51 protein-coding genes, 1 tRNA gene and 2 riboswitches (1 of these 54 running past the window's edge) are annotated in these 54,611 nt (G+C 70.4%); of the genes, 23 read left to right on the forward strand and 29 right to left on the reverse strand.

Features of this window, described 5'->3' with window-relative positions:
* Positions 1 to 415: 415 nt before the first annotated feature.
* From ASF44_RS26840 to gcl, 5 genes are all read right to left on the reverse strand, one after another.
* Positions 416 to 1,894 carry a nucleobase:cation symporter-2 family protein gene (locus tag ASF44_RS26840; protein WP_056902349.1) on the reverse strand — a complete coding sequence of 493 codons (1,479 nt, stop codon included), beginning with the start codon at positions 1,892 to 1,894 and terminating at the stop codon, positions 416 to 418.
* Positions 1,895 to 2,132: 238 nt separating this feature from the next.
* Positions 2,133 to 2,492, reverse strand: coding sequence for a hydroxyisourate hydrolase (gene uraH / locus ASF44_RS26845; RefSeq protein ID WP_056902350.1), 360 nt, complete (start codon positions 2,490 to 2,492; stop codon positions 2,133 to 2,135).
* 119 nt (positions 2,493 to 2,611) lie between these two features.
* Positions 2,612 to 3,526, reverse strand: coding sequence for a 2-hydroxy-3-oxopropionate reductase (locus ASF44_RS26850; protein WP_056902351.1), 915 nt, complete (start codon positions 3,524 to 3,526; stop codon positions 2,612 to 2,614).
* A 19-nt stretch (positions 3,527 to 3,545) separates the two neighbouring features.
* Positions 3,546 to 4,319, reverse strand: coding sequence for a hydroxypyruvate isomerase (hyi, locus tag ASF44_RS26855; protein WP_056902352.1), 774 nt, complete (start codon positions 4,317 to 4,319; stop codon positions 3,546 to 3,548).
* 11 nt (positions 4,320 to 4,330) lie between these two features.
* On the reverse strand, positions 4,331 to 6,127 hold the full coding sequence (gene gcl / locus ASF44_RS26860) for a glyoxylate carboligase (RefSeq protein ID WP_056902353.1): 1,797 nt from the start codon (positions 6,125 to 6,127) through the stop codon (positions 4,331 to 4,333).
* A 119-nt stretch (positions 6,128 to 6,246) separates the two neighbouring features.
* Here gcl and ASF44_RS26865 point away from each other — a divergent pair, with 119 nt between their 5' ends.
* From ASF44_RS26865 to ASF44_RS26895, 7 genes are all read left to right on the forward strand, one after another.
* Entirely contained in the window at positions 6,247 to 7,179 is a 933-nt protein-coding gene (locus ASF44_RS26865; RefSeq protein WP_056902354.1) for a LysR family transcriptional regulator, read from the forward strand.
* Positions 7,180 to 7,346: 167 nt separating this feature from the next.
* The gene (locus tag ASF44_RS26870; RefSeq protein ID WP_056902355.1) at positions 7,347 to 8,072 is read left to right on the forward strand and encodes a GntR family transcriptional regulator; all 726 of its coding nucleotides are present in this window, start codon (positions 7,347 to 7,349) and stop codon (positions 8,070 to 8,072) included.
* Positions 8,073 to 8,090: 18 nt separating this feature from the next.
* Positions 8,091 to 9,059, forward strand: coding sequence for an allantoinase PuuE (puuE, locus tag ASF44_RS26875; RefSeq protein ID WP_056902356.1), 969 nt, complete (start codon positions 8,091 to 8,093; stop codon positions 9,057 to 9,059).
* Between the two features lie 2 nt (positions 9,060 to 9,061).
* Complete coding sequence (uraD, locus tag ASF44_RS26880; protein WP_056902357.1) at positions 9,062 to 10,840, forward strand: 2-oxo-4-hydroxy-4-carboxy-5-ureidoimidazoline decarboxylase; 1,779 nt, start codon at positions 9,062 to 9,064, stop codon at positions 10,838 to 10,840.
* On the forward strand, positions 10,837 to 12,075 hold the full coding sequence (locus ASF44_RS26885) for a M20/M25/M40 family metallo-hydrolase (RefSeq protein WP_056902358.1): 1,239 nt from the start codon (positions 10,837 to 10,839) through the stop codon (positions 12,073 to 12,075). The genes uraD and ASF44_RS26885 overlap by 4 nt, the downstream gene beginning before the upstream one ends.
* Positions 12,076 to 12,308: 233 nt before the next feature.
* Positions 12,309 to 12,905, forward strand: a complete 597-nt coding sequence (locus ASF44_RS26890) for a malonic semialdehyde reductase (protein WP_056902359.1) — start codon at positions 12,309 to 12,311, stop codon at positions 12,903 to 12,905.
* On the forward strand, positions 12,905 to 14,257 hold the full coding sequence (locus ASF44_RS26895) for an LLM class flavin-dependent oxidoreductase (RefSeq protein WP_056902360.1): 1,353 nt from the start codon (positions 12,905 to 12,907) through the stop codon (positions 14,255 to 14,257). Before ASF44_RS26890 ends, ASF44_RS26895 begins: the two co-directional genes overlap by 1 nt.
* Before the next feature lie 39 nt (positions 14,258 to 14,296).
* On the opposite strand, the gene ASF44_RS26900 is transcribed toward ASF44_RS26895, so the two are convergent.
* Positions 14,297 to 15,262, reverse strand: coding sequence for a LysR family transcriptional regulator (locus tag ASF44_RS26900; protein WP_235579366.1), 966 nt, complete (start codon positions 15,260 to 15,262; stop codon positions 14,297 to 14,299).
* Positions 15,263 to 15,520: 258 nt separating this feature from the next.
* Here ASF44_RS26900 and ASF44_RS26905 point away from each other — a divergent pair, with 258 nt between their 5' ends.
* From ASF44_RS26905 to ASF44_RS26915, 3 genes are read left to right on the forward strand one after another with little or no spacing between them, the layout of a single operon-like run.
* Positions 15,521 to 16,510 (forward strand): tripartite tricarboxylate transporter substrate binding protein, encoded by a 990-nt coding sequence (locus ASF44_RS26905; protein WP_056903021.1) that lies wholly within the window; start codon positions 15,521 to 15,523, stop codon positions 16,508 to 16,510.
* Positions 16,507 to 17,925, forward strand: a complete 1,419-nt coding sequence (locus tag ASF44_RS26910) for an FAD-binding oxidoreductase (RefSeq protein ID WP_056902362.1) — start codon at positions 16,507 to 16,509, stop codon at positions 17,923 to 17,925. Before ASF44_RS26905 ends, ASF44_RS26910 begins: the two co-directional genes overlap by 4 nt.
* 36 nt (positions 17,926 to 17,961) lie before the next feature.
* Positions 17,962 to 19,344, forward strand: a complete 1,383-nt coding sequence (locus ASF44_RS26915) for a VOC family protein (RefSeq protein WP_056902363.1) — start codon at positions 17,962 to 17,964, stop codon at positions 19,342 to 19,344.
* A 15-nt stretch (positions 19,345 to 19,359) separates the two neighbouring features.
* Here the strand turns inward: ASF44_RS26915 and ASF44_RS26920 are convergent, their stop codons facing one another.
* The 6 genes from ASF44_RS26920 to ASF44_RS26940 all read right to left on the reverse strand — a co-directional run bounded on the left by ASF44_RS26920 (position 19,360) and on the right by ASF44_RS26940 (position 24,520).
* Positions 19,360 to 20,961: a sensor domain-containing diguanylate cyclase gene (locus ASF44_RS26920; RefSeq protein WP_235579368.1), complete on the reverse strand. Its 1,602-nt coding sequence runs from the start codon at positions 20,959 to 20,961 to the stop codon at positions 19,360 to 19,362.
* 201 nt (positions 20,962 to 21,162) lie between these two features.
* Positions 21,163 to 21,480, reverse strand: coding sequence for a hypothetical protein (locus tag ASF44_RS26925; protein ID WP_056902364.1), 318 nt, complete (start codon positions 21,478 to 21,480; stop codon positions 21,163 to 21,165).
* Between the two features lie 194 nt (positions 21,481 to 21,674).
* Positions 21,675 to 21,751, reverse strand: a tRNA-Arg gene (locus ASF44_RS26930).
* Positions 21,729 to 22,529 (reverse strand): hypothetical protein, encoded by an 801-nt coding sequence (locus tag ASF44_RS31335; protein ID WP_082525078.1) that lies wholly within the window; start codon positions 22,527 to 22,529, stop codon positions 21,729 to 21,731. The genes ASF44_RS26930 and ASF44_RS31335 overlap by 23 nt, the downstream gene beginning before the upstream one ends.
* A gap of 25 nt (positions 22,530 to 22,554) precedes the next feature.
* A complete protein-coding gene (locus tag ASF44_RS26935) occupies positions 22,555 to 23,517 on the reverse strand; it encodes a tripartite tricarboxylate transporter substrate binding protein (protein ID WP_056902365.1) in 963 nt (320 codons plus the stop codon).
* A gap of 1 nt (position 23,518) precedes the next feature.
* On the reverse strand, positions 23,519 to 24,520 hold the full coding sequence (locus ASF44_RS26940; protein WP_056902366.1) for a tripartite tricarboxylate transporter substrate binding protein: 1,002 nt from the start codon (positions 24,518 to 24,520) through the stop codon (positions 23,519 to 23,521).
* A 106-nt stretch (positions 24,521 to 24,626) separates the two neighbouring features.
* On the opposite strand from ASF44_RS26940, the gene ASF44_RS26945 reads away from it, so the two are divergent.
* The 8 genes from ASF44_RS26945 to ASF44_RS26980 all read left to right on the forward strand — a co-directional run bounded on the left by ASF44_RS26945 (position 24,627) and on the right by ASF44_RS26980 (position 34,539).
* Positions 24,627 to 25,532 carry a LysR family transcriptional regulator gene (locus tag ASF44_RS26945; RefSeq protein WP_056902367.1) on the forward strand — a complete coding sequence of 302 codons (906 nt, stop codon included), beginning with the start codon at positions 24,627 to 24,629 and terminating at the stop codon, positions 25,530 to 25,532.
* 91 nt (positions 25,533 to 25,623) lie between these two features.
* Positions 25,624 to 26,826: a CaiB/BaiF CoA-transferase family protein gene (locus ASF44_RS26950; RefSeq protein WP_056902368.1), complete on the forward strand. Its 1,203-nt coding sequence runs from the start codon at positions 25,624 to 25,626 to the stop codon at positions 26,824 to 26,826.
* A gap of 27 nt (positions 26,827 to 26,853) precedes the next feature.
* Positions 26,854 to 26,962: riboswitch (TPP riboswitch) on the forward strand.
* A gap of 83 nt (positions 26,963 to 27,045) precedes the next feature.
* The gene (gene thiC / locus ASF44_RS26955) at positions 27,046 to 28,896 is read left to right on the forward strand and encodes a phosphomethylpyrimidine synthase ThiC (protein ID WP_056902369.1); all 1,851 of its coding nucleotides are present in this window, start codon (positions 27,046 to 27,048) and stop codon (positions 28,894 to 28,896) included.
* On the forward strand, positions 28,896 to 29,999 hold the full coding sequence (locus tag ASF44_RS26960; protein ID WP_056902370.1) for an FAD-dependent oxidoreductase: 1,104 nt from the start codon (positions 28,896 to 28,898) through the stop codon (positions 29,997 to 29,999). Before thiC ends, ASF44_RS26960 begins: the two co-directional genes overlap by 1 nt.
* Positions 29,996 to 30,211, forward strand: a complete 216-nt coding sequence (gene thiS / locus ASF44_RS26965; protein WP_235579369.1) for a sulfur carrier protein ThiS — start codon at positions 29,996 to 29,998, stop codon at positions 30,209 to 30,211. Before ASF44_RS26960 ends, thiS begins: the two co-directional genes overlap by 4 nt.
* Before the next feature lie 3 nt (positions 30,212 to 30,214).
* A complete protein-coding gene (locus ASF44_RS26970) occupies positions 30,215 to 31,039 on the forward strand; it encodes a thiazole synthase (RefSeq protein WP_056902372.1) in 825 nt (274 codons plus the stop codon).
* Positions 31,036 to 32,619 (forward strand): bifunctional hydroxymethylpyrimidine kinase/phosphomethylpyrimidine kinase, encoded by a 1,584-nt coding sequence (locus ASF44_RS26975; protein WP_056902373.1) that lies wholly within the window; start codon positions 31,036 to 31,038, stop codon positions 32,617 to 32,619. Before ASF44_RS26970 ends, ASF44_RS26975 begins: the two co-directional genes overlap by 4 nt.
* Before the next feature lie 71 nt (positions 32,620 to 32,690).
* Positions 32,691 to 32,785: riboswitch (cyclic di-GMP riboswitch) on the forward strand.
* Positions 32,786 to 32,922: 137 nt separating this feature from the next.
* A complete protein-coding gene (locus tag ASF44_RS26980; protein WP_056902374.1) occupies positions 32,923 to 34,539 on the forward strand; it encodes a methyl-accepting chemotaxis protein in 1,617 nt (538 codons plus the stop codon).
* Positions 34,540 to 34,590: 51 nt separating this feature from the next.
* Here ASF44_RS26980 and ASF44_RS26985 read toward each other — a convergent pair whose 3' ends face one another.
* The 5 genes from ASF44_RS26985 to ASF44_RS27005 are packed head-to-tail and all read right to left on the reverse strand — an operon-like array spanning position 34,591 to position 39,490.
* Positions 34,591 to 35,283 (reverse strand): glutathione S-transferase family protein, encoded by a 693-nt coding sequence (locus ASF44_RS26985; RefSeq protein WP_056902375.1) that lies wholly within the window; start codon positions 35,281 to 35,283, stop codon positions 34,591 to 34,593.
* A 10-nt stretch (positions 35,284 to 35,293) separates the two neighbouring features.
* The gene (locus ASF44_RS26990) at positions 35,294 to 36,379 is read right to left on the reverse strand and encodes a phosphotransferase (protein WP_056902376.1); all 1,086 of its coding nucleotides are present in this window, start codon (positions 36,377 to 36,379) and stop codon (positions 35,294 to 35,296) included.
* Between the two features lie 31 nt (positions 36,380 to 36,410).
* Positions 36,411 to 37,130, reverse strand: coding sequence for a Crp/Fnr family transcriptional regulator (locus ASF44_RS26995; RefSeq protein WP_056902377.1), 720 nt, complete (start codon positions 37,128 to 37,130; stop codon positions 36,411 to 36,413).
* Between the two features lie 43 nt (positions 37,131 to 37,173).
* Complete coding sequence (locus ASF44_RS27000) at positions 37,174 to 37,956, reverse strand: oxepin-CoA hydrolase, alternative type (protein WP_056902378.1); 783 nt, start codon at positions 37,954 to 37,956, stop codon at positions 37,174 to 37,176.
* 13 nt (positions 37,957 to 37,969) lie between these two features.
* Entirely contained in the window at positions 37,970 to 39,490 is a 1,521-nt protein-coding gene (locus tag ASF44_RS27005; RefSeq protein WP_056902379.1) for a 3-hydroxyacyl-CoA dehydrogenase, read from the reverse strand.
* A 62-nt stretch (positions 39,491 to 39,552) separates the two neighbouring features.
* Between ASF44_RS27005 and ASF44_RS27010 the strand changes: the two genes are divergently transcribed.
* The gene (locus tag ASF44_RS27010) at positions 39,553 to 41,769 is read left to right on the forward strand and encodes a hypothetical protein (protein WP_156374725.1); all 2,217 of its coding nucleotides are present in this window, start codon (positions 39,553 to 39,555) and stop codon (positions 41,767 to 41,769) included.
* A gap of 25 nt (positions 41,770 to 41,794) precedes the next feature.
* Here the strand turns inward: ASF44_RS27010 and ASF44_RS27015 are convergent, their stop codons facing one another.
* The 3 genes from ASF44_RS27015 to lexA form a co-directional block, all read right to left on the reverse strand.
* Positions 41,795 to 42,802 carry a D-2-hydroxyacid dehydrogenase family protein gene (locus tag ASF44_RS27015; protein ID WP_056902381.1) on the reverse strand — a complete coding sequence of 336 codons (1,008 nt, stop codon included), beginning with the start codon at positions 42,800 to 42,802 and terminating at the stop codon, positions 41,795 to 41,797.
* 83 nt (positions 42,803 to 42,885) lie between these two features.
* On the reverse strand, positions 42,886 to 43,197 hold the full coding sequence (locus tag ASF44_RS27020; protein WP_156374726.1) for a hypothetical protein: 312 nt from the start codon (positions 43,195 to 43,197) through the stop codon (positions 42,886 to 42,888).
* Between the two features lie 125 nt (positions 43,198 to 43,322).
* Positions 43,323 to 44,012 (reverse strand): transcriptional repressor LexA, encoded by a 690-nt coding sequence (lexA, locus tag ASF44_RS27025; RefSeq protein ID WP_056902383.1) that lies wholly within the window; start codon positions 44,010 to 44,012, stop codon positions 43,323 to 43,325.
* Between the two features lie 107 nt (positions 44,013 to 44,119).
* On the opposite strand from lexA, the gene ASF44_RS27030 reads away from it, so the two are divergent.
* On the forward strand, positions 44,120 to 45,085 hold the full coding sequence (locus ASF44_RS27030) for an asparaginase (protein WP_056902384.1): 966 nt from the start codon (positions 44,120 to 44,122) through the stop codon (positions 45,083 to 45,085).
* 1 nt (position 45,086) lies between these two features.
* Here the strand turns inward: ASF44_RS27030 and adk are convergent, their stop codons facing one another.
* The 6 genes from adk to ASF44_RS27060 all read right to left on the reverse strand — a co-directional run bounded on the left by adk (position 45,087) and on the right by ASF44_RS27060 (position 48,931).
* On the reverse strand, positions 45,087 to 45,743 hold the full coding sequence (gene adk / locus ASF44_RS27035; protein ID WP_056902385.1) for an adenylate kinase: 657 nt from the start codon (positions 45,741 to 45,743) through the stop codon (positions 45,087 to 45,089).
* A gap of 124 nt (positions 45,744 to 45,867) precedes the next feature.
* The gene (gene kdsB / locus ASF44_RS27040) at positions 45,868 to 46,620 is read right to left on the reverse strand and encodes a 3-deoxy-manno-octulosonate cytidylyltransferase (RefSeq protein ID WP_056903023.1); all 753 of its coding nucleotides are present in this window, start codon (positions 46,618 to 46,620) and stop codon (positions 45,868 to 45,870) included.
* 29 nt (positions 46,621 to 46,649) lie between these two features.
* A complete protein-coding gene (locus ASF44_RS27045) occupies positions 46,650 to 46,832 on the reverse strand; it encodes a Trm112 family protein (RefSeq protein WP_056673586.1) in 183 nt (60 codons plus the stop codon).
* A 30-nt stretch (positions 46,833 to 46,862) separates the two neighbouring features.
* Positions 46,863 to 47,858: a tetraacyldisaccharide 4'-kinase gene (gene lpxK, locus ASF44_RS27050; protein ID WP_056902386.1), complete on the reverse strand. Its 996-nt coding sequence runs from the start codon at positions 47,856 to 47,858 to the stop codon at positions 46,863 to 46,865.
* An 18-nt stretch (positions 47,859 to 47,876) separates the two neighbouring features.
* Positions 47,877 to 48,299 (reverse strand): biopolymer transporter ExbD, encoded by a 423-nt coding sequence (locus ASF44_RS27055; protein ID WP_056902387.1) that lies wholly within the window; start codon positions 48,297 to 48,299, stop codon positions 47,877 to 47,879.
* Positions 48,296 to 48,931 carry a MotA/TolQ/ExbB proton channel family protein gene (locus ASF44_RS27060; protein ID WP_056902388.1) on the reverse strand — a complete coding sequence of 212 codons (636 nt, stop codon included), beginning with the start codon at positions 48,929 to 48,931 and terminating at the stop codon, positions 48,296 to 48,298. Before ASF44_RS27060 ends, ASF44_RS27055 begins: the two co-directional genes overlap by 4 nt.
* A gap of 347 nt (positions 48,932 to 49,278) precedes the next feature.
* On the opposite strand from ASF44_RS27060, the gene xseA reads away from it, so the two are divergent.
* Positions 49,279 to 50,580, forward strand: coding sequence for an exodeoxyribonuclease VII large subunit (gene xseA / locus ASF44_RS27065; protein WP_056903024.1), 1,302 nt, complete (start codon positions 49,279 to 49,281; stop codon positions 50,578 to 50,580).
* Positions 50,581 to 50,643: 63 nt separating this feature from the next.
* Entirely contained in the window at positions 50,644 to 51,225 is a 582-nt protein-coding gene (locus ASF44_RS27070; protein ID WP_056902389.1) for a superoxide dismutase, read from the forward strand.
* 61 nt (positions 51,226 to 51,286) lie between these two features.
* Here the strand turns inward: ASF44_RS27070 and ASF44_RS31340 are convergent, their stop codons facing one another.
* Complete coding sequence (locus tag ASF44_RS31340; protein WP_200930667.1) at positions 51,287 to 51,445, reverse strand: DUF3309 family protein; 159 nt, start codon at positions 51,443 to 51,445, stop codon at positions 51,287 to 51,289.
* Between the two features lie 167 nt (positions 51,446 to 51,612).
* Here ASF44_RS31340 and ASF44_RS27075 point away from each other — a divergent pair, with 167 nt between their 5' ends.
* Positions 51,613 to 52,584, forward strand: coding sequence for a tripartite tricarboxylate transporter substrate binding protein (locus ASF44_RS27075; protein WP_056902390.1), 972 nt, complete (start codon positions 51,613 to 51,615; stop codon positions 52,582 to 52,584).
* On the opposite strand, the gene ASF44_RS27080 is transcribed toward ASF44_RS27075, so the two are convergent.
* Positions 52,585 to 53,751 carry a pyridoxal phosphate-dependent aminotransferase gene (locus ASF44_RS27080; protein ID WP_056903025.1) on the reverse strand — a complete coding sequence of 389 codons (1,167 nt, stop codon included), beginning with the start codon at positions 53,749 to 53,751 and terminating at the stop codon, positions 52,585 to 52,587.
* 28 nt (positions 53,752 to 53,779) lie between these two features.
* Positions 53,780 to 54,611, reverse strand: partial view of a CysB family HTH-type transcriptional regulator gene (locus ASF44_RS27085; protein WP_056902391.1) — the 3' portion only. Its footprint extends 110 nt past the window's final position; the window shows 832 of its 942 coding nt (coding positions 111–942); its start codon lies off the right edge, out of view — the gene reads right to left on this strand; its stop codon occupies positions 53,780 to 53,782.

Consider the following 54,611-nt stretch of genomic DNA (forward strand, 5'->3'; position numbering starts at 1 on the left):
GGGGCGCCGGAGACGATGCAGCCGGCCTGCAGGGTCATCTGGGCGTTGAGCTGGCCGGCCAGGGAGCCTGCGGCGATGACGTTGGAGGAAGCCAGCACGGCCACGGTGGCCAGGGTGGCCAGGGCGATCTTGGAGACGGTGGTGTGCATGGTGGACCTCGGTTGCGGTGGGTTGCAGGGGCCGGATCGCTGTGATCCGATGGGTTGGATTGTTCAACCCGGGGCCCCTGNTGGAGACGGTGGTGTGCATGGTGGACCTCGGTTGCGGTGGGTTGCAGGGGCCGGATCGCTGTGATCCGATGGGTTGGATTGTTCAACCCGGGGCCCCTGGAACCGTGGCGCAACGGTGGCACTTTGCGGCGTGGCGCGTCACACTCGCGCCACATTCGGGGGCCGGCGCTGCCGGCCCCGGAGGGTCAATGCGCCTCGGCGGCCTTGGCAGCCTCGATGGCGTCGGCCGTGCTGTCGCCCGTGCCGTTGAAGTAGATGTTGAGCAGCACCGCGGCGATGGCCGTGAGCAGGATGCCGGACTCCAGCAGCGGATGCAGGCCATGCGCCATCTGCTGCATCCAGCGCGGCGCCACCAGCGGGATCAGGCCGAAGCCGATGGCCAGCGCGACGATGTACAGGTTGTTGCGGTTGCCCCGGAAGTCCACCGCCGACAGGATGCGGATGCCGGTGGCCGCGACCATGCCGAACATCACCAGGCCCGCGCCGCCCAGCACGAAGGTGGGCACGCTTTCCACCAGCGCCCCCATCTTGGGCAGCAGGCCCAGCACCACCATGATCGCGCCGCCGGCCACGCAGACCCAGCGGCTGCGCACGCCGGTCACGCCGACCAAGCCCACGTTCTGGCTGAAGCTGGTGTAGGGGAAGGTGTTGAAGAAGCCGCCGATCACGGTGCCCAGGCCGTCCGTGCGCAGGCCCGCGGCCAGCTCCGTCTGGGTGATCTTCTTGCCCGTGATGTCCGACAGCGCGAGGAACATGCCGGTGGACTCGATCATGACCACCACCATGACCAGCGTCATGGTCAGGATCATCACGGGGTCGAAGGTCGGCATGCCGAAGGCCAGCGGCGTGACGATGTCGAACCAGGCCGCCTCGGCCACCTTGTGGAAGTCCATCTTGCCCATGGCCACGGCCACCGCGCAGCCGGCCACGATGCCCAGCAGCACCGAGATATTGGCCACGAAGCCGCGGCCGAAGCGCACCAGCAGCAGGATGAAGACCAGCACCGCGGCGGCGATGCCCATGGTGTCCAGCGCGCCGTAGCGGGGGTTGTCCACCATCGGGATCGGGCCGAGCAGCTGCCCCATGGGCACGCCCTTGGCCGCGGCGGCGGCGCGCGTGGCGTCGACCAGCCGGCCCAGGGCCTCGGCATCGACGGTCTGCGCCATCGTGGCCGGGCCGCCCATGGCCCAGCCCACGCCCACCCGCATCAGGCTGATGCCGATGACGGCGATGATGGTGCCGGTGACCACGGGCGGGAAGAAGCGCAGCATCTTGCTGATGACCGGGGCGATCAGCATGGAGATGACGCCCGCGCCGATGATGGCGCCGAAGATCGCGCGGGCGCCCTCCACGCCAGGCATGGCGTTGGCGAACGCCACCATGGGGCCCACCGCCGCGAAGGTCACGCCCATCATCACGGGCAGCCGGATGCCGAACCAGCGCGTCATGCCGAAGGACTGGATCAACGTGACGATGCCGCAGCAGAACAGGTCGGCGCTGATCAGCATGGCCACCTGGTGGGGCGTCAGCTGCAGCGCGCGGCCCACGATCAGCGGCACCGCGACGGCGCCCGCATAGATCACAAGGACGTGCTGCATGCCCAGCGCGGCCAGTCGGCCGGTGGGCAGGCGTTCGTCCACGGGGTGGACAGCGGGCGTGGTCATCGGGGGGTCTCCAGGACTTGCTAAAAGTGCACGCGCGCTGGGCGGCTTTCGGTGGGGGAAGCCGCGGCCAGTGCCGGCCGGTTCTTCCCCCCACCACAGCGGGTTCTGTGAGGAGCTGGGGTCGCAAAACCCCTTGGGAACAAGGAGACCCGCGGCGACCTGGATATAAGGCTTATCGTATACACGATAGAAGGATTTTGTCTCCGGAAAAACCCTTTGATCGCATACGAAGAAGGGCTCAGGAGCCGCGGTAGGTGCTGTAGCTGAAGGGGCTCACGAGCAGCGGCACGTGGTAGTGGCCGGCCTTGTCGGCGATGCCGAAGTCCAGCTGCACGCTGTCGACGAAGGGGTATTCGGGCAGCGCGACGCCGCGTGCGCGGAAGTACGGCGCCACCTCGAACACCAGGCGCCAGCGGCCGGTCTCCATGCTGGCGGCGTCGAGCAGCGGGCCGCCGTCGTTGCGCCCGTCGGCGTTCAGCGTGAGCGTCTTGACGGTCTGCGCGCTGCCGTCGGCCTGCACGCGCTGCAAGGTGACCCGCATGCCGGCGGCCGGGCAGCCGTGGGCGGTGTCGAGAACGTGCGTGCTGAGGTGTCCCATGTTCGGTTTTCCTTGTCAAAGAGGGTTGTCGGGCTTCGGATCGTATACGCGATGCGGCGCCTGCACCCCCTACGCTGTCGCGCAAGGCATGCAAGCGCCGTACCAGCAGGCGGTGGGGGTCAGGCCGGCTTGTCGCCGATCTTGAACTGCGACAGGGTCTCGAGCGCGCGCACCATGCCCGAGTGGTCCCAGGCCGCGCCGCCCTGCGCCACGCAGGCCGAGAACAGCTGCTGCGCGCCGGCCGTGCCCGGCAGCGCCAGGCCCAGCTGGCGCGCGGCGCCCAGCGCGAGGTTCAGGTCCTTCTGGTGCAGGGCGATGCGAAAGCCCGGCTCCACCGTGCGCGCGACCATGCGTTCGCCCAGCACCTCGAGGATGCGCGAGCTGGCCAGGCCGCCCAGCAGCGCCTCGCGCACGCGGGCAGGGTCGGCGCCGGCGCGCGCGGCGAACAGCAGGCCCTCGGCCACGGCCTGGATGGTCAGCGCCACGACGATCTGGTTGGCCACCTTGCAGGACTGGCCGTCGCCGCTGCCGCCCACGCGCGTGATGTTCTTGCCCATCGCGGCCAGCACGGGCCGGGCGCGCTCGAACGCCTCGGGCTTGCCGCCGCACATGATGGACAGCGTGGCGTTGCGCGCGCCCACGTCGCCGCCGGAGACCGGCGCGTCCAGGTAGTCGGCGCCCAGCGCCTCGATGCGGCGCGCGAAGTCCTGCGTCTCCACCGGAGAGATGGAGGACATGTCGATCACGAGCTTGCCGGCGCCACCGTTCGACAGGCCGGCGGCCACGCCGTCCTCGCCGAACAGCACGGCCGCCACGTCGGGCGTGTCCGGCAGCATGGTGATGACGATGTCCGCGCGCTCGGCCACGCCGCGTGCCGAGGTGCATTGCGTGGCGCTGGTCTCGGCCAGCGCCGCCGGCACCTTGCCCAGCGTGTGCAGGAAGAGCTGGTGGCCGGCCTTGATGAGGTGGCCCGCCATGGGCGTGCCCATCACGCCCAGGCCGATGAAACCGATCTTGAGGGGAGAAGAAGTCATGTCTTGGAGCTGGTCGTTGTCAGTGGTTGGGGATCCAGGAGAGGCCGTCCTCGGTGCGGCCGGCGGGCTTGTATTCGCAGCCGACCCAGCCGGCGTAGCCGATGCGGTCCAGGTGGGCGAACAGGAAGGGGTAGTTGATCTCGCCCGTGCCCGGCTCGTTGCGTCCGGGGTTGTCGGCCAGCTGGATGTGGGCGATGCGCGGCAGGTGCCGGGCGATGGTGGCCGCGAGCTCGCCCTCCATGCGCTGCATGTGGTAGATGTCGTACTGCAGGTAGGCGTTGGGCGCGCCGACCTCGTCGAGCAGCGCCAGCGTCGGCGCGCTGCGGTTCAGGTGGAAGCCCGGGATGTCGAAGCTGTTCACCGGCTCCACCAGCAGCTTCAGGCCCGCATCGGCCAGCTGCAGCGCGGCGTAGCGCAGGTTGTCCACCAGCGTGGCGTGCACCCTGGCGGCGTCCACCCCGGCGGGCGTCTTGCCGACCAGGCAGTTGAGCTGCTGCACGCCGAGCACGCGGGCGTACTCGATGGCCTGGCCCACGCCGGTGCGGAACTCGCGCTCGCGCCCCGGGATGCAGGCGATGCCGCGTTCGCCGGCGTCCCAGTCGCCGGCCGGCAGGTTGTGCAGTACCAGCTGCAGCCGGTGCTCTTGCAGGCGGCCCAGGATGTCGGCGGCCGAATACGGGTAGGGGAACATGAACTCGACGGCCTGGAAGCCGGCGTGCGCGGCGCGCTCGAAGCGGTCCAGGAACGGCACCTCGTTGAACAGCATCGTGAGGTTGGCGGCGAATCGGGGCATGGCGTCCTCCCTCAATCCAGCATGGCGGCCGCGATGGCCGTGGGCACGTCGGACTTGTTGGACGCGAGGTCCTCGAACTCCACCACGTTGTCGATCTCGGTGCCCATGGCGATGTTGGTCACCTGCTCCAGCAGCACCTCCACCACCACCGGCACGCGGTATTCCTCCATCCAGGCTTCGGCCTGGCGGATGGCCGGCGCGATCTCGTCGGAACGGTGCACGCGGATGGCCTTGCAGCCCAGGCCCTCGACCACCTTCACGTGGTCCACGCCGTAGCTGCGCACCGCCTCGTCCGCGGCGGTGTTGATGTTGTCGAACGCCAGCTGCACGCAGTAGTCCATGCCGAAGCCGCGCTGGCTCTGGCGGATCAGGCCCAGGTAGCTGTTGTTCACCACGATGTGCAGGTAGGGCAGCTTGAACTGCGCGCCCACGGCCAGTTCCTCCAGCATGAACTGGAAGTCGTAGTCGCCCGACAGCGCGACGATCTTGCGGCCCGGATCGGCGGCGCGCACGCCCAGGGCCGCCGGCACGGTCCAGCCCAGCGGGCCGGCCTGGCCGCAGTTGATCCACTGGCGCGGGCCGTAGACATGCAGGAACTGCGCGGCCGCGATCTGCGACAGGCCGATGGTGGAGACGTAGGTCACGTCCTTGCCGAAGGCGTTGTTCATGCACTGGTACACGCGCTGCGGCTTCATGGGCACGCTGTCGTAGTTGGTCTTGCGCAGGTACTGGATGTCGCGCTTGCGGTCCTGGCATTCGGCGGCCCAGGCGGAGCGATCGGGCAGCTTGCGCTGCGCGGCGCGCTCGCGGGCGGCCTGCACGAAGAGTTCGAGCGCGGCCCGGGCGTCGGAGACGATGCCGTAGTCCGGCGCGAACACGCGGCCGATCTGCGTGGGCTCGATGTCCACGTGGATGAACTTGCGGCCCTTGCAGTAGACCTCGGGGCTGCCGGTGTGGCGGTTGGCCCAGCGGTTGCCGATGCCCAGCACGAAGTCGCTTGCCAGCATGTTGGCGTTGCCATAGCGGTGGCTGGTCTGCAGGCCGCACATGCCGGCCATGAGCGGGTGGTCGTCGGGGATGCTGCCCCAGCCCATCAGCGTGGGGATGACCGGGATGCCGGTCAGCTCGGCGAACTCCACCAGCAGCTCGTCTGCATCGGCGTTGATGATGCCGCCGCCGGCCACGATCAGCGGGCGCTCGGCGCCCTCCAGCATGTCCAGCGCCTTGTCGATCTGCGCGCGCGTGGCGGCCGGCTTGTAGACGGGCAGCGGCGCGTAGGTGTCGATGTCGAACTCGATCTCGGCCATCATCACGTCGAAGGGCAGGTCGATCAGCACTGGGCCCGGGCGGCCCGAGCGCATCAGGTGGAAGGCCTGCTGGAAGGCGCGCGGCACCTGGGCCGGCTCCAGCACCGTGGTGGACCACTTGGTCACGGGCTTGACGATGCTGGTGATGTCCACCGCCTGGAAGTCTTCCTTGTGCAGCCGAGCGCGGGGCGCCTGGCCCGTGATGCACAGGATCGGGATGCTGTCGGCGCTGGCCGAGTACAGGCCTGTGACCATGTCCGTGCCGGCCGGGCCCGATGTGCCGATGCACACGCCGATGTTGCCGGCCTTGGCGCGCGTGTAGCCCTCGGCCATGTGCGAGGCGCCCTCGACGTGCCGGGCCAGCACGTGGCCGATGGTCTGGCGCTCGCGCAGTTGGGCGTAGAGCGGGTTGATCGCGGCACCCGGCACGCCGAACGCCTGGGTGATGCCTTCTTTCTCCATCACGAGCACTGCGGCCATCGCCGCCTTCATCTTTGCCATTGCTGGTCTCCTGGTTGATGCAAGCTGGGGCGGATGATGGAGAGCGGGCCGCGCGGCGTGAACGCCTGGGGCCGGATATCAACTATTCCGCGTTGGAATACAGCCCCTACACTGCGCCCATGGACCGACTCATGACCATGCAGGTCTTCGTGCGCGTCGTGGAGACCGGCAGCTTCAGCAAGGCCGCGGCCGAGCTCGGCACCACCCAGCCCACCGCCACCAAGGCCGTGGCCGAGGCCGAGCGCCGCCTGGGCGCGCGTCTCCTGCACCGCAGCACGCGCGGCGTGGCGCCGACCGAGGTGGGCCTGCTGTACTACGAGCGCTGCAAGGCACTGGTGCGCGATGCCGACGAGGCCGACAGCGTGGCCGCGCTGGTGCAGGGCGGCGGCAGCGGCCTGCTGCGCATCAACACCTCGGTGGCCTTCGGGCGGCGCGTGCTGGTGCCGCTGGTGCTGCGCTACATGCAGGCGCATCCGCAGCTGCAGGTCGAGCTGTCCTTCGACGACCGCTACGTGAACCTCGTGGAGCAGGGTGTGGACCTGGCCGTGCGCATGGGCCGGCTGGCCGATTCGGCGCTGGGCGCGCGCTACCTGGGCCGCAATCCCTGGATGCTGGCCGGCGCGCCGGCCTACCTGGCCGCGCGCGGCATGCCGCACGGCCCGGGCGACCTGGCCGGGCACGACTGCCTGGTCTACAGCACCGTGCAAGGCGATGCGCGCTGGCCCTTCGTCGCCCCCTCGGGCGAGGAGCTGGCCGTGCCGGTGCGCGCGGTGCTCAAGTCCAACAACCTGTCGGCGCTGCTGGCGGCCTGCCGTGCGGGCATGGGGCTGGCGGTGCTGCCCTGGTACGTGGCCAACACCTCGTGCGCCGACGGCAGCATCGTGCAGCTGCTGGCCGACCACGCGCTGCCTTCGCAAGAGGTGCATGCGGTGTTCCCCTCGCCCAAGCTGGTGCCTGCCAAGGTCTCGGCCTTCATCGCCTGGCTGCAGCAGCAGCTGCAGGGCGAGTGGTGGCTGCGCGAGCGCAGCGCCGACGCTGCGCGGACCGAATAGGGCGATTGCCGCTCTCGGCTGTATTCAGTTTCGAGCGGCATCTGCAGCCACGATCCGGCAGCTTCCGAGAGAGCGGGGCGGCAACGGATACCCATTGCAGCGTCCAGGGCTTGCGTCGCCTCGGATTACTGTACACAATCAAGCCAGTCAATCGTCTTCAATCCATCATGCCCCGCAAGCCCGCTTCATCCCTGCGTCTGGTGGATCCGGTGCGCACGCCGCGCGATGCGCCCAGCACCACGGACCAGATCGTCGAGTCCATCACCAGTGCCATCGTGGAGCAGCGCCTGATGCCCGGCACCAAGCTGGTGGAGCAGCAGATCGCCGACGTGTTCTCGGTCTCGCGCACCGTGGTGCGCCAGGCGCTGAACCAGCTCAGCCGCAGCCGCCTGGTCACGCTGATGCCCGCGCGCGGCGCCTTCGTGGCCACCATGTCGGCCGAGGAGGCGCGCCAGGTGTTCGAGCTGCGCCGCCTCGTGGAAGGCGGCATGGCGCGCGAGCTGGCGGCCCGCATCACCGACGCGCAGATCGCACAGCTGCGTGCGCACCTGCAGGACGAGCGCAACGCCGTCGCGCGTGCCGACGTGACCGGCCGCACGCGGCTGCTGGCCGATTTCCACGTGATCCTGGCGCGGCTGCTCGGCAACGAGGTGCTGGCCGAATTGATCGCCGACCTGCTGTCGCGTTCGCAGCTGATCGCGCTGATGTTCCAGAGCGGCCATTCGGCCGAGCACTCGCAGTCCGAGCACATCGAGATCGTCGAGGCGCTGGAAAAGCGCGACGGCCGCGCCGCCGCCAGGCTCATGGAGCAGCACGTCACGAGCGTGGAACGCAACTTGCGGCTCGACCCGCGCACCCCCGACCTGGCCGCCGTGCTGCGGCCCAAGCACTGAAAGAGACAAAGCTCGACCATGGCTTCCCCGAACGCTTCTTCCCGCGATCCACGCTACCCGCGCGACCTGCGCGGCTACGGCCGCAACCCGCCGCATGCGCAATGGCCCGGCAACGCCCGCGTGGCCGTGCAGTTCGTGCTGAACTACGAGGAGGGCGGCGAGAACTCCGTGCTGCACGGCGATGCCGGCAGCGAGCAGTTCCTCTCCGAGATGTTCAACCCCGCCGCCTATCCGGAACGCCACCTGAGCATGGAGGGCATCTACGAGTACGGTGCGCGCGTGGGCGTGTGGCGGCTGCTACGCGAGTTCGAGCGCCGCGGGCTGCCGCTCACGGTGTTCGGCGTGTCCATGGCGCTGGAGCGCTGCCCCGAGGTCACGGCCGCCTTCGTCGAGCTGGGCCACGAGATCGCCTGCCACGGCTGGCGCTGGATCCACTACCAGAACCTGGCGCCCTCGGTGGAACGCGAGCACCTGGAGCGCGGCATGGAGATCATCCAGCGCATCACGGGCCAGACCCCGCTGGGCTGGTACACCGGCCGCGACAGCCCCAACACGCGCCGCCTGGTGGCCGACCACGGCGGTTTCGAATACGACAGCGACTACTACGGCGACGACCTGCCGTTCTGGCTGCGCGTGAAGAAGACCGACGGCAGCCTGGCCCCGCACCTGGTAGTGCCCTACACGCTGGACTGCAACGACATGCGCTTCGCGCTGCCGCAGGGCTTCAGCCACGGCGACGAGTTCTTCGAGTACCTGCGCGATGCCTTCGACGTGCACTACGCCGAGGGCGACGAACGGCCCTCGATGATGAGCATCGGCATGCACTGCCGTCTGCTCGGCCGGCCCGGCCGCATGCGCGCGCTGCAGCGCTTCCTGGACCACGTGCAGGCGCACGACCGGGTCTGGGTCACGCGCCGCATCGACATCGCGCGCCACTGGAAGCAGGTGCATCCCTTCGATGCCAACACCGCCTTTGTCTGGGAGTGAACATGCCGCTCACGCTGGAGCAACTCAACGCCGCCACGCAGGCCGACTTCGTCGCCTTGCTGGAAGGCACCTACGAACACTCGCCCTGGGTCGCCGAGGGCGCCTGGGCGGCGCGGCCGTTCGCCTCGCTGCCCGCGCTCAAGCACGCACTGGCCGAGTCCGTGCGCCGCGCCGGGCGCGAGCAGCAGATGGCGCTGGTGCGCGCCCACCCGGAGCTGGCGGGCAAGGGCATGGCCAGCAACACGCTGACGGCCGAGTCGACCCACGAGCAGGGCAAGGCGGGCCTGACCCAGTGCACGCCCGATGAGCTTGCGCTGATCGGCCAGCTCAACGCGGCGTACAACGCGCGCTTCGGCTTCCCGTTCATCATGCCCGTGCGCGGGCCGCGCGGCACCGGCCTGTCCAAGCAGCAGATCATCGCCACGGTGCAGCGCCGGCTGCACCACCATCCCGACTACGAATTCGCCGAGGCGCTGCGGGCCATCCACCGCATCGCCGAGATCCGGCTGGACGACAAGTTCGGCCAGACGCCCGTGCTGGGCAACCTGGTCTGGGACTGGGCCGAGCAGCTGGCCGTGCACACCGACCCCGGCTACGCCGAGCGCGGCGAACTCACCGTCACCTACCTCACCGACGCCCACCGCGCCTGCGCCGCGCAGCTGGCCACCTGGATGCGCGAGGACTGCGGCTTCGACGAGGTGTCGATCGACGCGGTGGGCAACGTGGTCGGCATCTACCACGGCACGGACCGCAAGGCCCCGCGCCTGCTCACGGGCAGCCACTACGACACCGTGCGCAACGGCGGCAAGTACGACGGCCGGCTCGGCATCCTGGTGCCCATGGCCTGCGTGCGCGAACTGCACCGCGCGGGCCGGCGCCTGCCCTACGGCTTCGAGGTCGTCGGCTTCGCGGAGGAAGAAGGCCAGCGCTACAAGGCCGTGTTCCTGGGCTCGGGCGCGCTCACTGGCGACTTCGACCCGGCCTGGCTGGACCAGCAGGACGCCGACGGCATCAGCATGCGCGCGGCCATCGCGCACGCCGGCCTGCGCGCCGAGGACATCGCCGGCCTGCAGCGCGACGCGTCGCGGTACCAGGGCTTCGTCGAGGTGCACATCGAGCAGGGCCCCGTGCTCAACGAGATCGACCTGCCGCTGGGCATCGTCACCTCGATCAACGGCAGCGTGCGCTACGTGGGCGAGGTTGTTGGCATGGCCAGCCACGCAGGCACCACGCCGATGGACCGGCGCCGCGACGCGGCCGCGGCCGTGGCCGAGCTCGTGCTGTTCATGGAAAAGCGCGCCGCGGCCGAGCCGCACCTGGTCGCCACCGTGGGCATGCTCGAAGTGCCGAACGGTTCGATCAACGTGGTGCCGGGGCGCTGCAAATTCAGCCTGGACATCCGCGCCACCACCAACGACGCGCGCGACGCCTGCGAGCGCGACGTGCTGGCCGAACTGCGTGCCATCTGCGAACGCCGCGGCGTGCACCACCAGGTCGAGCAGACCATGCGCGCCTCGGCCGCGCCCAGCGCGGCCGGCTGGCAGCACCGCTGGGAGCGTGCCGTGCAGGCCCTGGGCCTGCCGCTGTACCGCATGCCCAGCGGCGCCGGCCACGATGCCATGAAGCTGCACGAGCGCATGCCCCAGGCCATGCTGTTCGTGCGCGGCGAGAACGCCGGCATCAGCCACAACCCGCTGGAATCGACCACCAACCACGACATGGAACTCAGCGTGCGCGCGTTCCAGAACCTTCTCGACCAACTCGCGAGCGAACAACGATGACCACGAACACCACCTACGAGCTTCTCGACCGCTGGGTCGACGCGCATTTCGACGAGCAGGTCGGCTTCCTGCAGGCCCTGGTGCAGGTGCCCACCGACACGCCGCCCGGCAACAACACGCCGCACGCCGTGCGCACGGCCGCGCTGCTGAAGGACTTCGGCTTCGAGGCGCAGGCGCACGAGGTGCCGGCCGCGACCGTGCAGGCGCATGGCCTGGAGTCGATCACCAACCTGGTGGTGCAGCGCCGCTACGGCAAGGGTGGCCGTGTCGTCGCACTCAATGCCCACGGCGACGTGGTGCCGCCCGGCGAAGGCTGGACGCGCAAGCCCTACGGCGGCGAGGTCGTGGACGGCAAGCTCTACGGCCGTGCAGCGGCCGTCAGCAAGTGCGATTTCTCCACCTTCAGCTTCGCCACGCGCGCGCTGGAGGCGGCCGGCGTGCCGCTGGCCGGCGGCGTGGACCTGCTGTTCACCTACGACGAGGAATTCGGCGGCGAGCTCGGCCCGGCCTGGCTGCTCGAGAAGGGCCTGACCAAGCCCGACCTGGAGATCGCGGCCGGCTTCAGCTACCAGGTGGTGACGGCGCACAACGGCTGCCTGCAACTGGAGGTCACGGTGCACGGCAAGATGGGCCACGCGGCCGTGCCCGAGACCGCGGTGGACGCGCTGCAGGCCGCCAACCGCATCCTGACCGCGCTGTACGCCGAGAACGGCGAGCTGCGCAAGACCAAGAGCGCGGTCGAGGGCATCAACCACGGCTACATCAACGTGGGCCAGATCAACGGCGGCACCAACACCAACGTGGTGCCCGGCAAGGTCGTGCTCAAGGTGGACCGCCGCATGATCCCCGAGGAAGACCCGGTGGCGGTCGAAGCCCGCCTGCGCGGTCTGATCGAGCAGGCCGCTGCAGGCCAGGCCGGCATCAGCGTGGAGATCAAGCGCCTGCTGATGGCCCATGCCATGAAGCCCCTGGCCGGCAATGCGCCCCTGGTCGAGTCGCTGTGCAGCCACGCCACCGCGCTGTTCGGCGAGCCCGTGAAGGCCTCGGGCACGCCGCTGTACACCGACGCCCGGCTGTTCAGCGAGCGCGGCATTCCGGCCGTGATCTACGGCGCCGGCCCGCGCACGGTGCTCGAGTCCAACGCCAAGCGCGCCGACGAGCACATCGTGCTGGAAGACCTGCGCCGCGCCACCAAGGTGGTGGCGCGCACGCTGTTCGACCTGCTCAAGGCGTGATCCAGATCAAGGCCTGCAGGTCCTTCTGCGCGTTCCCCGGCCACCCGGCCATCGTGAAGGGCATGCTGGCGCCGGCCCAGTAGTCCGGCGCCGTGCGGTGCAAGCGGCTGCGGGCCTGGCCCGCGCATAAGCTTGCGCGAAAAGCTTCGTTGGGCTGGCGCTGCTTGCTTCGAACAATGGCCCGCTGCGTGCCCAGCACCGCCGCCGGCGGTGGCGGCGCGCCAGGAGCCCGCATGTCCGATCTCTCACCGCTGTCCGATGCCGCGCTGGACCGCCTGTTCCGCCAGGCCCGCACGGTGCATGCCTTCCAGCCCGTGCCCGTGCCCGACGCCACGCTGCACCAGCTGTACGACCTGCTCAAGTGGGGCCCGACGGCCTTCAACGCCCAGCCCGCGCGCTACGTGTTCGTGCGCAGCGCCGAGGCCAAGGCCAGGCTGCTGCCTGCCGTGTCCAAGGGCAACCTGCAGCAGACCCAATCGGCCGCCGTGACCGTGATCGTGGCGCAGGACCGGCGCTTCCAGGACCATCTGCCCACGCAGTTCCCGGCCTACGACGCCAAGCCGCTGTTCGACGGCAACGCGCAGCTGGCCGACACCACGGCGCTGCGCAACGCCAGCCTGCAGGGCGCCTACCTGATCCTGGCGGCGCGTGCGCTGGGTCTGGACGCCGGCCCGCAGTCGGGCTTCGACGCCAAGGCCGTGGACGCGGCCTTCTTCCCCGATGGCCGCTGGCAGAGCAACTTCCTCGTGAACCTGGGCGTGGCCGACCACGGCGCCACGTTTGCACGCGGCCCGCGCCTGCCGTTCGACGAAGCCGCGAGGATCGTGTGATGGCACAACGCAAGCTTCGCCTGGGCGCCTTCATCATGGCCACGGGCCACCACATCGCGGCCTGGCGGCACCCGGGCTCGCAGATCGACTCGGGCGTCAACATCGACCACTACATCGAGGTCGCGCAGACGGCCGAGCGCGGGCTCTTCGACCAGGTCTTCGTGGCCGACAGCCCCGGCATCGGCTTCCGCGGCGACGAGGAGGCGCTGCGCCGCCAGGGCCGCGTGTCCTACTTCGAACCCGTCACGCTGTGGGCCGCGCTGTCGGCCGTCACCAAGCACATCGGCTTCGTCGCCACGGCCTCGACCACCTACGAAGACCCCTACCTGCTGGCGCGCAAGTTCGCCTCGCTGGACCACATCAGCAAGGGCCGCGCGGCCTGGAACGTGGTGACCACCAGCGCCGACAACGTGCACGGCAACTTCGGCCTGGATGCGCACCCCGATCCGGCCCTGCGGTACGAGCGCGCGCACGAGTTCGTGCAGGTGGTCAAGGGCCTGTGGGACAGCTTCGAGGACGACGCCTTCGTGCGCGACGCGGGCTCGGGCGTGTACTTCGACCCGGCCAGGCTGCATGCGTTGAACCACGTGGGCAAGCACTTCAAGGTCAAGGGCCCGCTGAACCTGGAGCGCCCGCCGCAGGGCTACCCCGTGATCGTGCAGGCCGGCTCGTCCGAAGACGGCAAGGAACTGGCCGCCGCCACGGCCGAGGCCATCTTCACGGCCTGGACCAGCCTGGCGGAGGCCCAGGCCTTCTACCGCGACGTCAAGGGCCGCATGGCCAAGTATGGCCGCCGGCCCGAGCAACTGCTGGTGCTGCCCGGCATCTCCCCCGTGATCGGCCGCACCGAGGAGGAGGCGCAGGCCAAGTGGGCCGAGCTGCAATCGCTGATCCATCCCGCGGTGGGCCTGGCCGCGATCGCGCCGTTCTGGCCCGGCGAGGACCTCGCCCGCTGGGATTTGGACGCGCCGCCGCCGTACATCCCCGAAGCGCCGAAGGGCATCCAGAGCCGTACCCAGGTGGTGCTGGAACTGGCGCGGCGCGAGCGCTTCACGGTGCGCCAGCTCTACGAGTACCTGGCAGGCGCCCGCGGCCACTGGGTCGTGGTGGGCACGCCGGCGCAGATCGCCGACCGCATGCAGGAGTGGTTCGAGAACGGCGCTGCCGATGGCTTCAACGTGATGCCGCCCGTGCTGCCGGCCTCGCTGAACGAGTTCGTCGACCTGGTGGTGCCCGAGCTTCAGCGGCGCGGCCTGTTCCGCACGGCCTACGAGGGCCGCACGCTGCGCGAGAACCTGGGGCTGGAGCGGCCAGCCAACGCGTTCGCGCAGGCGCAGCGGCAGGCGGCTTGAGGCGGCCTGTTGCCGCGGCTGGCGGCGCACAGGCGGCCGCTAGGCGGCGGCCGTGATGCCCGCCGCCTGCGTTCGGATCCAGCGCCGGAACGCCGTCAGCGGCGGGTACCAGGCCCGGTTGGCGGCGCAGGCCAGGTAGTAGCGCCCGGCGCTGCGGCAGCGCACGTCGACGGCCGGCACCAGGCTGCCGCGCGCCAGTTCTTCCTGGAACAGGAACTCCGGCAGCAGCGCCACGCCCAGGCCGGCCGCGGCCGCCTGCATGGCGGTGGCGAACTGGTCGGTGCTGACGGACGTGCCGGCGCGCTGCGCGCTGCGGTGCTGGGCACCCTGGGGCGGACCGGCGGCGGCCATTCCTGCATCGGCATGCAAGGCCAGGCCCTGGCCTTCGAACCATTCGGCCCAGGCCTGCGGGCGCGAGGCCAGGTGCAGCAGCGGCGCGCCGAGCAGGTCGGCCGGTGCCGCGAAGCCGTGTTGCGCCTTGAGCGCGCGCGAGCAGGCGGGCACCACGGTCTCCTCGAACAGGAAGTCGAGCTCGGCGCGCGGCCACTCGGGCGCACCGTAGTGCAGGGCGGCGTCCACGCCGTCGGTCTCCATGTTGAAGGGCTCCAGCCGCGTCACGAGGTTCAGCGTCACGCCGGGGTTCTGCTGCGTGAAGTCGGGCAGCAGCGGCGCGAGCCAGCGCGTGCCCATGGTGGGCAGGATGGCCAGCGTGAGCGTGCCGGCGTCCGGGCTGGCCTTCAGGCGCAGCGTGGCGTGGGAGATGGCGCGCAAGGCCTGCCGCACCTCCGCCGCATAGGCCTCGCCGGCGGGGGTCAGGCGCACGGTCTGGCGCTCGCGGGCGAACAGCTCGACGCCGACGATCTCCTCCAGTGCGCGGATCTGCCGGCTCACGGCGCTCTGGGTCAGGCTCAGCTCGTCGGCGGCCGCGGTGAACTTCTGCAACCGGGCGCAGGCCTCGAAGGCCACCAGCAGGCCCATGGAGGGGAGATATTTCCGTGCGTGCATGAACTGGTGTGCGCTGAGGCCGACCGCCCAGGCGCCAGAAACGGCGCGCGCCGAGAGGGGATTTGATGAGAGCCGCGCGATTCTAGCCACGGCGTTGCTACGTATTTCCCGCAATGGTTCATTCTGGTTTGGAATGAACCTCTTCCGAAACATTGATTGATCTCTGGGCAGGTTGTCGCAACCATGCGTGGCTTTGCGGCGTGCCGCCTGCCGCTGCGCCACCGATTTCCGGAGCCCCCTTCGATGACCCGATCCACCCTGTTCCAGACCCTCCCGCGCAAGCATTTCCTCGCCACGCTGGCGCTGCTGGCCACCGGCCTCGCGGCGCCTGCGTGGGCCCAGGGCGACTACCCGAGCAAGCCCGTCAAGCTGGTCGTGCCCTTTTCGCCGGGCGGCAACACCGACCTCATCGCGCGCATGCTGGCGCAGGGCCTGGGCGAGCAGTTGGGCCAGCCCGTGATCGTGGAGAACCTGGCGGGCGCCAACGGCTCCATCGGCGCCAGCCGCGTCGCAGGCGCCCCCAACGACGGCTACACGCTGCTGTTCGGCACGGCCGGCACCCAGGCCATCAACCAGAGCCTGTACCGCAACCTGGGCGAGAAGAACCTGGCCGACTACGAGTACGTGGCGCTCGTGACCAGCATCCCCAACGTGCTGGTCGTCAATGAAAGCAAGACGCCGGTGCGCACGGTGGCCGACTTCGTGGCGGCCGAGCGCAAGCGTGGCGCCGGCCTGAGCTATGGCTCGCCGGGCACGGGCTCGACGGTGCACCTGTCGGGCGAGCTGTTCAAGACCGCCACCAAACTGGACCTGCTGCACGTGCCCTACAAGGGCAGCGCACCGGCGCTGACCGACCTCATGGGCGGGCAGATCGACTTCATCTTCGAGAACGTCACGCCTGCGCTGCCGTTCGTGCAGTCGGGCAAGCTGCGCGCGCTGGCCGTGACCTCGGCCGAGCGCCTGCCCGCGCTGCCCAACGTGCCGACCATGAAGGAGAGCGGCTACCCCGACTTCGTGACGGCCACCTGGAACGGCGTGCTGGCGCCCAAGGGCACGGCACCGGCCATCCTCAAGCGGCTGCAGGACGCCACGCTCAAGGTGGCCGGCAGCGCCGACTTCAAGACCCGCGTGACGGCGCTGGGCGGCGAGGTGCGCCTGCTCGAGTCCACCGCGTTCCGCGACTTCACGCGCACCGAGTACCAGCACTGGGGCGCCATCATCAAGAACGCCGGCGTGACGGTGCAATGAGCTCTTTGATCGAGACCCTGGCCGGCATCGTCGGCGCGGCCCATGTGCTGACGGGCGAGGACGCAGCCGGCTACGAGCAGGACTGGCGCCGCCGTGCCCAGGGCCGCGCGCTGTGCGTGGTGCGGCCGGGCTCCACGCAGGAGGTGGCCGCGGTGGTGCAGGCCTGCGCCGGGGCCGGCGTGGCCATCGTGCCGCAGGGCGGCAACACCGGCCTGGTGGCCGGCTCCGTGCCCGACGGTTCGGGCACGCAGGTGTTGCTGAGCCTGCGCCGCATGGCGGCCGTGCGCGCTGTCGATCCGCACAACATGACCATCACGGTCGAGGCCGGCTGCATCCTGCAGACGCTGCAGGAGGCGGCCGACGCGGCGGGTTTCCTGTTCCCGCTGAGCCTGGGTGCCGAGGGCAGCTGCACGATCGGCGGCAACCTCGCCACCAACGCGGGCGGCACCCAGGTGGTGCGCTACGGCAATGCGCGCGAGCTGTGCCTGGGCCTGGAGGTCGTCACGGCCCAGGGTCGCACCTGGGACGGGCTGGCCGGCCTGCGCAAGGACAACACGGGCTACGACCTGCGCGACCTGTTCGTCGGCAGCGAGGGCACGCTGGGCATCATCACGGCCGCCACGCTGCGGCTGTACCCCAAGCCGGCCGCGCAGCTGACGGCCTGGGCGGCCGTGCCGTCGCTGGAGGACGCCAACCGGCTGCTGGGCCTGGCGCACCAGCACCTGGCCGCGGGCCTCACGGGCTTCGAGCTCATGAACCGGTTCGCGCTGGGCCTGGTGGACAAGCACTACCCGCAGCTGCGCGTGCCGATGTGGCAGGACACGCCCTGGTGCGTGCTGCTGGAAATCTCCGACCACGAATCCGAAGCGCATGCGCGCGGCCTGTTCGAGCGGCTGCTGGAGACCGCGTTCGAGCAGGGCACCGTGGCCGACGCCATCGTGGCCGAGAGCATGAAGCAGGCACACGACCTCTGGCACATCCGCGAGAGCATCACGCTGGCCCAGGCCGAGGAGGGCTTGAACATCAAGCACGACATCTCGATCCCGGTCTCGCGCATCCCCGACTTCGTGCGCGCGGCCGATGCCGCGCTGCTGGCGGCCGTGCCGGGCGTGCGCTTCGTCAACTTCGGGCACCTGGGCGACGGCAACCTGCACTACAACATCCAGGCGCCCGCCGAGGGCGATTCCAGGGCGTTCGTGCAGCAGCACGAGGAGCAGATCACGGGCATCGTCTACGACACCGTGAGCGCGTACGGCGGCTCGATCTCGGCCGAGCACGGCATCGGCGAGCTCAAGCGCCACAAGCTGCCGCTGCACAAGTCGCCCGTGGCGCTGGACCTCATGCACGCCGTCAAGAACGCCTTCGACCCGCTGGGCACCATGAACCCGGGCCGGGTTCTGGCGCCGCAACGCTGACCCACCGTTTTCCCCCATCCCCACGTTTCCATCGCCATGCCAACGTTTGCCAGTTCGGACCAGATCCGCGACCTGTTCTCCCGGTCCATGTCGGCCATGTACAAGACCGAGGTGCCGCAGTACGGCATCTTGCTCGACCTGGTCGCGGACATCAACCGCGCGACGCTCGAGGCGGACCCCGGCCTGCGCGGGCAGCTGGAGGCCGCCGACGAGCTGCGCCGCCTGGATGTCGAGCGCCACGGCGCGATCCGGCTGGGCACGGCCCGCGAGCTGGCCGACATGCGGCGCATCTTCTGCGTGATGGGCATGCACCCGGTCGGCTACTACGACCTGTCGGTCGCCGGCGTGCCCGTGCACGCGACGGCCTTCCGCCCGGTGGACGACGCGGCGCTGCGCAACAACCCGTTCCGCGTGTTCACCTCGCTGCTGCGCCTGGACCTGGTGGCCGATGCCGCCGTGCGCGAGCAGGCCCAGGCCATCCTGGCCCGGCGCGCGATCTTCACGCCGCGCGCGCTCGAACTCACGGCGCTGGCCGAGCAGGCCGGCGGCCTCTCGGCGCAGCAGGCCGCGGAGTTCGTGCAGGAGGTGACGCAGACCTTCCGCTGGCACAGCGAGGCCACCGTGAGCCACGCCAGCTACCGCCAGCTGCACGGCGCGCACCGGCTGGTGGCCGACGTGGTCTCGTTCAAGGGGCCGCACATCAACCACCTGACGCCGCGCACGCTGGACATCGACGCGGCCCAGGCCGAGATGCCCCGCCGCGGCATCGCCGCCAAGGACGTGGTGGAAGGCCCGCCGCGCCGCCGGCACGCCATCTTGCTGCGCCAGACCAGCTTCAAGGCGCTGGAAGAACCCATCGTGTTCGCCGGGGATGGCGCCGATGGCTCGCACACCGCGCGCTTCGGCGAGATCGAGCAGCGCGGCATGGCGCTCACGCGGGCGGGCCGCGCGCTGTACGACCGCTTGCTGGCGGGCGTGCGGTCGATGCAGGGCGCCGGCAGCGCCTCGGCCGACTACAGCGAGCGGCTGGCAGCGGCGTTCCGCGAATTCCCGGACGACCTGGACACGCTGCTGTCGCAGGGCCTGGCCTTCTTCCGCTGGCGCGTGGCCGATGCGGACGGCCTGGCCCGCGTGGCCCGAAGCGGCGCCGCGTTCGACCTGGACGCGCTGCGCGGCCAGGGCATCGTGGCGGCCAGCCCCATCGTCTACGAGGACTTCCTGCCCGTCAGCGCGGCCGGCATCTTCCAGTCCAACCTGGGCGGGGCCGAGCAGAAGAGCTATGCCGCCAACGCCGCCCAGGAGGCCTTCGAGGCGGCCCTGGGCGCCCCGGTGGCCGACGAGATCGCGCTGTACGCGCAGAGCCAGCAGGCCTCCATCGAGGCCGTGCGGCAGCAGTACCTGGCGCGGCAGGCCGGCTGACCTGCGGCGACGGCGTCACGCGCTGACGCCGACCTGGTTGCGGCCCTTGCGCTTGGCCTCGTAGAGCGCGGCGTCGGCCGCCTTCAGCAGTGCCTGCTCGGTGTCCTGCGGGCCGGGCACGGCGGCCGCCACGCCCAGGCTGATGGTCACCTTGCCCGCCACCACGGCGGCGTGCGGGATGTCCATGGCGGCCACCGCGGTACGCGCCGCCTCGGCCACCATGGTGGCGCCGAGCACGTCGGTCTGCGGCAGCAGCAGCACCATCTCCTCGCCGCCGTAGCGCGCGACGAAGTCCTCGGGCCGCTTGACGGTGGCGCGCAGCGCCGCGGACACGCGGCGCAGGCATTCGTCGCCCTCGACATGGCCGTAGTGGTCGTTGTACTTCTTGAACGCGTCCACATCGACCATGACCACCGCCAGCGGGCCGCCCTCGCGCTGCGCCTGGCGAAAGACGCGCGCGAAGCGACGGTCGAAGTAGCGCCGGTTGGGCAGCCGGGTGAGGTCGTCGAAACGGGCCAGCGCGGCCAGTTTCTCGTTGGCGTTGGCCAGCGCATCGCGCGCCTCGCGCAGGCCGGCCTCGGCCTGCAGGCGCTGCGCCATCATGCGGCGCGTGTAGGCGCCGGCGCGCTCCAGCAGCAGGCACAGGAAGACGACCCAGACCGTCTGCAGCGCCGAGTTGAGGCGCCAGTTGGCCAGCACCTGGTTCTTGCCGGCCGCGACACTCACCTGCAAGGGGTAGCTGCGCGCGTGCTCGAAGCTGATCAGCCGTTCCACGCCGTCCAGCGGCGAGCGCGCCTCGGTCGTGCCGGAGCGGTGCGTCTCCAGGGTGGTGCGCACCGCCGACGGCGGCAGCGGCTTGCCGATGTCAGCGTCGATCGAGGGGTTGCGCGCCACCATGCGGCCGGCCACCGTGAGCAGGATCGCGCCCTCGCCGACGTCGAACCGCTCCAGCACGCCGCGCAGGTGCGGCACGCTCAGCGTGGCCAGCGCCACGCCCGCGAAGCGGCCGTCGATGTCGTTGAGCCGGCGCGAGACCGGCACGATCCACTCGCCGGACGAACGGCTCAGGATCGGCGGGCTGACGAGGACCGAGGCGCTCTGGCTGTCCCGGTGGTGGATGAAGTAGGCGCGGTCGGCGTTGTTCCAGCTGGGGTCCCACTGCGGCACCGAGGTGGCGATCCACGCACCTTTCGCGTCGTAGACGAACAGGCCCTTGAGCTGCGCCGTCCGCGCCACGTGGTTGACCATCAGCGGCTGCATGTCGTCCAGCGCTGACTGCGAGAAGTCCGTGCGCTCGATCTCGTAGACCAGGCTGTCCAGGATGTGGTCGGTCTCGGACACGGACGCTTCCATGCGTTCCGCCACGGCGCGTGCCAGGTTGGTGCTGGCCAGGTGCGCCTGCGCGATGGCATGGGCGCGCGCGTCGACGATGAACCAGACGTTGGTGGCCAGCAGCGCCAGGCAGACAAAGACCACCATCAGCCGCGCGCGCCGGATCGGGTCGCGCGCCGGCGCGGGCGCGTCCGGCTGCGAGCCCAGGGGTGCAAGGTCGCTGAAGCCCGAAGCGGGGCCCAGGCGGGATTGCGGTGGAGGTTGAACGCCTTGTGGGGTGGGCATGGCCTGAGCCGCGCAAGGTGAGTGCCAGGGCCCTGGGCGGCGCAACATGGCCGCTGGTCCAGGATTCGCTCGCTCAACGCGCGCTTGTTGTGATATTAGCGCACGCGAAACAGCACAAGTCAGTGGGGCGATCCGGCATGCCGCGCGGTATGGTGGCACCGGCCCGGGCAACCGCGTCGGCGGGGCGCTCCGGGCGGCTTTTCACGCATCCAGCGGGTCGTACCGCGAGACCACCCAGGGCAGGCCGGAACGCTCCGTGAGCTCCTTGTGTCCTTCGGCCTCGGCCTGGGCGCCGGCGATCTCGGCCAGCGGGGCCACCACGCGTTCCAGCGCCTCGATGCCCTCGAAGGCCCGCATCGACAGCTGCAGGAAGGCCGGTGTCAGGCGGCGCGCATCGTGCAGCTGGATCAGGTGGTCGATCAGGTCGGCCGCCAGGCCGTCCAGTTCGGGCGGGACGGCGATGGTGCCGAGAAGGCGTTGGCAATGTTCGAGGCGGGTGCGGATTTCAAGACTCTGCATGGTGCCCGGCGACTGTATGCGCGGCCATGCGGGCCGCGCCCGCCCGAGCCTGCCTGCGGTCGCCCCGGCGGCACCGCCGGGCGCGTTTGCGCGGGGAGCGCGCAGCACGGGAGCGTGCGTCTGGCGATGGCGGCGTTCGTGTTCGTGGGGGGCGGGCCGATGGCGGCGCAGCCGGTGGGGCGGGCCTGTCCCGATGGCCTGCCCGACAGGAATCGAACCTGTGACCCACAGCTTAGAAGGCTGTTGCTCTATCCAACTGAGCTACGGGCAGATTGGCTTGCCGGGTGGTCCGGCGCCAGGGCCGCGATCATAGCCTCCTGGTATGCCTGGGCCTTGGGCGGCGTGAACAGCAGGATGCACTCCGCCCCCTGCGGCCCGGCCTGCAATGGCGGCGGCGCTTCGTCCGCCCACCAGGCCAGGCTGTCCCAGCGCTGCAGCGTGCGACCGCCTTGCGCCAGGCTGCCGCCCAGCACCACGGCGAACGTGCAATCAGTGGCCGGCGGCACGGCCGGCTGCAGCCAGGCATGCGGCGGCAGGCGGTGGACGCGGGCGCCCAGGCCGTCCTGCGCCACGGCGATCACGTCCTCGCTCTGGGGCGCCTGCAGGGCGGCCAGGGAGCCGGGCGGCATGCATGCGATGGGGCCGGCCTGCACATGGCGCTTGGGGCCGCGCACCATCTGCTCGCGTGCCTGCCCGGCCGGGATGGCGCCGCTTTCGCACACGGGCCGGATCGTGAAGTAGTGGATGCCTTCGGCCCCGGCCACCAGCGGGCCATAGCCGGTGTAGGCGCCAGCGTAGTGCACGGTGACCGGCGCCAGCGTGTCGCGGCCGATGGTGCCGCCGCCGTGCACGAACAGCTGGAACTGGTTCTGCCGGTGGAAGTGCGTGCCCAGCGTGCTGTGGGGCGCCTGCTCGATCAGCGAGATCGTGGGCGAGCGCAGCGGGTCGTCGCCGCTCTCCATCCATTCGCTCTTGAAGAATGGCACGCCCATGGCCGTGATGGCGCGGCGCTTCGATGCGCCATGCTGGCGGGTTCCGACATGGGTCATGCCAAGCTCCTGTGGATGGTGGTGTTCATTCTGGCCGGATGCCGGCCTGGCGCGCCACCTGCTGCCAGCGTGCGCTTTCCTGGGCGATGTACTGGGCGAAGGCCTGCGGCGTGGAGGGCGCGGCGGCCACACCCTGCCGGGCGAACTGCGCCTGCACCTCGGGCTGGGCCAGCACCCTGGCCAGCGCGCGTTCGAGCCGCGCCACGGCCTCGGGCGGGGTGCCGCGCGGCGCCACGATGCCTTGCCAGGAACTCACGTCGTAGCCGGCCAGGCCCGATTCGGCAACCGTCGGCAGCTCCGGCGCCACCGCCGATCGCGTGGCCGTGCTGACCGCCAGCGCACGCACCTTGCCGCTGCGTGCCTGCGGGTACAGCGTGGAGATCGGGTCGAACAGCACCTGCACCTGGCCTCCGATGAGGTCGGCGATGGCGGGCGCGCTGCCCTTGTAGGGCACATGCGTCATGCGGATGCCGGCCATGTGGTTGAACTGCTCCACCGCCAGCTGGACCGAACTGCCGGCCGTGCCGAAGTTCAGCGCGCCGGGCCGGTCGCGGGCCAGCGCGATGAGCTCGGCCAGGGTCCTGGCCGGCACCTCGGGATGCACGGCCACGAGCAGCGGCTGCAACGCCACCATGCCCACCGGCGTGAAGCTGGCCACCGGATCGTAGGGCAGCTGCGCGAAGGTGGCGCCGTTGACGGCCAGCGTGGAGATGTTGCCCATCAGCAGCGTGTGCCCGTCGGGCGCGGCCTTGGCGGCGATGCCGCTGCCCAGGATGCCGCTCGCGCCGGCGCGGTTGTCCACCACCACGCTCTGGCCCAGTTCCGTGCCCAGGCGGGCGGCGACGATGCGCGAGACCAGGTCGGTCACGCCGCCGGCGGGGAAGGGCACGATGAGCTGGATCGGCCGGCCCGTGGCGTCCTGCGCCAGGGCCGTGCCGCCGCACAGCAGCGCAGCGCCGTGCAGCAGGAAGGTTCGGCGGCCCCGCATGTCAGGCCACCTGCAGGCGCGCATCCTTGGCCACCTGCGTCCAGCGCGCGATCTCCTGGCGCACGTAGCGGTCGTAGGCCTCGGGCGTGCTGGTCACGGTGTCGGTGCCGAGCTCGGCCAGTTGCTTGCGCACGCCCTCGTTCGCCAGCACGTCTGCCATGGCCTGGTGCAGCCGCGCGACGATGGGCGCGGGCGTCTGCGCATGCACCATGAGCCCCTGCCAGGCGCTGGCCTCGTAGCCGGGCATCCAGCGCTCGGTGACGGTGGGCACGTCGGGCAGCGCGGGCAGGCGCTGCGCGCTGGTCACGGCCAGCGCACGCACGCGGCCGTCGCGGATGAAGGGCAGGGCGGAACTCATCGCATCCACGGCGAACTGGATCTGGCCGCCGGCCAGGTCCACCAGCGCCGGCGCGCTGCCCTTGTAGGGGATGTGCGTGGCCCGCAGCCCGTTGGCCTGCAGCAGCTGCACCGGGATCACGTGGGTGATGGTGCCGTTGCCGGCCGAGCCGTAGTTGTAGCGGTCCGGCGCCTGGCGCACGGCCTCGATGAACTCCTGCACGCTGTGCGCCGGGAAGGACGGGTGCACGATCAGCACCGTGGGCGCGGCCGCCGTCAGCGTCACGCCGCGCAACTGTGCCGGCTCGTAGGGCAGCTTGGGCGAGAGCGCTGCCGACAGCGCGAACGACGAGGTGTTGTAGAGCAGGGTGTGGCCGTCGGCAGGCGCCTTGGCCACCGCATCGGCCGCCAGCACCGCGTTGGCGCCGGGCTTGTTGTCCACCACCACGGGCTGGCCCAGCAGCGGCCCCAGGCGCGCGCCGACGATGCGCGCCACCACGTCGGTCGGGCCGCCGGCGGAAAAGCCGATGACCATGCGCAGCGGCTTGGACGGATAGCCCACCTGCGCCAGCACGGGCAGGGCCAGCGCGGCAGCGCCGCCGGCCAGGGTCTTCAAGGCGGTGCGGCGCCCCAGGGCTGGGGGTGGGGGCGCGGATCGGGTCGTCATGCCTGCTTGTCTCCGGATCTGTCTTGTTCGAAGACGCGATGCTATGCAGCCGCGCTCGAATCATAAAATTAATTATTCAGAGCCTGTCATAAGCAGAGAAGAGCCCATGATCGATGTGTCCACCCGCGTGCTGCGCGCCATGATCGCGCTGGACGAGCTGCGCCACTTCTCGCTGGCGGCCGAGCGCTGCAACGTCACCCAGTCGGCGCTGAGCCAGATGGTGGCCAAGCTCGAGCGCGACGTGGACCTGCGCCTGGTCGACCGCGACCGGCGCCGCGTCTCGCTGACGCCCGAGGGCGAGCGCTTCGTCGCGGTGGCGCGCCGCGTGATGGTCGACCTGGAGGAGATCGACGCCGACCTGCGCCAGCATGTGAGCCTGCACCGCGGCCGGCTGTCGATCAGTGCGCTGCCCTCGCTGGCGGCGCACTGGCTGCCGCCGCTGCTGGCGCAGTACCGCGCGCGCTTCCCCGAGATCCGCGTGGAGCTGTTCGACACGCCGCCCGAGCGCGCGCTGGAGCTGGTGCGCCAGCGCCGCGTGGACTTCGCGCTCACCGGCGTGGGCCCCGGCCTGGCCGGGCTGCAGAGCCAGCTGCTGTTCGCCGAGCGCTTCTACCTGGTCTGCCGGCACGACCACCGGCTGGCCGCGCGCAAGCGCATCGCGCTGGCGCAGCTGGCGGGCTGCGACCTGATCCGGCTGATCCGCACCGGCAGCATCGCGCAGCACCTGGACCACGCGCTGCGCGCGGTGGCCGTGCGCGACACCGGGCTGGAGGTGGAGCAACTGGCCACGTTGTCGGGCCTGGTCGCCAGCGGACTGGGCGTGGGCATCGTGCCGCAGGCGGCGGTGGACTACTTCGACGGTGCGCGCGTGGCCATGGTGCCGATCAGCGACGCGCAGCTCACGCGTTCCATCTACATGGTCTGGCCCGCGGCCGGCGCTTGGTCGCCGGCGGCCAAGGGCTTCATCGAGCTGATGCAGGCCGGCGTGCCTCCGGCGGCGCGTGCCAAGTGATGGGCGTTGCTGATGACAGCCGCAGAATAATTAATTTCCCTTGCGGTGCGGGCCGGCCTAGCATGGCCGCCGACTTCCTGGCTCCGCACGCATGCAATCCACCACTTCGCAAACGCCGGCCGGCGCGCTGGACGGCATCCGCGTCCTCGACCTCACGAGCGTGATCATGGGGCCGTACGGCACCCGCATCCTGGCCGACATGGGCGCGGACGTGGTCAAGATCGAGCCGCCCGAGGGCGACACCTTCCGCCGCTACGGCCCGAGCCGGCACGCGGGCATGGGCGGCTCGGTGCTGAACCTGCACCGCAACAAGCGCAGCGTGGTGCTGGACCTGAAGCAACCCGCCGCGCGCGCCGCGCTCGACCGGTTGCTGGCCGGGGCCGACGTGCTGGTGCACAACCTGCGGCCCCAGGTGGCGGCGCGGCTTGGCCTGGACTGGGAGGGTGTGGCCGCGGTCAACCCGCGCATCGTGGTCTGCGCGGCGCGCGGCTTCGGCGAGGACGGGCCCTACGGCCACAAGCCCGCCTACGACGACCTCATGCAGGCCGGCTCGGGCTTCGCGGCGCTCAACGCGCAGCTGTACGGCACGCCGCGCTACGCGCCCACGGCCTGGTGCGACAAGATCGCTGGCCAGGCCATCGCCTACGCGGTGCTGGGTGCGCTGCTGCACCGCGAGCGCGGCGGCAGCGGCCAGCAGGTGGAGGTGCCGATGTTCGAGACCGCCATCGACTTCATGCTGGTCGAGCACCACGGCCCGGGCGCCTTCGAGCCGCCGCTGGGGCCCATCGGCTTTCCGCGCCAGCTCTCCCCGCAGCGCAAGCCCTACCGCACGCGCGATGGCTGGGCCTGCATCCTGCCGTACTCCGACCGCAACTGGCAGGACTTCTTCGCCTTCGTCGGCCAGGCGCAGTGGCTGGAGGACGCGCGCTTCGCCGATGTGGCCCGGCGTGTGGAGCATGTGGACGCGCTCTACGCCATCGTCGAGGCCTGCGCGGCCGAGCGCAGCACGGCTGAGTGGGTCGCCTTCTGCGACCGCGTGGGCATTCCCTGCATGCCTGTGCTGGGTTTGGAGGAGCTGCAGCACGACGCCCATGTGCAGGCCGTGGGTCTCATGGGCACGGCCGAGCATCCCACCGAGGGCCGCTACCAGGCGCTGCGTTCGCCGCTGCGCTTCTCGGCCACGCCCTATGCCTTGCAGCGGCATGCGCCGCGCACCGGCGAGCACACGGCCGAGGTGCTGCGCGAGGCCGGCCTTTCGGCCGACGAAGTGCAGGCCTTGCTCGCCGCGCATTGACACCGCTTGCGCCACGCCGCTAGACTCGCCCCCGCTCCGGGGTGCACGTATGGCGTGCTGAGATGGCGAACCTGATCGCCGGAACCGCGAACTTGATCTGGGTCATACCAGCGTAAGAAGAGCTGCAGTGCCGTGGTGCCTGCGCGCGCCCTCATGGCGCGCGTGCGCGCATCCCGGCCGATGCGGAGCAATCCATCCAACGCCAAGGAGATTGCCCGCATGAACGCCCCCGACCGCCACGCCGTCCCGCTCGCCGAGCGCCTTGCGCTCACGCGCGAACCCTTCCCCGGCTCGACCAAGGTCTACCTCGAAGGCTCGCGCCCCGACCTGCGCGTGCCCTTGCGCGAGGTGCTGCTGACCAACGGCGAGCGCATCCACCTCTACGACACCTCCGGGCCCTACACCGACCCGGCGGCTGCCATCGACGTGCGCAGCGGCCTGCCCGCACTGCGTGCGCCGTGGCTGGACAGCCGCGGCGACACCGAGACCTACGAGGGCCGCATCCGCCAGGCCCTGGACGATGGCGGCAAGGACGATGCGCGCCTGGCCCAGTTGCGCGCCGAGGCCGCAGCGCTGCAGCGCGCCCCGCGCCGCGCCAGGGCCGGTGGCAACGTGACCCAGATGCACTACGCCCGCCGCGGCATCGTGACGCCCGAGATGGAGTACGTGGCGCTGCGCGAGAACGGCCGCCGCGAGTGGATGGCCGAGTACCAGCGCGATGCAGGCCGCGAGCGCCGCCTGGCCGGCAACCCGCTGGGTGCCGCGCTGCCGAAGGGTCCGATCACGCCCGAGTTCGTGCGCGACGAGGTGGCGCGCGGCCGCGCCATCATCCCGGCCAACATCAACCACCCCGAGGTCGAGCCCATGGCCATCGGGCGCAACTTCCTGGTCAAGATCAACGCCAACATCGGCAACTCGGCCGTGACCTCCAGCATCGAGGAGGAGGTCGACAAGCTGGTCTGGGCGATCCGCTGGGGCGCGGACAACGTGATGGACCTCAGCACGGGCCGCAACATCCACACCACGCGCGACTGGATCGTGCGCAACAGCCCGGTGCCCATCGGCACGGTGCCGATCTACCAGGCGCTGGAGAAGGTCGGCGGCGTGGCCGAAGACCTGACCTGGGAGATCTTCCGCGACACGCTCATCGAGCAGGCCGAGCAGGGCGTGGACTACTTCACCATCCACGCCGGCCTGCGCCTGCCCTTCATCCACCTGACGGCGGACCGCATGACGGGCATCGTCTCGCGCGGCGGCTCGATCATGGCCAAGTGGTGCATCGCCCACCACCGCGAGAGCTTCCTCTACACGCACTTCGAGGACATCTGCGACATCATGAAGGCCTACGACGTGAGCTTCTCGCTCGGCGACGGCCTGCGCCCCGGCTGCGCGGCCGACGCCAACGACGAAGCCCAGTTCGCCGAGCTGCGCACGCTGGGCGAACTCACGACGCTGGCCTGGAAGCACGACGTGCAGACCATGATCGAAGGCCCGGGCCATGTGCCCATGCACCTCGTGCAGGCCAACATGGAGGAGCAGCTCAAGCACTGCCACGAGGCGCCGTTCTACACGCTGGGCCCGCTGACCATCGACATCGCGCCGGGCTACGACCACATCGCGAGCGCCATCGGCGCGGCCATGATCGGCTGGATGGGCACGGCCATGCTGTGCTACGTGACGCCCAAGGAGCACCTGGGCCTGCCCGACCGCGAGGACGTCAAGCAGGGCATCATCGCCTACAAGATCGCCGCGCACGCGGCCGACGTGGCCAAGGGACACCCGGGCGCGCGCGCCCGCGACGACGCGCTCAGCAAGGCGCGCTTCGAGTTCCGCTGGACCGACCAGTTCAACCTGGGCCTGGACCCCGACACCGCGCGCGAATTCCACGACGAGACGCTGCCCAAGGACGCCAGCAAGGTCGCGCATTTCTGCTCGATGTGCGGCCCCAAGTTCTGCTCGATGAAGATCACGCAGGAGGTGCGCGAGTTCGCGGCCAGCGGCATGGCGCAGAAGTCGGCCGAGTTCAAGGCCGGCGGCGGCGCGTTCTACATCCCGATCGACCAATCCTGATGGCCCGCATCGGCATTGCAGGCGCCGGCCTGCTGGGCCGGCTGCTGGCCTGGCGGCTGGCACGCGCGGGCGCGCAGGTGGCGGTGTTCGACGCCGCGCCCGGGCCGGCGCCGCAGTTCGACGCGCGGGGCCCGGCCGCGTTCAGCGCGGCCGGCATGCTGTGCCCGCTGGCCGAGCGCGACCATGCGGATGCGCGCGTGGCGGCGTGGGGCTGGCGTTCGATCGCGCTGTGGCGCGGCATCGTCGCCGAACTGCCCGCGCCGCGGCCGTTCTTCGCGGAACGCGGCAGCTTGCTGGTGGCGCACCGCAGCGACCTGGCCAGCGCGCAGCGCGTGCTGGCGCGGCTGGCCGACGAGACGCGCGCGGCGCCCGAGCCGCTGGACGCCGCCGCGCTGGCCCGGCTGGAGCCTGCGCTGCCGCCGCCGGCCCATGCCTGGCTGCTGCCGGGCGAGGCGCAGATCGATCCGCTGGCCACCATGGCAGCCCTGCATGCGTCGGCCGAGGGCGTGGCCTGGCACTGGCAGCGGCCGGTGGCGCGGGCGCTGCCGGGGCGGCTGCAGTTCGAGGACGGCAGCGGTGCGGCCTTCGACTGCGTGGTCGACGTGCGCGGCCTGGGCGCCCGCCACGGCACGCCGCTGCGCGGCGAGCAGACGGAGTGCATGCCGCCGCGCGGCGAGCAGACGGAGTGCATGCCGCTGCGCGGCGTGCGGGGCGAGACCGTCTGGCTGCACGCCCCGGGCCACGGCCTCACGCGGCCCGTGCGCCTGGTGCACCCGCGCCACCGCGTGTACCTGGTGCCGCGCCCGGACGACCTGCTGTTCCTGGGCGCGACCGAGATCGAGAGCGAAGACCGCTCGCCGGTCTCGCTCAAGAGCGCGGTGGAGCTCATGAGCGCGGCGCACAGCGTGCTGCCCATGCTGGCCGAGGCGCGCATCCTGCGGCTGGACCGGCACCTGCGTCCGGCGCTGCCGGACCACCTGCCGCGCACCGCGCACGAAGACGGGCTGCTGCGCATCAACGGCCTGTTCCGCCATGGCTGGCTGATGGCGCCCGCGCTGGTCGAGGACGCCCTCGCGCTGCTGGCGCAATGGCAGGCCGCATGACGGCAGTCACCGTGCAGATCGTGCTGGACGGTGCGCCGCATGCGCTGCCGGCCAGCACCACGCTGGCCGCGCTGGTGGCCGCGCTGGGCCACCGGCCCGAGGCCGTGGGCACGGCCGTCAACGGCGTCTTCGTCGCCCGCGGCCACCGCCACGACCACGCATTGCAGGACGGCGATGCCGTCGTGCTGTTCCAACCCATCACCGGAGGATGAGCCATGCATGACGCTGGACCACCGAACGACGACAGCTGGCAGGTCGCCGGCACCACGCTTGCCAGCCGCTTCCTGCTCGGCACGGCCGGCTATCCCTCGCCCCAGGTGCTGGGCCTGGCCATCGAGGCCTCCGGCGCCCAGGTCGTCACCGTGGGCCTGCGGCGCGCACTGGCGGCCGGGGGCGACAACGGCTTCGTCGCCACCGTGCGCGAGGCCGTGCAGCAGCAGGGCGCGCGCCTGCTGCCCAACACCGCCGGCTGCCGCACGGCGCGCGAGGCCGTGCAGCTGGCGCAGATGGCGCGCGAACTCTACGGCACGCCCTGGCTCAAGCTCGAGGTGGTGGGCGACGAGCACACGCTGCAGCCCGACCCGTTCGAGTTGCTGCAGGCCGCGCAGCAGCTGGTGCGCGACGGCTTCGTGGTCTGGCCCTATTGCACCGACGACCTGGTGCTGTGCCGCCGCCTGCTGGACGCGGGCTGCCCGGTGCTGATGCCCTGGGGCGCGCCCATCGGCTCGGGCCAGGGCCTGTTGAACCCCTTCGCGCTGCGCACGCTGCGCGAGCGGCTGCCCGATGCCACGCTGATCGTCGACGCCGGCATCGGCGCGCCCTCGCACGCGGCGCAGGCGCTGGAGCTGGGCTTCGACGCGGTGCTGCTCAATTCGGCCGTGGCGCAGGCGCGCGACCCCGTGCGCATGGCCGGTGCGTTCCGCGCGGCCGTGCAGGCGGGCAGGGCGGCCTGGCAGGCCGGCGTGATGGCGCGCCAGGACTTTGCCGTGCCCAGCACGCAGGTCGGCGGCGCGCCGCTGCTGATCGGGGGCATGGCATGAAGCGCGTCTGGAGCATCGCCGGCACCGACAGCAGCGGCGGCGCGGGCCTCGCGGCCGACCAGCGTGCGCTGGATGCCTGGCCCGGCACGCACTACTGCGGCGTGGTGGCCGCGGTGACGGCGCAGAACTCGCAGGCCGTCACGCGGGTCGAGGCGGTCAGCCCGCAGCTGCTGCAAGCCCAGCTGGCCGCGCTGGAGGCCGACATGCCGCCGGCCGCGCTCAAGACCGGCCTCCTGGCCGACGCCGCGCAGATGCGCAGCGTGGCCGCCTGGACCGACCGCCTGCGCGAGGCCACGCCCGGCCTGCCGCTGGTGGTCGATCCGGTGCTGGGCGCCAGCAGCGGCGCGAACTTCGCCGACGATGCCGCCGTGGCCGGCTACCGCGCGCACCTGCTGCCGCGTGCCACGCTGGTCACGCCCAACCGGCGCGAGGCCGCACGCCTTCTGGGTTGGCCCGCGCTGCGCCGCGACGAGGTGCCAGCTGCCGCGCAAGCGCTGCGTGCGCTGGGCGCGCAATCCGTCTGCATCACGGGCGGCGATCCGGCCGACACACCCGACGACGCCACGGCGGCGGAAGCCGGGCTGGCGCTGGACTGGCTGGACAGCCCGCACGCCGGCGGCTGGCTGGCGCTGCCGCGCATCGGAACCGGCAACACCCACGCCACGGGCTGCACCTTCGCCAGCAGCGCGGCAGCGGCGCTGGCGCATGGTTTCGTCGCGGCCGACGCCGTGGTGCTGGCGAAGATGGCGGCCACGCACGCGTTGCGCCATGGCCATGCGGCGGGGCGCGGCCCGGGCCAGGTCCTGGCGCGCGCGGGTTTCCATGCCGAACCGGCGTTGCTGCCGCAGATGGGCTGGGACGCCGAGCCGGTGTTCGCCGCCGCACCCGCCGAGCGCGCGGCGCCGCTGGGCCTGTACGCCATCGTCGACAGCGCGGCGCGCGTGCAGGCCGTGCTGGCGTGCGGCGTGCGCAGCGTGCAGCTGCGCATCAAGCAGACCGAGGCGGCGACGCCGGCCTGGTGGGATGCACTGCACGCCCAGGTGGCCGAGGCCGCAGCGGCGTGCCGTGCCGCGGGCGCGCGCCTGTTCGTCAACGACCATTGGCGGCTGGCGGCCCGGCACGGCGCGCACGGCGTGCACCTGGGCCAGGAAGACCTGCTGGCGCTGGGCGCCGCCGAGCGTGCGGCCCTGCGTGCCAGCGGCCTGGCACTGGGCATCAGCTCGCACAGCCTGTGGGAGCTGGCCCGTGCGCGCAGCCTGTCGCCGGCCTACATCGCCTGCGGCCCGGTGTGGCCCACGTTGACCAAAGCCATGCCCTGGCGGCCCCAGGGCCTGGACAACCTGGCCTGGTGGTGCGCCATGGCCGGCGCACCCGTGGTGGCCATCGGCGGCATCCTGGAACACGCGCAGATCGGCGCGGCCGCCGCGACTGGGGCCGACGGCATCTGCGTCGTGCGCATGCTGGGCGACGACCCGGCGGCCACGGTGCCGGCCATGCACGCCGCGCTGGCCAGCTATCGGGCCGACGCGGCCCTGGCGGGCGCTGCCATGGCCTGGCCGCACCCCAGCCTTGCGGCTTGATGGGCGTCAAACTGTTTCTCTGAATCAACAAATGGGCGAACTCATTTGATTCATATTTAGTGCACTGTTAGACTTCCCGACAGCAAACGCAATGAGAGTTGCGCACGCAAAGCCACAGGCCCTCAGCCGGCGCACGCGCGCCGGGTCGGGCAGCTGGGTTGCATCCCACAGGGGTCACCGGGGATCGGGCACCGTGCGCGCGTCTTGCGTTGCACTGGTCGACCGTCCTCAACCCGCAGGGATTCCCATGCACTTACTTGCCCTTTCTCCCGCCCTGCGCGCCGCGCGCCTGGAGTGCCAACCATGAGCGGCCTGCGCAATCTGCGCATCGGCGCGCGGCTGGGGCTGGCGTTCGGCGTGATCCTGTTGATCGTGGCGGCCAGCGCGGCCATGGGCGTGTGGCGGCTGGAGCAGTCCGATACCGCCACCCAGCAGCTGGGCACGGTGGACAAGGAGCGGCAGGAGGTCGCGATCCGCTGGCGCCAGACCATCGACCTGAACTGGGTGCGCACCGAGGCGGCGCTGCTGGATTCGGACACCACGCACATCCCGCGCTGGCAGGCCGACATGGACAAGACCTCGCAGGTCACGGCGGCCTCGCGCGAGCGCCTGCACCAGCTGGTACAGACCGAGACCGGCAAGCGCATGCTGAAGGACATCGACGACCGCCGGGAGGCCTACCGCACGCCGCGGGCGGCGCTGGTCAAGCGCCGCCAGGCCGGCGAAGATGTCTCGGCCGAGCTGGAGCGCACGCTGCGCCCGCTGGCCGCGGCCTACAGCGACAGCATCCTGACGCTGGAAAAGCGCCAGCAGGAGCTGTATGCCGAGGCGCTGCGCGACGCCGCGGACGCCGCCGCGCAGGGGCAGACGGTGCTGGTCACCAGCGGCATCGCGGCGGTGCTGCTGGGCGCGCTGTTCGCCTGGACCATTTCGCGCTCGATCACGCAGCCGCTGGCCCAGGCCGGCGTCGTGGCGCGGCGCATCGCCGACGGCGACCTCACGCAGCCCGTGCACGTGGAGGGCCGCGACGAGGCCGCCGACCTCGCCACGGCGCTGCGAGACATGCAGCAGCAACTGGCCAGCGTGGTGGCCGGCGTGCGGCGCAATGCCGATGGCGTGGCCACGGCCAGCGCGGAGATCGCGCACGGCAACAACGACCTGTCGGCGCGCACGGAGCAGCAGGCCTCGGCGCTGGAGGAGACGGCCGCGTCGATGGAGCAGCTCAGCTCCACCGTGCGGCAGAACGCCGACAACGCGCGCCAGGCCAAGAGCCTGGCCGAGAACGCATCGAGCGTGGCCGGCCGCGGCGGCGATGTGGTTGCGCGCGTGGTCGACACCATGAAGGGCATCGACGAGAGCTCGGGCAAGATCGCCAGCATCATCGGCACCATCGATTCCATCGCGTTCCAGACCAACATCCTGGCGCTGAACGCGGCCGTCGAGGCGGCGCGCGCGGGAGACCAGGGCCGCGGCTTCGCGGTGGTGGCGAGCGAGGTGCGCAGCCTGGCCGGCCGTTCGGCCGAGGCGGCGCGCGAGATCAAGGCCCTGATCGGCACCAGCGTGGAGCGCGTGCAGCAGGGCACGGTGCTGGTGGGCGAGGCCGGCAGCACCATGCAGGAGGTGGTCCACGCGATCCAGCGCGTGAGCGACCTGGTGGGCGAGATCAGCGCGGCCAGCAGCGAGCAGAGCGCGGGCGTGTCGCAGGTGGGCGAGGCCGTCACGCAGATGGACCAGGCCACGCAGCAGAACGCGGCGCTGGTGGAGGAATCGGCCGCCGCCGCCGACAGCCTGCGCGGCCAGGCCGAGCAGCTGGTGCAGGCGATGGCGGTGTTCAAGCTGCGCGCGGGCGGGGCGCACGGCGCCGCAACGGAGCCGAGCCTGGGCTATGGGGGCCAGCCGGCCCTGCTGGGCGCGGCCTGACGGGGCCACGCACCGGCTGAGCGCTTCGAGGATTCAGCGCGGCCGGCGGCTTCAGCGCCGCTGGTACTGCGTGGCGCCGAACAGGTTCTCGCGCGCCTTGCCGTCGGTGATGGGCTTGCGCAGGTCGGCCAGCACGGCCATGCCGCGCTGCACGGCTGGGCGCCCCGCGATGCGGTCGAACCAGGCCTTCAGGTGGGGGTAGTCGGCCCAGGCGATGCCCTGGTTCTGCCAGTTGCGCAGCCAGGGAAAGACGGCGATGTCGGCAATGCTGTAGTCGGGCCCGGCGATGTGCGCGCTCTCGGCCAATTGCCGGTCCATCACGCCGTACAGGCGCCGCGCCTCGTCGGTGTAGCGCTGGACCGCGTAGCCGATCTTCTCGGGCGCGTACTGCCGGAAGTGGTGGTTCTGGCCCAGCATGGGGCCGACGCCGCCCATCTGGAACATTAGCCACTGCAGCACCGCATAGCGGGCACGGTCGCCCTCGGGCAGCAGCTGGCCGGTCTTGCCGGCCAGGTACAGCAGGATGGCGCCCGATTCGAACAGCGTGACGGGCTGGCCGTCCGGCCCGTCGGTATCGACGATGGCCGGGATCTTGTTGTTGGGACTGATGCGCAGGAAGTCGGGCTGGAACTGCGCGCCCGCCCCGATGTCGACCGGCACCACCGCGTAGGGCAGGCCGCACTCCTCCAGCATGATGTGGACCTTGTGGCCGTTCGGCGTGGCCCAGCTGTAGAGCGTGATCATCCGTAGCGGTTCAGGCCTGCTGCGCGAACTTCCAGGCAAGTTCGGCGAGCGGGCGGGCGCCGGCACCGGATGTGGCGGCGCGTTCGCTGGAGGCCGTGCCCGATTCGGCCCGCTTGGCGATGCCCTGCAGGATCGCGGCCAGGCGGAACATGTTGTAGGCCAGGTAGAAGTTCCAGTCGCGCGCGAGTTCTTGCGGGGTGGCGAAGCCGGTGCGCTCGCAGTAGCGCGCGATGTAGTCGGCCTCGGCCGGGATGCCCAGCGCCTTCAGGTCGAGCCCGGCGATGCCGCGGAACTGGCCGGGGCTGATGTGCCAGGACATGCAGTGGTAGCTGAAGTCCGCCAGCGGGTGGCCCAGCGTGGACAGCTCCCAGTCCAGCACCGCGACGATGCGCGGCTCGCTGGCGTGGAACATGGTGTTGTCCAGCCGGTAGTCGCCGTGCACGATGCTCGTGAAGCGCTCGTCGCGCGCGCTGGCGGGCATGTTGCGCGGCAGCCAGTCGATGAGCTTGTCCATTTCGGGGATGGGCTGCGTGATCGAGGCGACGTACTGCTTGCTCCAGCGGCCGATCTGGCGCTCGAAGTAGTTGCCGGGCTTGCCGTAGCCCGCGAGCCCGCGCGCGGCGAAGTCCACGCTGTGCAGCGCCGCGATCACGCGGTTCATCTCGTCGTAGATGGCGGCGCGGCCGGCCGGCTCCATGCCGGCCAGGCCCTGGTCCCAGAGCACGCGACCTTCCTTGAACTCCATGATGTAGAAGGCGCGGCCGATGACGGATTCGTCATCGCACAGGCACAGCATGGCTGGCACGGGCACGTCGGTTCCGGCCAGGCCGCGCATGACGGCGAACTCGCGCTCGATGGCGTGGGCCGAGGGCAGCAGCTTGGCCACCGGGCCGGGCTTGGAGCGCATCACGTAGCGCTGCGTGGGCGTGGTGAGCTTGTACGTGGGGTTGGACTGCCCGCCCTTGAACAGCGCGACCTCCAGCGGTCCGGCAAAGCCGGGCAGCTGCGCGGCCAGCCAGTCGGTCAGCCTTGCGGTGTCGAAGGCGTGCTGGCCGCTGACTTCCTTGGTGCCCTCGAAATGGTCGAATTCGCTCATGCGGGTTGTCTCCCTGTGTCGGTGTTGTGGTTCAGCGGTCGGAGTCGACGATGCGCATCAGCGCATCGCGGTCGCGCACGATGAGGCCGGTCGCTTCGATGCGGATGGCGTCCTCGCGCTCCATGGTCTTGAGTTCCTGGTTCACGCGCTGGCGCGAGGCGCCAAGCAGCTGGGCCAGCTCTTCCTGCGCCAGCTGCAGGCTGATGCGGACCTCGTTGCCGTCTTCCAGGCTGGGCACGCCATAGCTGCGCACCAGGTGCAGCAGCTGCTTGGCCAGCCGCGCGCGCAGGGGCAGGGTGTTGAGGTCTTCCACCAGGCCGAAGAGCAGCCGGATGCGGCGCGACTGCAGCCACATCAGCGCCTCGTAGAGCTCGCTGTGCGCGGCCAGGATCTTCTTGAAGTCGGCACGGGCCACGCAGACGATGGTGGTGGCGCCATGCGCATAGACGTCGTGCGTGCGGCGGTCGCTGTCGAAGAAGGCCACGTCGCCGAACCAGATGCCGGGCTCCACGTAGGTCAGCGTGATCTGCTTGCCCGAGATGGAGGTGGAGCTCACGCGGGCCGCGCCCTTGGCACAGGCGATCCACTCTTCCGCGATGTCGCCGCGGGCGGCGATCAGTTCGCCGTTCTTGTAGCGTCGGACATAAGCGCATCGAAGAATGTCGTGCCGCAGCGAGGGGGAGAGGGATGAAAACCAGCGCCCGGCGTTGATCGCTTCGCGCTCGGCGATGTTAAGAATCGGTTCGTCCATGTTCTGTCTTTTGGGTGACTGCGGCCCGGCGGCCGGGCTGGGCTCAGGTCAGCGGTGCCGCGCCGCGCTGTTCACGGAACGCGGCGATGGCCGCGCCCGTATCTGCGTGGTGCAGGTTGGCGACGAAGCGGTCGCGCTCGTGCGCCAGTTGCTCGGGCAGCGTGGCGGCCTCGGCGAGGGCCAGCAACTCCTTGCCGCTGGCCACGGCATGCGGCGCAAGCGCGTTGATCTGCCCGGCCAGGGCGAGGGCTTCATGCAGCGCCGTGCCCGGGCCGCAGACGCGGTTGACCACGCCCAGCGCGTGCAGCCGCTCGGCGTTCACGCGCGTGCCCAGCATCAGCAGTTCGCCGGCCAACTGGCGTGGCAGTGCCCGCGCCAGGCTCCAGCTCGCGCCCGCATCGGGCGACAGGCCCAGCGCGCTGCCTGCCAGCGCGAACTGCGCGTTGCGCGCGGCGACGATGAAGTCGCAGGCCAGGGCCAGCGCGAAGCCGGCATCGGCGGCCACGCCCTCGACGGCGGCGACCACGGGCTTGGGGAAGCTGCGGATGGCCTCGATCCAGCTGTGCAGGCCTTCGGTCAGCGCGACCTGGTGCGACGCGCTCTCGCGGCGGCTGGCCTGCAGCTGCTCCAGGTCGTGGCCCACGCTGAACACGGCGCCGGCGCCGGCGATGACCACGCTGGCCACCTCGTTGCTGGATTCGGCCACGTTCAGGGCCTCGACGCCGGCGGCCCAGATGTCCGGCCCCAGGGCGTTGTGGCGCTCCGGATGCGACAGGGTGAGCACCATGGTCGCGCCATGGCGGGTGCTGAGCAGGGCGGCGGGCATGGGGCGGGTGGCTTCAGGTTTCTTCGTGCAGCAGGGACAGGCCGATCGCACCGCGGCGCCGCAGCCAGGGGCTGGGGCGGTAGCGCGCATCGCCGTAGACGGTCTGCAGGTTGAACAGCACTTCCAGTATGTTGGTCGGGCCGCAGCGGTCTCCCAGCGCCAGGGGGCCGGCGGGATAGCCCAGGCCCAGCGTGACGGCCAGTTCCAGGTCGCGCGGCGTGCAGATGGACTGCTGGCAGATGTCGGCCGCGATGTTGACGATGGTGGCCACCACGCGCTGGGTGACGAAGCCGCCACTGTCGCGCACCACGCTGACGGCCTTGCCGTCGCGTGCAAACAACGCGTGCGCGGCATCGCGCATGTCGACGCGCGTGGCCGGGTTTGTTGCCAGGACGCGACGCTTGGTCGCGGCATCGTCGAGCAGCATGTCGATGCCGATGGTGCGTGCGGGATCCAGGCGCTCGACCACGGCGACGGTGGTGATGTCGAAACCCAGCGGCGCGACCAGGGTCAGCGCTTCCATCGAGGGCGACTGGCCGGTCTCGATGCGGGCGCCCAGGTCCTTGAGCAGCTGGAACAGCTCGGCCCGGCGTGCGGCGCGCGGCGACACCCACACCGGCGGAATCTGGTCGACCTGCGGCACCGGCGGTTCGGCCGGCACCTGCGCCACGCCGTCGACATAGCGGTAGAAGCCCTCGCCGACCTTGCGGCCGACCACGCCGCCGGCCACACGCTGGGCCGCCAGCGCACTGGGGCGGTAGCGCGGCTCGTCGTAGTACTGCCGGTAAATGGACTCCATGACCGGGTGTGAAACGTCCAGCCCGGTCAGGTCCATCAATTCGAAGGGCCCCAGCTTGAAGCCGACCTGGTCCTTGAGGATGCGGTCGATGGTGGCGAAATCGGCGACCGATTCGCTGACGATGCGCAGTGCTTCCGTGCCGTAGCCGCGCCCGGCATGGTTGACGATGAAGCCAGGCGTGTCGGCCGCCTGCACGGGCGTGTGGCCCATGGCACGCGCGAACTGGGTCAGGCCGGCGCAGACGGCGGCATCCGTCTTGAGCCCGGCGATGACCTCGACCACCTTCATGAGCGGCACGGGGTTGAAGAAGTGGTAGCCGGCGAAACGCCCGGGATGCTGGAGCGCCGCGGCAATGGCCGTGATCGACAGCGAGGAGGTGTTGCTGGCCAGCACCGCGTCCGGCCGCACGATGGTTTCGAGTTCTGCGAACAGGCGCTGCTTCACGTCCAGCCGCTCGACGACCGCCTCGATGACCAGATCACAGTCGGCCAGATCGGCCAGCGCCGCTACCTCGGTCAGGGCTTCGCGCTGCGCATGGAGCGCCGGTGTGTCCAACCGGCCTTTTTCGTGCAGCTTGGCCCACTGTGCATACACGGCTTCCCGGGCCTTGGCGGCGGCGCCCGGCGCCACGTCGAAGAGTTTGACGGTACTACCTGCTTGTGCTGCAATTTGGCCGATTCCGCGGCCCATTGCGCCGGCGCCGACCACGCCGACAACGCGATATGCTGTGTCCATCGATCAATTATGACGTGCCGATCCGAGTGGTATGGTGCGCAAATGATTCATACGCACTCACTGTGAAACTACAACACAAGCTGGTGGGGCTGGGGCTGCTGGGGGTGGCTGTCGGCAGTTCGGCATTGAGTCTGGGCCGCGCACGCGGCAACGTGGTTCTGGGCCAGCCGTTGAGCCTGGCAGTGGAAGTCCGGGTCGACCAGCCGGAAGACGCCACGGTGCAGTGTTTCCGTGTCGAGGTGTTCCATGGCGACACGCTGATCGAGTCCTCGCGCGTGCGGCTGGTCATGCAGGCGCCGGCGGCCGGCGCGCAGGAGGCGGTGCTGCGCATCCGCTCCAGCGCCGTCATCGACGAACCTGTCGTGGGTCTCGTGTTGCACGCGCTGTGCGGCCAGGGGGGCTCTCGGCGCTATGACTTCCTGCCCGAGTTTCCGGCCGAGTTGAAGGCAGCGGCAGGGCCGGTGGACCTGTCCAGGACGGCGCCCGCACCGTCGGCGGCAGCGCCACCTGTTGCTGCTGCACCACTGCCTCCGGTCGAAGCCGTGCGGCCTGCGCCCGCGCCGGCACCGCCGCGTGCAGCCGCCGCGCCGGCGCCGCGTCCGCCCCAACGCCAGGCGCCGGCGCGTCCGCCGGCCAAGGCCACTGCGCCAAAGGCGGCCCCCGCGCCTGCGCCACGGCCCGCCGAACCCAGGCCGCAGGCGGCTGCATCGGCCCCCGCGGTCGCCGCGGCTGGTGCGCCCCGGTTGACGCTGGATGCTCCGGCAGGCCCCGTCGCCGGCATGCAGCCCAGCCCGGCCCTGAATTCGCAGATCGTCGACGATGCGGCGCAGCGCGAAGCCGTTGCCGCCATGTGGCGTGCCTTGCGGACCACGCCGGAAGAGATCGTCCGTGACAAGCAGCGCCTGGAGGCCCTGGAAGCGCAGCAGGCGGTGCAGAGCAAACAGGCGGCAGAGCCCAGCGCGGCCGAACGCGAACTGCGGGCCCGGCTCGAGCGTGCGGAGCGCCGGCTGGACGAAGCGGAGAGCGGCCGCGTCGACATCCTGCTCGTCTACGGCCTGCTGGCCCTGTTGGTGCTGATGGTCGGCCTGGCCGCGTACTTCTGGCAGCGTGCCCGCCATGCTGCACTGGCTGCCGCGCACTGGAGTGGCGATGCCGCGCCGCCCGTCGTGGTGGCTGTGCCGGAGCCGTCGCCTGTCGCGCCACCTGCGGTGACGCGCCCGCCCGTGGTGTCCAGGCCATCGCTGGCCGATGAGTTCCTGGACAGCGAGCCCGCTTCTGCGCTCGGCATCGGGCGCCCGTCGACGGTGGACACCGGCGCCGTGGCCGCCGCGGTGTTCGCGCACGACCGTGCCTTGCCGGTGGACGCCTCGCGGCCGGTGCGTCCGGACGAGTTCGTCGACGTGCAGCAACATGCCGACTTCTTCGTCTCGCTGGGCCAGTACGAACAGGCCATCGAGGTGCTGCAGCAGCACCTGGACGAGCACCAGGACATGAGCCCGCTGGCCTTCCTGGAACTGTTCGGCATCTACCACCAGCAGGGCCGCAAGGACGACTTCAATGCCTTGCGCGCGCGCTTCCAGCGCCGCTTTAACGCGCATGTGCCCAATTTCGCGGCCTTCGCGGACGAAGGCCTGGCCCTGGAGGACTATCCCGCAACGCTGCTCAGCATCGAGACGGTCTGGGGCCATGTGCGTGTGCTGGACACGATCGAAGCCAACCTGCTGCGCCATCCGGAAGATACCGGCCGCCCGCTGGACCTGGCGGCTTACCGCGATCTGCTGATGCTCTACGGCGTGGCGCAGGACGTCTTCGTCCCGGCCGGCGGCACACGTTCGCCTTCGGGTTTCGGCGTCATCGCGCCGCCGGAGTCCGTGGCTTCCACGGGCCGTGGGCTGGGCACCGGCCTGGCGGCGGCGGGCACGCCGCTGGCCGCCGCCGCTGCGGTGGATTCGATGCTGGAATTCGTGCCCGATTCCGGGGTGGCCCCATTGCCGACCACCCACGACGGCAGCGGCCTGGAACTGGACATCGATCTGTCGACGAGCAGCGGAGACATTGCCGCAGCACCGGCCCTGTCGCTGGTCGATATCGACATCGACCTGCCCTTGCTGGACGACGACGCGCTGGCCGAAGTGCCTGCGTCGGCGCCGACCCCGATCGCGCCTGCGGGCGATGTGCCGGCCAGGTCCGACAAGCCCGAGATCGACAGCGGGCTGATCGACTTCGACCTGTTCGACCCGAACACCGAAGCGCGCATCGCCCCCAAGTCCACCCGTTGATGCCGCGGGGCAGGGGCGGCGCCTTTCAGCGCCGCACTTGCAGCGAGCCCGGGTTGACGATGTTGGTGGGCGTGCCGCGGATGTAGTTCAGCACGTTGTCGAACGCCGCATTGAAGTACATCTCGTAGCTCTGCAGTTCCACATAACCAATGTGCGGCGTGCAGATGCAGTTCTCCAGGCGCAGCAAGGCATGGCCCTGCAGGATGGGCTCGCTTTCGAACACGTCGACGGCTGCCATGCCGGGGCGTCCGCGGTTCAGCCCGGCCAGCAGCGCATCGGGCTCGATGAGTTCGGCGCGCGAGGTGTTGACCAGCAGCGAAGTCGGCTTCATGCGCGCCAGATCGTCGAGCTTGACGATGCCGCGCGTCTCCTCGTTGAGCCGCAGGTGCAGCGAAAGCACGTCGCTGTTGGCGAACAGCTCGTCCTGGCTGGCCGCGATCTGGTGGCCGTCTGCCAGTGCCCGCTCGCACGAGCCGGCACGCCCCCAGACCAGCACACGCATGCCGAAGGCACGTGCATAGGTGCTGACGATCTGCCCAATGCGGCCGTAGCCGAAGATGCCCATGGTGCGTTCGCGCAGCACGGTGCCCAGGCCGAAATTGGGGGGCATGGACGCTGTCTTCATGCCGGACTGCTGCCAGGCGCCATGCTTGAGGTTGCCGATGTACTGGGGCAGGCGCCGGGTTGCGGCCATGATCAGCGCCCAGGTCAGCTCGGCAGGTGCGACAGGCGAGCCCACGCCTTCGGCCACGGCCACCCCACGTTCGGTGCAGGCGGCGACGTCGATGTGCGGGCCGACACGGCCGGTCTGGGCGATCAGCTTGAGCTTGGGGAGCTTTTCGATCAGCGCACGGTTCAGGTGGGTACGCTCGCGGATCAGCACGAGGATGTCGGCATCGCGCAGCCGGACCGACAACTGCCCCAGGCCCTTCACGGTGTTGGTGTAGACCTTGGCCGCATAGGGTTCGAGCTTGGCTGCGCAGTCGAGCTTGCGCACCGCATCCTGGTAGTCATCGAGGATCACAATGTTCATGCGGCCATTGTGCCTCGCGCCTCCATGGCGCCCGGGCCGCAGCGGGCAGGGAACCCGTTGCCGCCGCCGCTCTGCCTGCTGCTTCAGTGCCGTGCTGGCGCGGATTCGGCGGCGGCCAGCCGGTCGAGCTCGGCACACACATCGGCCATGCGGCCCGAGATGACCATGCGGCCTGCCGCGGCACGGGGCTGGTGCGGCTCGAACACACGCAGCACCCGCAGCGCCGGTGCCGGCCGCACGGAGGCCGGTGCCACATGCGAGGGGCTGCGGCGCAGCCGTTTGTTCAGGCGGGCGCTCAGGCGCGCGCCCAGGCGGTCCGCCAGCCGCGGGCCGAATTCTTCAAACCATTGCGGCAGCCGGGCCACGCGCACGGCGGTCAGCATTGCGATTCCCATTTCAAACTCCTTCCGTCCATCGGGCGGATTGGGGCAGGATTGGTTGAAAGGCACAGCACCAGGGTTGCCGCGCGCTGCGCGCGGCGGACGCCCGCCACCTGGCATTGTGCGAACAGCGGTGCGACCTACATCAGCATGGTGTTGCGGATCAGCCCCACGGCCAGGCCTTCGATCTCGAAGGGCTCGCCGGGCTCCACGAAGATGGTGGGGTAGTCGGGGTTTTCGGGGTGGAGCTCGATGCTGTCGGAGGTGCGCTTGTAGCGCTTGACCGTGACCTCGTCGCCAAGCCGGGCCACGACGATCTGGCCGTTCTTGGCGTCCTTGGTGGCACGCACCGCGAGCAGGTCGCCATCCATGATGCCGGCGTCGCGCATGGACATGCCACGCACGCGCAACAGGTAGTCGGGCTTGTGCTGGAACAGGCTGCTTTCCACGTAGTAGGTCTGGTCGACATGTTCCTGCGCCAGGATGGGCGAGCCAGCCGCCACACGGCCGACCAGCGGCAACGCCAGCTGCGCCAATTCCTGAAGGGGCAGGCTGAACTGCTTGCTGCGTCGCTCGTTGACCGAGCGCAGCATGTCGCTGCGCAGGCGGATGCCGCGCGAGGTGCCGCTCACGAGTTCGATGACGCCCTTGCGCGCCAGGGCTTGCAGATGCTCTTCTGCGGCATTGGCCGACTTGAAGCCCAGTTCGGCGGCGATTTCGGCACGGGTCGGCGGGGCGCCTGTGTTTGCGATGGCGGCCTGGATCAGTTCCAGAATCTGTTGCTGGCGCGCCGTGAGCTTGGCCGGGAAGGCAGGAGAGGCGTCTGACATGGCAGTTCCTTGTGCGTCTTGGTACAGCTACCCTGTAGGCTGGAGCGATGGACACAGTGGTCTGTGTAAATTTCCAGTACCTGTATTTTCAATCAGTTTCTACAAGCATGCAAGCATCTGAAGCATTTACCGGTTCATCGCGGCGCACGCTGCTCATCCTGGGTTCCGGCGGCACCATCGCGGGCCTGGCACCGCGCCCGGGCGACACGCTGGGCTACCAGGCGGCCCAGGTCGGGGTGGCGCAGTTGCTGGCGGGCTTCGACGCGCCGCCCGGATGCGAGCTGCAGGTCGAGCAGGTCGCCCAGATCGACAGCAAGGACATGGACGCCGCGGTGTGGCTGCAGCTCGCGCGACGCTGCGCCGAGGGTCTGGCGCACGCGCATGTGCAGGGGATCGTGATCACCCACGGCACCGACACGCTGGAGGAGACGGCGTACTTCCTGCAGGCGGTGCTGGCGCCGTCCAGGCCGGTGGTGCTCGCCTGCGCGATGCGGCCTGCCAATGCGGCCATGCCGGACGGCCCGCAGAACCTTCGCGATGCGCTGGCCGTCGCGGCGCAGCCGGGCGCGCGCGGTGTCGTGGCCGTCTGCGCCGGTGTGGTCCATGGGGCGGCCGACGTGCGCAAGGTCCACAGCTACAGGCTGGACGCGTTCGGCTCGGGCGATGCCGGGCCGCTGGGCTATGTGGAGGCGGGCGCCTTGCGCCAGTTGCGCGCTTGGCCGCAGGCGGCGCCGGACCCCGGTCTGCTGGGGCGGCTGCCGGCGCAGCCACAGGCTTGGCCCCGCGTCGAGCTCGTGTTCAGCCATGCAGGCGCGAGCGGCGCCAGCGTCGATGCGCTGGTGCGCGATGGCGTGCAGGGACTGGTGGTCGCCGCGACCGGCAACGGCAGCGTGCACCATGCACTGGAGGCCGCCTTGCTGCGTGCGCAGGCCGCGGGCGTGCGGGTGCTGCGCGCCAGCCGTTGCGACCAGGGTCAGGTGATGGGGTTGCCTGGCGACGCGCTGCCCGGGGCCGGGGCGCTGTCGCCGGTCAAGGCGCGGATCCAGCTGCAGCTGGACCTGCTGGCGGCCTGAATCAGGCGGCCAGGGCCGCGAGCGCGCGCGCGGTGATCTCGTCGACGCTGCCGGTGCCGTCGATCTTGCGGTACTTGGGCGCGTTCGCCGGGTCGCCCTTGGCCCACTGCGTGTAGTAGTCGATCAAGGGGCGCGTCTGGGCGCTGTAGACGTCCAGGCGCTTGGTCACCGTGGCTTCGCTGTCGTCCTCGCGCTGCACCAGCGGCTCGCCGGTCGCATCGTCCAGGCCTTCGGCCTTGGGTGGGTTGAAGCGGATGTGGTAGACGCGGCCCGATGCCGGATGCGTGCGGCGGCCGCTCATGCGTTCGATGATGGCGTCGAAGGGCACGTCGATCTCGAGCACGTAGTCCAGCTTCACGCCGGCGGCCTTCATGGCATCGGCCTGGGGAATCGTGCGCGGGAAGCCGTCGAACAGGAAGCCCTTGGCGCAATCGGGCTGGGTGATGCGTTCCTTGACCAGGCCGATGATGATGTCGTCGCTGACCAACGCGCCGGAATCCATGACCGATTTGGCCTGCAAGCCCAGCGGCGTGCCGGCCTTGACGGCAGCGCGCAGCATGTCGCCGGTGGAAATCTGGGGAATCCCGAACTGCTTGCAGATGAACGTGGCTTGCGTGCCTTTGCCGGCGCCTGGCGCGCCCAACAGAATCAGTCTCATGGATGTCCTCGGATTGCTTGTAGATATTGGGCGGCAGCGCTGACGGCGCGCAGGCCGTCGCAGTGCTTTTCCGTCAAAGGATAGCATGCACTCCGGGGGCGTCAGTCCCCGGTGCAACAGTTCGTCAAAACAGCTTGCGGACCCGTTCCAGGTCTTGCGCCGTGTCCACGCCCGGCCCCGGCGCGTGCTCGGTCACATGCACCGCGATCTGGTGCCCGTGCCACATGGCGCGCAGCTGTTCGAGCGCCTCGCTCTGCTCGATCGGCGCCTGCGCCAGCGCCGGGAAGCTGCGCAGGAAGCCGGCGCGGTACCCGTAGATGCCCACATGGCGCAGCGGCGCCGGTTGGGGCAGCGCGTTGACGCCGTCGGCGAAGCCATCGCGCCACCACGGGATGGGCGCACGGCTGAAGTACAGGGCCCGGCCGCGCGCATCGCACACCACCTTGACCACGTTGGGATTGCGCAGGTCCTCCACGCTGTCGATGGCATGGCCGGCCGTGCTCATGCTGGCTTCGGGATGCTCGTGCAGCAGGGCGGCCACGGCGTCGATCAGCGGCGGCGCGATCAGCGGCTCGTCGCCCTGCACGTTGACGACGAGGTCGTCGCCGTCCAGGCCCAGCAGCGCGCAGGCTTCGGCCAGCCGGTCGCTGCCCGACGCGTGGTCGTCGCGCGTGAGGATGGCCTCCACGCCGTGGGCGGCGCAGGCCTGCATGATCTTCTCGCTGTCGCAGGCGACGACGGTGCGTGCAGCCTGCGAGCGCATGGCGCGCTGTGCCACGCGCACCACCATGGGCGCGTCGCCCAGCGCCGCGAGTGGCTTGTTGGGCAGGCGTGTGGAGGCCAGGCGTGCCGGAATCAATACCGTGAAGGTGCGCATCGCAGCACCTTGGGGCGGCGCGGCGTTGCTCACAGCCCCAGTTCCTCGTCGCTCAGCGTGCGCGCCTCGTTCTCCAGCAGGATGGGAATGCCGTCGCGCACGGGGTAGGCCAGCCGCGCGCTGCGCGACACCAGTTCCTGGCGTTCGCGCTCGTACTGCAGCGGGCCCTTGGTCACGGGGCAGACCAGCAGTTCCAGAAGCTTGCTGTCCATGGATGAAGAGGTGGAAGGATCGAAAGGGCGCTATGGTACCTGCGGTGTTCCGAGCGCCGCGAGCCGGGCGTCCAGCACCTGCCAGGCGCCGGCCTCGAGCTCCACCTGCAGCGGCACGGCCCAGGCGCCGGGGTGTTGCGCCCACAGCTTGACGGCATCCTTTTCGGTGCAGAGCCAGACAGCCGGCGCCCCGGGCGGCGGCTGCCAGCCCTGGAAATCCTGGTGGTCGGCCAGCGGCAGTTCATGGATCCGGTGCAGGCCGGCCGCGCGCAGCATGGTGAAGAAACGCTCGGGCCGGGCGATGCCGGCCAGCGCCAGCACCGGCGTATCTGCCAGTTCGGCCAGCGCCAGGCGCTGGCCGTCGGCCCGCCGCGCGTGCGCCGCAAGCAGGCGGCGTGCGCGAAAGCCTGCGAACGCCGGCCGCTCGCCGCTGTGCAGCACGAGGTCGGCGGGCCGCGGCCAGGGTTCGCGCAGCGGGCCGGCCGGCAGCAGCCAGCCATTGCCGGTGCCGCGGTCGTCGAACACGCAGACTTCCAGGTCGCGCGCCAGTGCCAGGTGCTGCAGGCCGTCGTCGCAGACCAGCACATTGGTCTCGGGATGGCGTGCCAGCAGTGCCTGGCCGGCCTCGGCCCGGCGCGCCGCGACGAACACCGGCACGCCGCAGTGGCGCCGGATCAGCGCGGGCTCGTCGCCGACCTCTGCGGCGGGGCTGCCGGGCAGCACCTCGCGGCAGTCGGTCGTGCTGCGTCCGTAGCCGCGCGACAGCACGCCCACCTGCCAGCCCTGCGCCTGCAGGCGCTCGACCAGCGCCATGGTCACCGGCGTCTTGCCCGAGCCGCCGGCCACCACGTTGCCGACCACCAGCACCGGTACCGGCAGGCGCGTGCTGCGCCGCAGTCCGGTGCGGTAGAGCAGGCGGCGCAGGCCGGTCACCGCGCCGTAAAGCAGCGACAGCGGCCACAGCGGCCAGGCCCACACGCGCGACATCCACAGCCGCGGCAGCAGCGCAGAGAGCCAGCCACGCATGGGTCGTGCCGGCCGGCCTCAGCGCCCGCTGGCCGACCGCTGCGTGGCGAAGGTGAGCTGCTGCAAGCCGGCGCGGCGCGCCGCGTCTATGGCCGTGATGACAGCCTGGTGCGGCGTGCTGGCATCGGCGCTGATCACGACGATGGGGTCCTGCACACCCTTGGTGGCGCCCAGCAGCGCCTGCACCAGCGCTTCCACGCTGCGGCCGTCCAGCGGCTGCCGATCAATGGCATAGCGGCCGTCCGCGGCGATGGCCACCACCACCTCGCGCGGGCGCTCGCGCTGCGCTTCGGCGTTGGCCAGCGGCAGGCGGATCTGCAGTTCGGCGTACTTGCTGTAGGTGGTGGACAGCATCAGGAAGATCAGCACGACCAGCAGCACGTCGATGAACGGGATCAGGTTGATCTCGGGCTCCTCCGCCCCGCGGCGACGGAAGTTCATGCGCTCTTGCGCAGGCCGTTCAGGTGGCGCGCGAAGCGCTCGCCCGACAGTTCCAGCGTCAGCAGGTAGCCGTCGACGCGGGCGCGGAAGTAGCGCCAGAAGATCAGCGAGGGGATGGCCACGATCAGCCCGAACGCGGTGTTGTACAGCGCGATCGAGATGCCCTGCGCCAGCTGCGCGGGGTTGCCGGCTGCACCGCCGGTGGCGCCGGGTTGCGAGCCGAAGATCTCGATCATGCCGATCACCGTGCCCAGGAGCCCCAGCAGCGGCGCTGCCGAAGCGATGGTGGCCAGCGCCGTCAGGTACTTCTCGAGCCGGTGCGCGACCGCGCGGCCGGTGTTCTCGATGCTGGCCCGCAGGTCGTCCTCGGAACAGCGCGGATTGCTGCTCAGCGCCCGCAGGCCGCTGGCCAGCACCTCGCCCAGCGCCGAATCCTGCGCCAGCTGCGTCACGATGCCCGGCTCGGGCACCGATTTCTGCGACACCGTGATCGCCTCGTCCAGCAGCCGCGGCGGCACGATGCGGCGGGCGTTCAGGTTGATGAAGCGTTCGATGACCAGGGCCAGCGCGAGAACCGAGCACGCAATCAGGGGCCAGATGGGCCAACCGGCGGCTTGTATGATCGAAAACAAGAGCAAATCTCCCCTGGCAATGGAACGCTGCGCGGATTATGGCGCAGTGTTTTCGGGCTTCTCGCCGCACTGCCCATGCCAGCGCCGTCTGTCGGCGTCCGTCGGACGGTACCCACAGGAGATGTGGATAACTTTGTGAAGAACTCGCTTCGCAGCGCGCCAAACCCAGCACTGGCGCGGCTCTTTGACACTTTGATTAAAACGCGGGCACAAAAAATCTCAATGAAATCAATGCATTGCTACATGGGTGCTGGACGGATCGGGTGTTCCCAGGGGCGGGAAGCACCTGGGCACGGCGCTGTGGAGTATTCGTCCGCCGAATGCTGTGGTGCAGCAAGGGCCAGCGCATGCATGCGCCGCTGATGCCTGCAACGGCGCCGTTTGTCTGGCAGGTCGGGGCGCTGTGCCGCGCCATTGCTGGGGCCCTGGAGCAGAAATTCAATCCCGTCGCGGTCCGTGGCGAGATTTCGGGCTTCTCGCGCGCATCCAGCGGGCACTGCTACTTCCAGATCAAGGATGGGCAAGGCCAGATCCGCTGTGCGATGTTCCGCCGCGCGGCCGCGCTGGTCGATTTTTCGCCGCGCGATGGCGACCTGGTGGAATTGCGCGGCCGCCTGTCGGTGTACGAGGCGCGGGGCGACCTGCAACTGGTGGTCGAGAGCCTGCAGCGCGCCGGCGCCGGCGCGCTCATGGAGCAGTTCCTGCGCCTGAAGGCAAGGCTGGAGTCGGAGGGCCTGTTCGACCCGGCCCGCAAACGCCCGCTGCCGGCCCTGCCGCGCGGCATCGGTCTCGTGACCTCGCCGGGAGCGGCGGCGCTGCACGACGTCGTCACCGCGCTCCGGCGCCGCCTGCCGCATGTGCCGGTGCTGCTGGCGCCCGCCCTGGTGCAGGGGGCCGACGCACCGGCCGACCTGGTGCGTGCGCTGCAGCGCCTGTACGGCCACGCACGCGCCGGCAGCGGCACGCCGGTCGACCTGATCCTGCTGGTGCGGGGCGGCGGTTCGGTCGAAGACCTCTGGGCCTTCAACGACGAGGCGCTGGCCCGCTGCATCGTGCAGAGCCCGGTGCCGCTGGTCAGCGGTGTCGGCCACGAGACCGACTTCAGCATCGCCGACTTCGTGGCCGACCTGCGCGCACCAACGCCCACGGCCGCCGCGGAACTGGCCGCGCAGCCGCGCGAAGTGTGGCTGGCCGTGCTGGACGGCATGGCCGCGCGCCTGCACGACGCCGCCACGCGTAGCCTGGATGCGCGCGCCCAGCGGCTGGACCAGGCCGCCGCACGGCTCGGCCGCCCGTCCCAGGGCGCCGGCCGCCAGCGCCTGCACCTGGCGCAGCTCGCCCAGCGCATGCAGCATGGCGTGGCCACGCAACTGGCGCAGCGGCGCCACCGGCTCGATGTGCAGCAGCCGCGGCTGGATGCCGCCTTGCAGGGCCGCGTGCAGCGCGCGCGCAGCGCGCTGGCGCATGCGGGCCGCGGCCTGGAGTTGCTGGACCCGCGCGTGGTGCTGCAGCGCGGCTACGCCTGGCTCACGGACGCGGCCGGCGGCACCGTCACCAGCGTCGCGCAACTGCCGCAGGGCGCCACCGTGCGCGCCACCCTTGCCGACGGCGAGGCCGATCTGCAGGTGCGCAAGACCGGTCGCGTTTAATTCCTACAATGCCGCGTCCCCAGAGACCCCATCATTTCTCCAACCCACCCACGAGGAAAGAACATGGAACACAAGCTGCCTGAACTGCCGTATGCCATCGATGCGCTGGCGCCCCACTACTCCAAGGAAACCCTGGAGTACCACCACGGCAAGCACCACAACGCCTATGTCGTGAACCTGAACAACCTGCAGAAGGGCACGGAGTTCGAGAACCTGACGCTCGAGGAAATCGTCAAGAAGTCCAGCGGCGGCATCTACAACAACGCCGCCCAGATCTGGAACCACACCTTCTTCTGGAACTGCATGAAGCCGGCCGGCGGTGGCGAGCCCAGCGGCAAGCTGATGGAGGCCATCAACGCCAAGTGGGGCAGCTACGCCGCGTTCAAGGAAGCCTTCGTCAAGTCGGCCGTGGGCAACTTCGGCTCGGGCTGGACCTGGCTCGTCAAGAAGGCCGACGGTTCGGTCGACATCGTCAACACCGGCGCCGCCGGCACGCCGCTGACCACCGCCGACAAGGCGCTGCTGACGGTCGACGTCTGGGAACATGCCTACTACATCGACTACCGCAACCTGCGTCCCAAGTTCGTCGAGACCTTCCTCGACAAGCTCGTGAACTGGGAGTTCGCACAAGCCAACTTCGGCTGATCGGCACCAGCCGGCCACAAAAAAGCCCCGCGACCGCGGGGCTTTTTGCTGGGTCATGCCGTCAGATGCGTCCCATCAGCAGCAGGACCACGATGACGATCACGACCAGGCCCAGGCCGCCGCTCGGGTAATAGCCCCAGCTGCGGCTGTGCGGCCACGAGGGCAAGGCCCCGATCAGCAGCAGGATCAGCACGATCAACAGAATGGTCGACAGGGTCATGGCCGTTCCCTCTATGGGATGTTGTGGTGCTGCGATGGTCTCCCGGTGCCGCGCCGCCGTCCGCCGGTCCGCGACGCGACACACGGTGAGGGTTTTCCTACGGTAGGCGCGCAGGCTTCGTCCCTACAGTGCGGCGACCTTCCACACTCCGACCGAGGACTGCACCCATGACCGACCGCCGCCTGTTCCTGGCCCGCTCTGCCGGCGCACTGGCCGCCGTGGCCGCACCTGCCGTGCTGCGTGCGCAGGCCTATCCGGCGCGGCCGATCCGCTACATCTGCCCCTGGCCCGCGGGCGGCTCCACCGATGCCGTGATCCGTTCCCTCGCCGACAGCGCGGGCCGCATCCTGGGCACCAGCGTCATCGTGGACAACAAGCCAGGTGCCGGCGGCACGCTGGGCGCGCTCGAGCTCGTCAATGCCAAGCCCGATGGCTATGTGGTGTCGCAGCTGCCGCACGGCGTGTTCCGGATCCCGCACATGCAGAAGGTGTCGTTCGACGTGCTCAGGGACTTCACCTGGATCGCCTGCCTCACGGGCTACACCTTCGGGCTGGTGGTGCCGGCCACGTCGCCGATCAAGTCGATCCAGGACTACGTGGCCTACGCCAAGGCCAACCCGGGCAGGATGACCTACGGCCACACCGGCGCCGGCACCAGCCCGCACCTGGCGATGGAAGAGTTCGCGCAGCGCGCCGGCATCCAGCTCGTGCACGTGCCGTTCAAGGGCAATGCCGACAACATGCAGGCGGTGCTGGGCGAGCACGTGATGTCGGCCAGCGATGCCACGGGCTGGGGGCCGCATGTGGAGGCCGGCAAGCTGCGCCTCCTGGCCACCTACGGCAGCAAGCGCACCAAGCGCTGGCCGAACGTGCCCACGCTCGACGAGCTGGGCTACCAGACGGTGTCGGATTCGCCCTTCGGCGTGTGCGGCCCCAAGGGCATGGACCCGGCCGTGGTGCGCGTGCTGCACGATGCGTTCCGCAAAACGCTGGACGACCCGGCCGTGCTGGCCACCTTCGACAAGTTCGACCAGACCGTCATCTACAAGAACACCGAGGACTACACGCGCTTTGCGCGCGAGAGCTTCGCGTCGGAGAAGGCCACGATCGAGCGGCTCGGCCTGGCGGCCAAGACCTGATCAGAGCCTGGCCAACCGGTCCAGGGCGGTGCGCAGCGTCGCGTCTTCCTTGGCGTAGCAAAAGCGCACCACGCGCTGGTCGAAGCCGTCGGCGTAGAAGGCCGACAGCGGGATCGCGGCCACGCCGATCTCGTTCGTGAGCCACTTGCAGAACTCGGCCTCGGGCAGGTCGCTGACGTCCGAGATGTCCACGCACTGGAAGAAGCTGCCCTCGCTGGGCAGCAGCTTGAAGCGCGTCTTGGCCTGCAGCCCTTCGCGGAACAGGTCGCGCTTGGCCTGGTAAAAGGCCGGCAGCGCCAGGTAGTGCCGCGGCTCGGCCATGTAGCGCGCCAGCCCGTGCTGCACGGGCGTGTTGACCGTGAACACGTTGAACTGGTGCACCTTGCGGAACTCGGCCGTCAAGGCAGCCGGCGCCGCCACCACGCCCACCTTCCAGCCCGTCACGTGGTAGGTCTTGCCGAAGCTGGACACCACGAAGGCGCGCGCCGCCAGGCCCGGGAAGCGCGCCGCGCTCTCGTGGGCGCGGCCGTCGTAGACCATGTGCTCGTAGACCTCGTCGCTGATCAGGAACACGTCTGTCGGTGCGAGCAGGTCTTGCAGCCGCTGCATGTCCTCGGCCGACCAGATCGTGGCACTCGGGTTGTGCGGCGAGTTGACAAGGATCGCGCGCGTGCGCGGGGAAAGGGCCGCGGCAATTTTGTCGAAATCGGGCCGGAACGTGCCCGGCACCAACGGCACGCGCACCACCGTGCCGCCGGCCAGTTCGATGTTCGGGATGTAGCTGTCGTAGCAGGGTTCCAGCACGATGACCTCGTCGCCGGGCCGCACGATGGCCAGGATCGCGGTCAGGATCGCCTGCGTGGCGCCGGCCGTGATGGTGATCTCGTCCTGCGCGCTGTAGCGCTTGCCGTGCAGCGCTTCGATCTTGGCCGCCACAGCCTCGCGCAGCTGCAGCACGCCGGCCATGGGCGGGTACTGGTTCAGGCCCTCGCGCATGGCCCGGTCGACGGCGTCGACCAGCAGCGGGTCGCAGGCGAAATCAGGGAAGCCCTGGCCAAGGTTCACCGCGTTCTTCTCGGTCGCAAGCGCCGACATGACGGTGAAGATGGTGGTGCCCACCTTGGGCAGCTTGCTCTGGATCGTGGGGGTGCGGGGTGCGATCGGCATGGCGATGGGCAAAGAGAGGGAAGGGGGGTCAGAGCTCGTAGTCGTTGGCCTGGCCGGACATCGCCCGGGCCACCAGGTTGCGGTCCAGCCGGTCGCTCAGCAGCTCGGCGAAACGGTAGACGAAGTTGCGCAGGTAGGCACCGCGCTTGAAGGCGACGCGCGCCACGTTCATGCCGAACAGCTGGCCCATGGGGCGCGACACCAGTTCGCTGCCCGGGTCGTCGCGCACCGCCATCTCGGCCACGATGCCCAGGCCCAGGCCCAGCCGCACATAGGTCTTGATGACGTCGGAGTCGATCGCCTCCAGGGCAATGCGCGGCGTCAAATGGCGCTGCGCGAAGGCATGGTCCACGCGGGTGCGGCCCGTGAACGAGGGGTGGTAGGTGATGATGGGCTCGGCCGCGATGTCTTCCAGCGTCAGCCGCTCCTTGGCCGCCAGCGGGTGCTCCTTGGGCAGCACCAGCACGTGCTGCCACTCATAGCAGGGCAGGGTCAGCAGCTCGGTGTAATTCGACAGCGATTCGGTGGCGATGCCGATCTCGGCCACCTCGTCGATCAGCATGCGCGCCACCTGGTCGGGCGCGCCCTGGTGCAGGCTCACGTTGACCTTGGGGTAGGCCTCGCGCAGCCTGGCCACGGGCACCGGCAGCACATAGCGCGCCTGCGTGTGGGTGGTGGCGATCGACAGCGTGCCGCTGTCTTCCGCGCTGAACTGCTCGCCGATGCGCTTGAGGTTGCCCACCTCGCGCATGATCAGCTCGATGCTGCGCAGCACGTGCTGGCCGGGTTCGGTGATGCGCTTCAGGCGCTTGCCATGCCGCGCAAAGATCTCGATGCCGAGTTCCTCTTCCAGTTCGATG

The organism is Pseudorhodoferax sp. Leaf274 (genome assembly GCF_001422445.1).
Lineage (GTDB): Bacteria > Pseudomonadota > Gammaproteobacteria > Burkholderiales > Burkholderiaceae_C > Pseudorhodoferax.

What these genes read in the sequence shown, in the direction of transcription:
- ASF44_RS26980 (WP_056902374.1), top strand. Translation starts at nt 32,923, where the DNA reads ATGAGCGGCCTGCGCAATCTGCGCATCGGCGCGCGGCTGGGGCTGGCG.
- ASF44_RS27080 (WP_056903025.1), bottom strand. Translation starts at nt 53,751, where the DNA reads ATGCCGATCGCACCCCGCACCCCCACGATCCAGAGCAAGCTGCCCAAG.
- ASF44_RS26915 (WP_056902363.1), top strand. Translation starts at nt 17,962, where the DNA reads ATGCCAACGTTTGCCAGTTCGGACCAGATCCGCGACCTGTTCTCCCGG.
- ASF44_RS26940 (WP_056902366.1), bottom strand. Translation starts at nt 24,520, where the DNA reads ATGACGACCCGATCCGCGCCCCCACCCCCAGCCCTGGGGCGCCGCACC.
- ASF44_RS26920 (WP_235579368.1), bottom strand. Translation starts at nt 20,961, where the DNA reads ATGCCCACCCCACAAGGCGTTCAACCTCCACCGCAATCCCGCCTGGGC.
- ASF44_RS26950 (WP_056902368.1), top strand. Translation starts at nt 25,624, where the DNA reads ATGCAATCCACCACTTCGCAAACGCCGGCCGGCGCGCTGGACGGCATC.
- ASF44_RS26945 (WP_056902367.1), top strand. Translation starts at nt 24,627, where the DNA reads ATGATCGATGTGTCCACCCGCGTGCTGCGCGCCATGATCGCGCTGGAC.
- ASF44_RS26890 (WP_056902359.1), top strand. Translation starts at nt 12,309, where the DNA reads ATGTCCGATCTCTCACCGCTGTCCGATGCCGCGCTGGACCGCCTGTTC.
- puuE (WP_056902356.1), top strand. Translation starts at nt 8,091, where the DNA reads ATGGCTTCCCCGAACGCTTCTTCCCGCGATCCACGCTACCCGCGCGAC.
- ASF44_RS26990 (WP_056902376.1), bottom strand. Translation starts at nt 36,379, where the DNA reads ATGAGCGAATTCGACCATTTCGAGGGCACCAAGGAAGTCAGCGGCCAG.
- ASF44_RS26840 (WP_056902349.1), bottom strand. Translation starts at nt 1,894, where the DNA reads ATGACCACGCCCGCTGTCCACCCCGTGGACGAACGCCTGCCCACCGGC.
- ASF44_RS27015 (WP_056902381.1), bottom strand. Translation starts at nt 42,802, where the DNA reads ATGAACATTGTGATCCTCGATGACTACCAGGATGCGGTGCGCAAGCTC.
- kdsB (WP_056903023.1), bottom strand. Translation starts at nt 46,620, where the DNA reads ATGCGCACCTTCACGGTATTGATTCCGGCACGCCTGGCCTCCACACGC.
- adk (WP_056902385.1), bottom strand. Translation starts at nt 45,743, where the DNA reads ATGAGACTGATTCTGTTGGGCGCGCCAGGCGCCGGCAAAGGCACGCAA.
- ASF44_RS26865 (WP_056902354.1), top strand. Translation starts at nt 6,247, where the DNA reads ATGGACCGACTCATGACCATGCAGGTCTTCGTGCGCGTCGTGGAGACC.
- gcl (WP_056902353.1), bottom strand. Translation starts at nt 6,127, where the DNA reads ATGGCAAAGATGAAGGCGGCGATGGCCGCAGTGCTCGTGATGGAGAAA.
- ASF44_RS27020 (WP_156374726.1), bottom strand. Translation starts at nt 43,197, where the DNA reads ATGGGAATCGCAATGCTGACCGCCGTGCGCGTGGCCCGGCTGCCGCAA.
- ASF44_RS26995 (WP_056902377.1), bottom strand. Translation starts at nt 37,130, where the DNA reads ATGGACGAACCGATTCTTAACATCGCCGAGCGCGAAGCGATCAACGCC.
- ASF44_RS27045 (WP_056673586.1), bottom strand. Translation starts at nt 46,832, where the DNA reads ATGGACAGCAAGCTTCTGGAACTGCTGGTCTGCCCCGTGACCAAGGGC.
- ASF44_RS31340 (WP_200930667.1), bottom strand. Translation starts at nt 51,445, where the DNA reads ATGACCCTGTCGACCATTCTGTTGATCGTGCTGATCCTGCTGCTGATC.
- ASF44_RS27075 (WP_056902390.1), top strand. Translation starts at nt 51,613, where the DNA reads ATGACCGACCGCCGCCTGTTCCTGGCCCGCTCTGCCGGCGCACTGGCC.
- ASF44_RS26985 (WP_056902375.1), bottom strand. Translation starts at nt 35,283, where the DNA reads ATGATCACGCTCTACAGCTGGGCCACGCCGAACGGCCACAAGGTCCAC.
- ASF44_RS27005 (WP_056902379.1), bottom strand. Translation starts at nt 39,490, where the DNA reads ATGGACACAGCATATCGCGTTGTCGGCGTGGTCGGCGCCGGCGCAATG.
- ASF44_RS26910 (WP_056902362.1), top strand. Translation starts at nt 16,507, where the DNA reads ATGAGCTCTTTGATCGAGACCCTGGCCGGCATCGTCGGCGCGGCCCAT.
- ASF44_RS26900 (WP_235579366.1), bottom strand. Translation starts at nt 15,262, where the DNA reads ATGCACGCACGGAAATATCTCCCCTCCATGGGCCTGCTGGTGGCCTTC.
- ASF44_RS26935 (WP_056902365.1), bottom strand. Translation starts at nt 23,517, where the DNA reads ATGCGGGGCCGCCGAACCTTCCTGCTGCACGGCGCTGCGCTGCTGTGC.
- xseA (WP_056903024.1), top strand. Translation starts at nt 49,279, where the DNA reads ATGCATGCGCCGCTGATGCCTGCAACGGCGCCGTTTGTCTGGCAGGTC.
- ASF44_RS26850 (WP_056902351.1), bottom strand. Translation starts at nt 3,526, where the DNA reads ATGACTTCTTCTCCCCTCAAGATCGGTTTCATCGGCCTGGGCGTGATG.
- ASF44_RS27070 (WP_056902389.1), top strand. Translation starts at nt 50,644, where the DNA reads ATGGAACACAAGCTGCCTGAACTGCCGTATGCCATCGATGCGCTGGCG.
- ASF44_RS26870 (WP_056902355.1), top strand. Translation starts at nt 7,347, where the DNA reads ATGCCCCGCAAGCCCGCTTCATCCCTGCGTCTGGTGGATCCGGTGCGC.
- ASF44_RS26975 (WP_056902373.1), top strand. Translation starts at nt 31,036, where the DNA reads ATGAAGCGCGTCTGGAGCATCGCCGGCACCGACAGCAGCGGCGGCGCG.
- ASF44_RS27000 (WP_056902378.1), bottom strand. Translation starts at nt 37,956, where the DNA reads ATGCCCGCCGCCCTGCTCAGCACCCGCCATGGCGCGACCATGGTGCTC.
- ASF44_RS26925 (WP_056902364.1), bottom strand. Translation starts at nt 21,480, where the DNA reads ATGCAGAGTCTTGAAATCCGCACCCGCCTCGAACATTGCCAACGCCTT.
- uraD (WP_056902357.1), top strand. Translation starts at nt 9,062, where the DNA reads ATGCCGCTCACGCTGGAGCAACTCAACGCCGCCACGCAGGCCGACTTC.
- ASF44_RS26895 (WP_056902360.1), top strand. Translation starts at nt 12,905, where the DNA reads ATGGCACAACGCAAGCTTCGCCTGGGCGCCTTCATCATGGCCACGGGC.
- ASF44_RS31335 (WP_082525078.1), bottom strand. Translation starts at nt 22,529, where the DNA reads ATGACCCATGTCGGAACCCGCCAGCATGGCGCATCGAAGCGCCGCGCC.
- thiS (WP_235579369.1), top strand. Translation starts at nt 29,996, where the DNA reads ATGACGGCAGTCACCGTGCAGATCGTGCTGGACGGTGCGCCGCATGCG.
- ASF44_RS26960 (WP_056902370.1), top strand. Translation starts at nt 28,896, where the DNA reads ATGGCCCGCATCGGCATTGCAGGCGCCGGCCTGCTGGGCCGGCTGCTG.
- uraH (WP_056902350.1), bottom strand. Translation starts at nt 2,492, where the DNA reads ATGGGACACCTCAGCACGCACGTTCTCGACACCGCCCACGGCTGCCCG.
- ASF44_RS27055 (WP_056902387.1), bottom strand. Translation starts at nt 48,299, where the DNA reads ATGAACTTCCGTCGCCGCGGGGCGGAGGAGCCCGAGATCAACCTGATC.
- ASF44_RS26885 (WP_056902358.1), top strand. Translation starts at nt 10,837, where the DNA reads ATGACCACGAACACCACCTACGAGCTTCTCGACCGCTGGGTCGACGCG.
- ASF44_RS27030 (WP_056902384.1), top strand. Translation starts at nt 44,120, where the DNA reads ATGCAAGCATCTGAAGCATTTACCGGTTCATCGCGGCGCACGCTGCTC.
- hyi (WP_056902352.1), bottom strand. Translation starts at nt 4,319, where the DNA reads ATGCCCCGATTCGCCGCCAACCTCACGATGCTGTTCAACGAGGTGCCG.
- thiC (WP_056902369.1), top strand. Translation starts at nt 27,046, where the DNA reads ATGAACGCCCCCGACCGCCACGCCGTCCCGCTCGCCGAGCGCCTTGCG.
- lpxK (WP_056902386.1), bottom strand. Translation starts at nt 47,858, where the DNA reads ATGCGTGGCTGGCTCTCTGCGCTGCTGCCGCGGCTGTGGATGTCGCGC.
- ASF44_RS26970 (WP_056902372.1), top strand. Translation starts at nt 30,215, where the DNA reads ATGCATGACGCTGGACCACCGAACGACGACAGCTGGCAGGTCGCCGGC.
- lexA (WP_056902383.1), bottom strand. Translation starts at nt 44,012, where the DNA reads ATGTCAGACGCCTCTCCTGCCTTCCCGGCCAAGCTCACGGCGCGCCAG.